The sequence below is a fragment of the Rahnella rivi genome (assembly GCF_019049655.1).
Classification (GTDB): Bacteria; Pseudomonadota; Gammaproteobacteria; order Enterobacterales; family Enterobacteriaceae; genus Rahnella; species Rahnella rivi.
Window position 1 is genome coordinate 1 of the sequence record NZ_JAFMOX010000067.1, and the last position, 55,563, is coordinate 55,563.

The window sequence follows — 55,563 nt, forward strand, 5'->3', positions numbered from 1 at the left end:
CACCAACTGAATTTAAAACCTTAACTTACCTGAAAAGAATACCATTCGAGTTTATAAAAATAACCCTTGAATATGATAAATAATTTCGCCTTTAAAAAAGTCACTGCGCAAAATTACTATATTGATTATGTTTATAAACAATGCATTGGATATTAATCACTGGACGAATTACGCAGCCTGTAAATCCGGCTGCGTAATTCGCTATCCTGTTCGTTTATTTCAATGATTAACCTGGAGAGGTCATTACAAGGCCGGTTTAGTTTCAATCAGATAACCGATTTCCTGCCCGTAAGAGAGTTCAAGCGTATTGCCATCGGGGTCATCGAGAAATGCCCAGTAGCCGACCGGTGCACCGGAATCCGTCGGCTCCTGACGCAGAACGCCCGCAGCGCGTGCCTCGGTCAGTCTGGCATCCATCGCTTCTCTGGAAGCGCAGGCGACACCGAGGTGACCGAACGGGCCGAGTCGGGTATCGGTGTTTTCAGGGTCTTCGGCCAGCACGATGGCAAAATGGCGGGTCATGTCGCTGAGCCATGCCACGGGTCTGGCATCCGTGCCCCGCTCGCCGCGCCGGTGGATGACTTTCATGTCGGCAAACTGTTGGTAGAACCTGATGCTGGCATCAAGATCTTTCACCGCAAAAGCAATGTGACTCAAACCGATATCGTTGTTTTCCATGATACTTCTCCCTATTTAAGCGTTGCCGCGCGGAGAAGTCATGGAGTGACACTACCGGTTAATGCGTTCGGCAATGTCCTTCGACGTCTTCAGCACGCGCACTTCAGTAAATAACTCCGAGGCTTCGTCGTACTCTTTTCGCAAATATCCCAGCCACTGTTTGATGCGCGCCACGTGATACAAGCCGGTATCGCCCTGCTTTTCAAGACGGGTATATTTTTGCAACAGCGTCATCACATCCGGCCACGGCATACGCGGTTCGTTGTATTTCACCATCCGGCTGAGATTGGGAAGATTCAGTGCGCCGCGCCCCAGCATCACCGCATCGCAACCGGTGGTTTGCATACAGGCCTGAGCGCTGGCGTAATCCCAGATTTCGCCGTTGGCGATAACAGGAATACTCAGCCGCTGACGAATTTCGCCAATCGCCTGCCAGTTGATACGCTCCGCTTTATAGCCGTCTTCTTTGGTGCGCCCGTGCACGGCCAGTTCGGTCGCGCCCGCCTGTTGCACCGCATCGGCGATTTCGAAGCTGCGGTCCAGAGAATCCCAACCCAGCCGCACTTTCACGGTGACCGGCAGGTGCGCGGGAACCGCTGCGCGCATGGCTTTCGCGCCCTGATAAATCAGCTCCGGATCTTTGAGCAAGGTCGCCCCGCCGCCGCTGCCGTTGACCATTTTCGATGGACAACCGCAGTTGAGATCGACGCCGTATGATCCAAGTTCGACGGCGCGCGCGGCATTTTCTGCCAGCCATTCAGGATATTGGCCGAGCAGCTGCACGCGAACCCGTGTACCGGAAGGCGTGCGGCTGTCGTGATGTAATTCGGGGCACAGACGATGGAAGACTTTGGCGGGCAGCAGTTGATCGACCACACGCACAAACTCAGTGATGCACAAATCGTAGTCGTTCACTTCGGTGAGAAGTTCACGAACCAGGGGATCAAGTACACCTTCCATCGGAGCCAGTAATACGCGCATTGCAGTTCAACCCTTAAAAATGACGCGCAAGAGTAACGCAAGGCCCGTCTTCCGGCAATTACCCCTGTGATAAATCGCGGTCAAGGTGCGTCTGCGTGGCACTCTGCACCTGCCGCGCCTTCACCGAACGCCAGGCAATCCACACGGCCAGCAAAGCGGGAACAGCGAACAGCAGGAACATCCAGAACGCGGCGCTGGACGCACCGGCATCGCCCTGATTCACCCCGGCAAAGTTCGCCACGGTGCCCGCCAGTGCGGCCCCCAGCGCGGCGGCGAACGACTGCACCACGGTTATCGATGCACCGGCTTTTTCGCGATCCTCTTCAGGAGCCTGTTGCAGCACGCGGGTCAGCAGATGCGGCCAGCCCAGACCGATCCCGAATCCGGCCAGCGTCAGGCCAAGCACCACACCGCTGATATTCAGCCACGGCATCCCGAAAGCCACCGGCACCGTGAACAGCAATAACAGCAAACCGGCGGCCAGAATCAGCGGCCCCGAGATAATGGCGTTATCGGCGCGACGCCCCGTCCAGCCTGAGCTGGCCACTTCACTGAGCGTCCAGCCCGCGGCGGCGGCGGCAGTAATGTACCCGGCGGCCAGCGGCGTCTGGCCGTGCAGATGTTGCAGCAAATAAGGCACGAAGAGTTCGCAGCCAAGACCGATAATCAGTAACGTCATCACCAGATATAAACCGTACAGCGGCGATGAAGTACGCAGCGCATCACGCGGTAACAACCGGACATCGGCGGTAAATTCCCGGTGACGCAGAATCAGCATCATCAGGACCGCAACCCCAAATCCGAGAAGATTAACCAGGCCGTGCGTGGACAAACTACCCGCAGACACCACCAGCACCGCGCCAGTCAGCAACGCCAGTTGCATCAGCGGCAGCGGTTCTTGCGGTTGTTTCACCCGCTGAGATTTTGGTAAAAGCCGCCAGACCCAAAAACCGAACAACGATGTCAGCGGCAGCAGCAAACCAAATGCCCAGCGCCAGGCGTGCAGCTCCGCAAAAATCCCGCCAATCGCCGGGCCCACCAGCGTGGCAATCCCCCACATCGCGGAAATCAGCGCCATCGCGCGCGGCCAGAGGGATTCCTTAAACAGAAGATTGATCATCGCGTAGGAAAGCGCGAACAGGAATCCGCCTCCGAGCCCCTGTAACGCCCGCCCCAGCAGCAGCACCGGCATGCTCGGCGCCACCGTACAAATGGCCGCTCCGGCGATAAAAATCGCGGTGGCGGTGAGATAGCTGCCGCGTGGCCCGGCGGTGCGCATCAGCCGGGCAGATAACGCGGAGCCGAGGATCGAACACACCACATACAGCGTGGTATTCCACGCATACCACGCCAGCCCGCCGATATCCTGCACGACGGACGGTAAAATCGTGATCACGATGTAACTGTTGGTGGCGTAAAGCGCGACTCCGGCGCTCAGGGTAATGGCACTTCCCCGGTTTTCCGCGCTGAATAAATCCGACCATCCGCTCTGACTTTCCGACATTTCTCTGCATCCCTTTGGTTTGTGCTGTCCACGCATTGAAGCATGTTGTGGTTATGGTATGATTAAAACAAGAAATCACTTGGAATATGTTTTACGTAATCTAGAACCCGGCGAGGTAATATGTCAAGCAGTGACTTGGAAAATAACAATCTGGTCAGGCACAGCGTGGCTGAACGCATCCTGACGTTGCTCAAAACCCGCGGGGAATTACAGGCCAGCGACGCCGGTCATCTGTTAGGCACCAGCGGCGAAGCGGCGAGGCAGCAGTTTGTCAAACTGGCGAAAGAAGGTCTGGTGGAAGCTAAATCTGTCTCGCAGGGCGTCGGGCGTCCGGCACAGTTCTGGCAACTTACCGCACAGGGACATGCACATTTCCCCGATGCACACGCCGATCTGACTGTACAACTGTTACAGCTTATCCGCACTTCTTTGGGTGATTCTGCGCTGGATCAGTTGATCACCTCGCGGGAAAATCTGACGCAGGATAATTACCAGCTGGCGATGAACGGGGCGAATTCACTGGAGGAAAGACTGCAAAGGCTGACGGAGATCCGCACCCGTGAAGGGTATATGGCGGACTGGACGCTGCAGGATGACGGCAGTTATCTGTTTGTCGAAAACCACTGTCCGATTTGTGCCGCGGCCGCGACCTGTCAGGGATTCTGCCGGGCCGAACGTGACGTATTCAGCAACGTGCTTTGCGCCAGCGTCGAACGCACCGAGCATATTTTGCAGGGTGCACGCCGTTGTGCGTATGTGATCACCCCCTGACGGCAGGCGCTTAACGAAAAACAGGCAAAAAAAAACCGCCTTCATGGAAGGCGGTTTAGCATCGGACTGTCGGGGAGCGTTACTTGTTGCCGCTGCCCGCAGGACCGCTGCGACGCTGGCCTGCATGTGCAGGACGCGCACGGGCCGGACGGTTTTCACCGGAGCCACGGTTTTCAGAAGTACCGCTGCGCGCGCTGCTGCCGCCCGGACGCGGAGCGCCAGAACGTGGAGCACCGGAGCGCGGTGCGCCCGGACGCTGGCCCTGACGTGGTGCGCCACGACCGCCGCCGCCGCCACTGCCCTGACGACCATTGATGATCGGCTCAGCTTTGATGCTTGGGTCTGGTTCATAACCTGGCAGTGCGACACGCGGAATTTCACGCTTGAGCAGACGCTCGATGTCACGCAGCAGTTTATGTTCGTCTACGCACACCAGAGACACCGCTTCACCGGTGGCTTCTGCACGGCCTGTACGGCCGATACGGTGAACGTAATCTTCCGGTACGTTTGGCAGTTCATAGTTCACGACGTGCGGCAGCATATCGATATCCAGGCCACGTGCCGCGATATCTGTCGCAACCAGTACGCGTACTGAGCCGGCTTTGAAATCGGCCAGTGCGCGGGTACGGGCGCCCTGACTTTTGTTGCCGTGAATCGCTGCGGCAGTGATGCCGTCTTTATTCAGCTGTTCGGCCAGATGGTTTGCACCGTGTTTAGTACGGTTGAACACCAGCACCTGTTTCCAGTCGCCTTCGCCGATCATCTGTGACAGCAGTTCTCTTTTGCGTTTCTTATCAACAAAGTGAACCGTTTGATCAATTTGCTCTGACGCGGTATTACGGCGTGCCACTTCGACAGAGGCCGGGTTGGTCAGCAGTTTGCTCGCCAGCCCTTTGATCTCATCAGAGAAAGTGGCGGAGAACAGCAGGTTCTGACGCTTGGCAGGCAGTTTGGCCAGCACGCGACGGATGTCGTGAATGAAGCCCATGTCCAGCATGCGGTCGGCTTCATCGAGCACCAGAATTTCAACCTGAGATAAATCAACAGCACGCTGATGTTCCAGATCCAGTAAACGGCCCGGCGTTGCGATCAGCACATCCACACCACCGCGCAGTTTCAGCATCTGCGGGTTGATGCTCACACCCCCAAATACCACCATCGAACGCAAGGTCAGGTATTTGCTGTAAGCCTGGACGTTTTCACCGATCTGCGCCGCGAGTTCACGGGTCGGGGTCAGGATCAGCGCACGAACCGGGCGACGTCCTTTGAATTGCGCATTGGTATGGCTCAGCATATTCAGCAGCGGCAGAGTAAAACCAGCGGTTTTACCGGTACCGGTCTGCGCGCTGGCCATCAGGTCACGACCCTGCAACACAACAGGAATAGCCTGACGCTGGATAGGCGTAGGTTCGCGATAGCCCTGTTCTTCAACAGCACGCAAAATTTCGGCACTTAAGCCGAGGGAATCAAATGACATATAAGGAAAAGCTCCAGTCCACTCTAACCCGAACGGGGTTCGGTGCAGTTTCAAGAGTGGATGATCAGACGAGGCAAATGAGGCATTACCACGAGGATTCGGCACAAACTGCAGTGCGCCAGTTGGGGCGATAATAGCACAGAACGCCGCTTCGCGTGAAATAATCTCCTTTTGGCTGTAACCAGTGATGTCAGTCACAGACGCAGGTGAAATTATGTGACCGGATTTTCTACCGATATATCCAGAAACTTTGATACAGGATAATCAATTATTCACCTTATCAATACGTTCCCACTTTTTGAACTCCGCAGTGGGGATTAGCTTGCTATGCTGCTGAGAGTTCCCTTTCTCTGCTTAAGGCCGCACCGCAGCACCATGGAAACCTGGAAAATAAATTTAATCTCCGTCTGGCTGGGGTGTTTTTTCACCGGCATGGCGATGAGTCAAATCCTGCCTTTTTTACCGCTTTATATCGAACAGCTGGGCGTCACTTCTCACGAATCTCTGAGTTTATGGTCGGGTCTGGTCTTTAGCGGAACCTTTCTGGTTTCGGCGATTGTCGCGCCGTTATGGGGCAGCCTTGCCGACCGCAAAGGCCGCAAGCTGATGCTGCTGCGTGCGGCGCTCGGCATGGCTATCGTGATGATGTTGCAGGGTTTCGCCACCAACGTCTGGCAGTTGTTCATCCTGCGCACGCTGATGGGGCTGACGTCCGGCTACATTCCCAACGCCATGGCGCTGGTCGCCTCGCAGGTGCCACGCGATAAAAGTGGCTGGGCGCTGGGAACACTGTCAACCGGTCAGGTTTCCGGGGTGATCATCGGCCCGTTGCTGGGCGGTTTTATGGCGGATCATCTCGGTTTGCGCACGGTGTTTTTCGTCACCAGCGGCATGCTGTTTATCAGTTTTCTGATCACGCTGTTTTTGATTAAAGAGCGCGTGGTACCGGTCACCAAAGCCAACCGGCTCAGCGGCAAAGCCGTCTTCACCACGCTGCCCTATCCGTGGCTGATTGTCAGCCTGTTCGTGACTACCATGATGATCCAGTTAGCCAACGGGTCCATCAGCCCGATCCTCACCCTGTTTATCCGCGAACTCTCCTCGGACACCAGTAACATCGCCTTTATCAGCGGCGTGATTGCCGCCGTGCCGGGCGTTTCCGCCCTGATGGCCGCACCTAAGCTCGGCAAGCTCGGCGACCGCATTGGCGCGCACCGTATTCTGATCGCCGCCCTGGTCTTCTGTTTCATTCTGTTTTGTCTGATGGCGCTGATTAATACGCCGACGCAGCTGGGCATCCTGCGTTTCATGCTGGGTTTCGGCGATGGCGCACTGATGCCCGCCGTGCAGGCGTTGCTGGTGAAATACAGCAGCGATCAGGTGACCGGCCGGATATTCGGTTACAACCAGTCGTTCATGTACCTCGGCAATGTCATAGGCCCGCTGATTGGTTCAAGCGCCTCGGCGCTGCTCGGATTCCGCTGGGTGTTTATCGTCACAGCAATTCTGGTGCTGTTTAATACGGTTCAGGTGTGGTGGAGTTTTCGGCAGGTACCGACGGGGCGGATCAGAATACCCTAACCGGGTATCCGGGCGGGTTGGATCATTGGGAAAGGGGGGCTTGTTGGTTTAAAAATTTTCAGCTTTCTAAAAGTGTTCAAAGCCGCCCATGCCACGGCCATAGGCATAAAAAAAGGGACACTTCTCAGTGTCCCTTTTTATTTTCAATCAAAAACCTTAACGACGGTTGCCGAAAATACGCAGCAGCATCAGGAACAGGTTGATGAAATCCAGATACAGCGTCAGCGCGCCAACAATCGAATATTTGCGGAAGTTATCGCGGTCGTCTGCGGACAGCTGCGCGCCCATATTTTTCAGCTTCTGGGTGTCATAGGCGGTCAGACCCACGAAGATCAGCACACCGGCGTAAGAGATGATGTTGGCAAGGCCAGAGCTTTTCAGCCACATGTTCACCAGTGACGCCAGAACCAGACCAATCAGCGCCATGAACAACATGCTGCCGATACCGGTCAGGTCGCGCTTAGTCACGTAACCGTACGCACTCATCGCACCGAACATCCCGGCTGCCACAATGAAGGTGCCGAAAATAGAGTCGCCGGTGTAAACCAGGAAAATACTGGAAAGCGTCAGGCCGGTCAGCGCCGAATACAGCATGAACAGGCCGGTCGCGACCGTGCCGCTCAGGCGATTCACCATGCCGGAAATCACGAAGACCAGCGCCAGCTGCGCGATGATCAGACCGAAGAAAGTAATCTGGCTTGAGAAAACAAAACTCATTATTTTTTCAGAACCGGAAGCATACCAGGCCACAAATGCGGTCAGCAGCAAACCACAGAACATCCAGCCATAGACTTGCGCCATATAAGCCTGAATGCCGGTATTCGCGCGTTCAACAATTGAACCGTTACTGCGTGGATATCGATCCATGATGATTACCCTTTTGCATGGAGGACGAAAATGAGGCTGAATCAGCCTCCCGATTTTTAAAGCGTATCACAGATAGACAGAAAAGCATGGACGGTCTGCATGCGGTTGAGGCGCGATTTACCAGCGCGCGGCAGCGTCTTTATCGCTGTCACGGGCATCCACCCAGCGGTCGCCCTCTTCCGTCGCTTCACGCTTCCAGAATGGCGCACGCGTTTTCAGATGATCCATAATAAATTCAGTGGCTTCAAACGCCATACTGCGATGCGCGCTGGTCACGCCGACGAACACGATTTCATCGCCCGGAAACATCGGGCCGATGCGGTGATAAACAGACACCCGTTGCAGCGGCCAGCGGCTGCGGGCTTCGGCGACAATCTCAGCCAGCGCTTTTTCGGTCATGCCAGGGTAATGCTCCAGCGTTAACGCGCTGACGTGATTACCCAGATTGTGATTGCGCACTTTGCCGGTAAAGGTCACCACGGCGCCATCTGCGTCAGATTGCGCCAGCCAGTTGTACTCGTCGCCGACGTTAAAACGGGCCGCATCGACGATAATTTTGGTCTGATCCATCTCAGCCTCCGGTCACCGGCGGGAAGAATGCCACTTCATCACCGGCTTTCAGCGGATGCGCCATGTCGGTCAGCGTCTGATTGACCGCCACCAGCAGTTTTCCCGATTCCAGCGCCAGCGCCCAGCGGTCGTCCCGCCCGGCAAGTGACTGACGTAAATCATTCACGGTCGGAAATTCCGCCGGCAGTTGCAGCGCAGAAGTGCCGATCAGTTCGCGCACCTGAGCGAAAAATAAAATGTCGATCATAGCTCCGCCTTACCTTCTGCCTGAGTTTCCGCCTTAAAGTCCCCGGATTTGCCGCCGGTTTTTTCCAGCAGGCGGATCGGGCCGATGACCATGTCTTTCTGAACCGCTTTACACATGTCATAGATGGTCAGCGCGGCCACAGAAGCCGCCGTCAGCGCTTCCATTTCCACGCCGGTTTTACCGCTCAGGCGGCAGCGGGATTCGATGCGCACGCGGTTATGTTCCGGCTGTGCTTCCAGATTCACTTCTACTTTGGTCAGCAACAGCGGATGGCACAGCGGGATCAGATCCCAGGTTTTTTTTGCCGCCTGAATGCCGGCGATACGCGCCGTGGCGAACACGTCACCTTTATGGTGATTGCCGCTGATGATCATCGCCAGCGTGCTTTCCGCCATCTCAACAAAGGCTTCCGCGCGGGCTTCGCGAACGGTTTCCGCTTTACCGGAGACATCCACCATATGGGCGTCGCCGGAAGCGTTAATGTGTGTGAGTTCTGACATGCTTATTTCTTCAAATGTGGAGTGAAATTGCACGGGCCCTGACGGGCGTCGAGCTGGGCTTCAATGATGTTATCCCAGGCAGTCTGGCAGGCGCGTGTCGAGCCCGGCATGGCGAAAATCACGGTCTGATTGGCAATGCCCGCAATGGCCCGTGACTGAATGGTCGAGGTGCCGATATCTTCGAATGACACCATGCGGAACAGCTCGCCGAAGCCTTCGATTTCGCGGTCAAACAGCGGTTTCAGCGCTTCCGGGGTATTATTTCCGGCATTAAAACCGGTACCGCCGTTGATCAGAATCGCCTGGGTTTTTTCATCCGCAATCCACGCGGAAACCACTGCGCGGATGCTGTAAATGTTCTCTTTGACGATGTGCTGTGCGACGACGTGGTGACCGCTTTCGGTCACGGCTTCTTTCAGGTAATGCCCGGACGTGTCTTCAGCGTCGGTGCGGCGGTCAGACACCGTCATGATCGCGACAGATAAAGGCAAAAAATCTTTACTGGCTTTGCTCATCAGTTTGCTCCTTAAACGATTAGTACCGGATTCAGCCGCCGATAAACGACAGATTCTGGGTAATGCCGGTATTGCCTTCATGCAGGAAGTGAGTCTGTTTTTTACGGCTGAGGCCGCCCTGAATGCGGTCCATCAGGTCGTCCTGCTGCATGTCGTCGGCCAGTAAATCGCGCAGCGCAATACCCTGCTCGCCGAACAGACACAAATGCAGATTACCGGTGGCAGATACGCGCAGGCGGTTACAGCTGGCGCAGAAGTCTTTTTCGTACGGCATGATCAGACCGATTTCACCGAGGTAATCCGGGTGGCTGAAGACCTGCGCAGGGCCGTCGCTGCGGGAGCGGATCTGTAACTGCCAGCCCTGCCGCACCAGTTGCTCGCGCAGCACTTCGCCGGAGACGTGGTGTTTACGGAATAAATCTCCGCCGTCGCCGGTTTCCATCAGTTCAATAAAACGCAGCTGGATCGGGCGGGTTTTTATCCAGTCGAGGAAGGTACCGAGGCTGGCGTGATTGACATCGCGCATCAGCACGGTATTGACTTTCACCTTGCCGAAACCGGCATCAAAGGCAGCGTCAATGCCGTCCATCACCTCGCGGAATTTATCCTGGCCGGTGATGGCGTGAAACTGGCGGGCATCGAGGCTGTCAGCGCTCACGTTGATGTTGGTCAGCCCGGCATCACGCCATTTGCTGATGTCACGCGCCATGCGATAACCGTTAGTGGTCACCGCGAGAGTTTTGATAGAGGGGTTTTCGCGCACGGCGGCAATGATTTCGCAGAAGTCGCGGCGCAGCGACGGTTCGCCACCGGTCAGGCGCACTTTTTCCGTTCCCAGATTGGCGAACGCGCGGCTGACCCGACGGATTTCATCGAGCGAGAGAAAACTTTTATTGCTGTGTCCGTGCGGCTTGTAACCGTCCGGAAGACAGTAGGTGCAACGAAAATTGCACACGTCGGTGATCGACAGCCGCAAGTAATAAAACTTGCGGGCAAAAGCATCAGTAAGTTGAAGCACCTTAAACACCTTTCCAAATACGGGAGATGCGGGCATTTCTGCCATGCACCCTGGTGACGTTCGTCACGGCCAGCGCACCATATTGTTTCTGTGGGAAAATCGTCAGAAAGCAACTTAGGAACAAAGGCTAGGAGTTGATTCATTGCATTCTTTGCAGAAGCCATGAACTCGGGTAACGGCGCATATTCTAACGCCGCAAAGTCCGGATCACCAAGATGGTTTTTCGTTATGTATTTTTATATATAACGTTTTTTCACCACAAAATGCCGCATTTTCAACGCCAAAAGCACTGGTTTTTGAATACAGTGAGACAACGGTGAAGTGATAACATCTTGTTGCAAAATTATGTAAAATCCGCAGCAGGAAACAGACTCCCTCACCCGCTTCAGAAGGAAATTATGCGCAACAGAACTTTAGCCGATCTCGACCGGGTGGTGGCATTAGGCGGAGGCCACGGGCTTGGCCGCGTGATGTCTTCGCTTTCCGCCCTTGGGCCACGCCTGACGGGCATCGTGACCACCACGGATAACGGCGGGTCGACAGGCCGTATCCGCCGCTCGGTGGGCGGTATCGCCTGGGGCGACATGCGCAATTGTCTGAATCAGCTGATCACTGAACCGAGCCTGGCATCGGCGATGTTTGAATACCGCTTCAGCGGTCAGGGCGAGCTGGACGGCCACAATCTCGGCAATCTGATGCTGCGCGCACTGGATCATCTCACCGTGCGCCCGCTGGAAGCCATCAATCTGGTGCGCAGCCTGCTTAAAGTCGATGCGGAGCTGATCCCGATGTCAGAGCATCCGGTGGATCTGACGGCCATCGACGCCGACGGTGAAACGGTTCATGGCGAGGTGAATGTTGATAAACTCAAGCAGACACCGCGCGAATTGCGCCTTGAACCGCAGGTTCCGGCCACGCGTGAAGCATTACTGGCGATTGCCGAAGCCAATCTGATCCTGATCGGGCCGGGCAGTTTTTACACCAGTCTGATGCCGCTGTTACTGATGAACGATCTCACCTCTGCCCTGCGCCGCAGCCGTGCGCACATTGTGTATATCGGTAATCTGGGCAAAGAACTGAGCGTCGCCGCCGCATCCCTGACACTTGACGATAAACTGGAGATGATTGAGAAACGTATTGGCCGCCGCGCCGATGCCGCGATTGTCGGACCCAAAGTGCAGGTAGGCCACTGCGCCACTGAGCATCTGGTTATTCAAAGCCCGCTGGAAGCCAGCGATATTCCGTATCGCCATGATCGCGAAATGCTGCGAATGGCGCTGGAAGAAGCGCTGCAAAAGATGCAATAAAACCCAGCCCCATCAAAAACACAAAGGCCGCGCAATGCGGCCTTTGTCATATCAGAGTCATATCAGAACCGAGGGAATGCGTTACTGCCAGTCTGCGAGGATCTGCGCCGTGGTTTTCACCGTCACCGGATTGCCCGGTACCGACAGTTCCTGCCACACCTCATTGTGCTGGGCGATCAGTTGCTTCGCCGTCACGTGCGTCCGGTCGCCGGTAGTGTGGGCATCCGAAGCTACAGTAACCGCATAGCCTTTGCTGGCCGCGACTTTGATGGTGGTATCAACGCAATAATCGGTCGCGCAACCGCACACCGTAAAGCGCGTGGCCTGCAGGTCGTTGAGAACCGCCTCCAGCCCGGTGCGGTAAAACGAGTCGCAGGCCGTCTTGGTTACGGAAATCGCGTCATCCGGGCGATGCAGTTCCGGCAGCAGATCCCACAGCGCACTGCCCTCGCTCATGTCGCCTTCAGCGTGCTGGATAAAGATAACGCGACCTGCCTGGTCAATCAGACGGTTAATCTGCGCAACACGTCCGGCACGATCCCTCCGTTGAGAGGCAAAAACGCCATTTTGCATGTCCACGACAATCAGTACATTTTGCTCTGCCACAATCTTTTCCCCTCAAAAGAAAAACCTGAATTACTTTTTCACCAGCGGATGGTTATTCCACGGGCTGTCAGCCGCCGGGCTGGCGGTGCTGACTTTAGGTTTTTGCGGCGCCTGCGCCGACAGCGGTGTGCGGCGTTTGCTGCGCGTCATGTCCGGACGCAGGTGGCCTTCGATAAAATCCAGATACAGCGTTTCGACTTCCTTGCGCGCCCAGGGGGTACGGCGCAGGAATTTCAGGCTGGATTTCACACTTGGGTCGCTTTTAAAGCAGTTGATATTCACCTGCGAAGCCAGCGCCGGCCAGCCGAAGTTATCCACCAGCGTTGTCAGCAGTTTTTCCAGCGTGACGCCGTGCAACGGGTCTTTCGCCGCACCGGGGTTTTGTGGTGTATCAGTCATCAGCAAGCTCACTCAACAAAATTCAGGGCGCGCAGTCTAGCACTTTTGTTTGTTGCCGGCACTGCGCGCGGCGGAGTTTACGAAACGGCGATAAACTGTTCGCGCAGGGCATGCAGTTCGTCGCGCGTATTGGCTGCCTCTTCGAACTCCAGATTCTGGGCATGCGCATACATCTTGCTTTCCAGCTCTTTGATGCGCTGCTCCAGCGCTTTTGGCGTAAGTGACTTGAAGGTTTGCGCCGCTTCGGCATCCCGCTTGTCTTTGTTCTTTTTGGTCTTTGGCTGACCGAGTTGCAGAATGTCGGAAATCTTTTTGTTCAGGCCCATCGGCGTGATGCCGTTTTCCAGGTTGTACTGCTCCTGTTTGGCGCGGCGTCGCTCTGTTTCTTCGATAGCTTTTGCCATCGATTTGGTGATGCGGTCGCCGTACAAAATGGCTTTACCGTTGAGGTTACGCGCCGCGCGACCAATGGTCTGGATAAGCGATCGTTCCGAACGCAGGAAGCCTTCTTTGTCCGCATCGAGGATCGCCACCAGCGACACTTCCGGCATATCCAGCCCTTCACGCAGTAAGTTGATGCCGACCAGCACATCAAATTCGCCGAGACGCAGGTCACGGATGATCTCCACGCGCTCCACGGTATCGATGTCAGAGTGCAGGTAACGCACCTTCTCTCCGTGTTCTTCCAGATACTCGGTCAAATCCTCCGCCATACGTTTGGTCAGCGTAGTGACCAGCACACGCTCATTGATGGCAACACGTTTGCGAATTTCAGACAGCAGGTCATCAACCTGAGTCGTTACAGGGCGCACTTCGATCAGCGGGTCGAGCAGACCGGTCGGACGCACCACCTGTTCCACCACATCGCCACCGGATTTTTCCATCTCATAGGTGCCGGGCGTCGCCGAGACGTAGATACTTTGCGGGGCGGCGGCTTCGAATTCCTCAAAGCGCATCGGGCGGTTATCCAGCGCGGACGGCAGACGGAATCCGTATTCCACCAGAGTTTCTTTACGCGAGCGGTCGCCTTTGTACATGCCGCCGATTTGCGGAATGGTGACGTGGGACTCATCGACAATCAGCAGGCCATCGGCGGGCAGATAGTCAAACAGCGTCGGTGGCGGCTCGCCGGGCCCGCGGCCAGAAAGATAGCGCGAGTAGTTTTCGATACCGGAGCAATAGCCCAGTTCATTCATCATTTCGAGATCAAACTGCGTGCGCTGGCTGATACGTTGCTCTTCCAGCAGCTTGTTGTTGTCCAGCAGCACTTTGCGCCGGTCGGCCAGTTCGATTTTGATGTCTTCCATCGCCTGCACGATACGCTCGCGTGGCGTCACGTAGTGCGTTTTAGGGTAGATGGTGAAACGCGGCACTTCATGCTGAACCTGACCGGTCAGGGGATCAAACAGCGACAGCCGCTCAACTTCCTGATCAAACAGCTCAATGCGCACCGCCAGATCGTCTGACTCCGCCGGGAAGACGTCAATCACTTCGCCGCGCACGCGGAAGGTACTGCGCTGAAACGCCTGGTCGTTGCGGGCGTATTGCAGTTCGGCCAGACGGCGCAGGATAGAGCGCTGATCGATAATCATGCCCTTGGTCAGATGCAGCATCATTTTGAGATACAGATCCGGATCGCCCAGACCATAAATCGCCGACACGGACGCCACCACGATCACGTCGCGACGCTCCAGCAGTGCTTTCGTGGCCGAAAGACGCATCTGCTCAATGTGTTCGTTTACCGAGGCATCTTTTTCGATAAAAGTGTCAGAGCTCGGGACATACGCCTCGGGCTGGTAGTAATCGTAGTAAGAGACAAAATATTCGACGGCGTTGTCCGGGAAGAACTCTTTCATTTCGCCGTAGAGCTGTGCGGCCAGCGTTTTGTTGGGCGCCAGCACCATCGTCGGGCGGTTCAGATCGGCGATCACATTCGCCACGGTAAAGGTTTTGCCGGAGCCGGTTACACCCAGCAGCGTCTGATGGGCCAGGCCGTTCTCCAGCCCCTCTTCGAGACGACGTATCGCGTCGGGCTGATCGCCTGATGGTTTAAATTCGGAATGCAGTTTGAACACTTTACTCATGACGGGCTACCTGACTGAAGAAGAAAACGCACAAGACCATTCTAAAAGAACAAGACCGTGGGCGGTGAATGAGTATGGAAGACTCCGCGCTTTTTGCCACTCTTGATTTTTACCGCCGCTATAATACTGTATATAAAACCAGCCTCCAATGACTATTCTTCACACAAGGCTTAACCGGTTGCCTTACCTGCACTTTTTTAGGTGATGACAATCCCCTCTTTTCACCATCAGATGACATTTATCCCCAAAATTTATCATCTGATAACTTACTGACAACAGGTTGACGAAAACTGACACAGTGAAGACGACAGAATTGTGACCGTATTGCTTTTAACTAACCTGTTGATAATAAATCACTTCATGAAAAAGCTGCGAATACGGGCAAACCGAGCGCAACCCGCGTCCCGTCTCGCCTGTAGCATCTTTTCTCACTCTCATGCACAAGGTTATCCACAGGAATAGTGGATAAGTCACAGCGCGCCGCATACAGCGGGAGTTAGTAAAAAACCTCATTTAGGCATCCGGGACCTCTGAGTGGTCTTTTTTAGTTATTTTTTATCTTTTTTATCACCTTATTTATGCCTATTTTGACTGAATTTCAGGGCGTAAGTTTCTTGCAAAAACCAAAACCCCAACTCTGAAGGACGGCTGAACAAAATATGCCCCACCCTCTTGCACCAAAATCAGTGAACCCGGCACTGGCAAAGTGCAGCGCTATTCTCCATATGCACTGTGAACCACATCAAAACCTGAGCATTGCTTATGAATAATCCGAAATCCCTGCCCGCCGCCGCGTTAACAGCCCGGTAACTTCTCTTTTTATTGTCACCACAAGAAACTTGGCCTGAGAGTTGCAAATTCCCTGCTGTGAGAGATTTTATGAAGCATTCCGCTGCGTAAGGTGCAAACAGTGGAATAAAAATGTCAGAAAAATGACAGTGGCCGTCAAAGTGATGTTCAGCGGAAAGCTCCGTGAGCGAGGGAGGTCTGATGTTAAGTGTAAAATCAGTTAATCAGTATTACGGTCAAAAACACATTCTCTGGGATATCAATCTCGAGCTTTATCGCGGGCAATGTACCGGGCTTATCGGCAGAAACGGCGTGGGGAAAACCACGCTGATTAACTGCATCATGGGGCATCTGCCGGTGAAAAGCGGCGCGATTTTCTGGCAATCAGCCAATGAAGAACCGCAAAGTTTGCTGAATTTGCCGGTAGAAAGCCGGGCGCAGATGGGCATTGGCTACGTGCCGCAAGGGCGGCAGATTTTTTCGCAGATGAGCGTCGATGAAAATCTGCAAATTGCCATGATGTCCAGCCGGAATAAGACGCGTCGCGTGCCTGAGCAGGTGTACGACCTGTTTCCGGTACTTAAGGAGATGGGAGCACGCAAGGCGGGAGAGCTCGATGAGAGCCAGCAACAGCAACTGGCGATCAGCCGCGCGCTGGTTCAGCAGCCGGAACTGCTGATCCTTGACGAGCCGACCGAGCACACCAGCGCGGCGATGGCAGCGAATATGGGGAATATCATTCACCGTCTTAACCGTGATCTCGGCCTGACGCTGCTGCTGGTGGGCCATAAGCTGCCCTTTATCCGCACCGTCGCTGACCGGTTCTGTCTGGTTGATGGCGGGCGTAACGTCGCGCAGGGCACGCTGGCACAGCTCGACGATACACTGGTCAAAGACTATCTGACCTTCTGACAGCCGGTTTTAACGCTCAGTGTGGCCGAGGCGGGTCAGATCGAGATATTGCCCCAGATTGCCGTCAGGCCCGGTTAACAGGTACGGGATCTCGCCCAGCAGTGGCGCAGGCAGCATACGCGTGAGCGTATCGATATACGCCTGATGATGCTTCCCCGTTTCCTGTATATCGTTGGCAATCCATCCCGCAAGCTGTAAACCGCTGTGTGCGATGGCCTGCGCGGTCAGCACGGCATGGTTGATACACCCCAGGCGCATACCGACCACCAGCACGACCGGTAACTGTTCAGCCTTCACCCAGTCGGCAAAGGTGTAACTGGCGGTGAGCGGCGTAAACCAGCCGCCTGCGCCTTCCACCACCACCCAGTCTGCCAGCGGTTCGAGGTTACGCAACCCTTGCGATAACACCGCCGGATCGATCGGACGCTTTTCAAGTTCGCTGACGATGTGCGGCGAGGTCGGTTCGATAAAGGTGCACGGATTCACTTCGTCATAACGTAAACCCACAGTGCTGAACGCCTGCAGCGCCAGCGCGTCACTGTTGCGCGGTCCTTCCGGCGTCATTTCACTGCCAGAAGCCACCGGTTTGTACCCGGCGGTGGTGTGTCCGGCACGCGCTGCGGCCTGTAAAAATGCGGTAGTCGCGACGGTTTTACCGACTTCAGTGTCGGTACCGGTGATGAAGTATTTTGTCATGATTTATTCTGCTAAAAATCTGGTGTGGGTTTAGCTCTCTCCCCTTCACAGGGGAGGAGTCGGTCAGCGTGGGATCAGTTCTTCGACCTGCAAAATGCCGTAGACCAGCCGGTAGTTGAGGGGCAGGATGCCGTCGCGGCGAACGTAGTGTTTTTCCAGCAATTGAAGGCGTTCCCGGCCCCCCAGCCCGCCGATGCGGCCATTTTTAATGTGCGTCGCGCCGATGCCTTTCAGTGAGCGCATCAGCGACATCACGTCCGGGAATTCTGCAATGTGATCGCTGAAGGTGACTTCATGGCGGTACGGCGCGCAGGCCTCGGCAATTTTGTCCGGCGTGAGAAACTTGTTCACGTGACGACGTCCGTCTACTTTCATCCAGGCAGCGGCCAGCTCATTGAGCGAACCTTCCGCCAGCGTCGAAAACAGCACCAGCCCGCCGTTGCGGGTCACGCGGTGCATCTCTTCCAGCGCACGGGGCAATGCATTGCACCACTGCACGGCCAGATTGCTGAAACAGATATCGACAGAGTTATCCGCAAACGGCAGACGCTCGATATCGCCTGGCACATACTGTTGAGCCGAATCCAGTTCCCTGGCGCGGTTTAACATGCCTTCGGAGAGATCCAGCGCAATGACATTCTGCCCCTGCGCTTTCCAGAAGCGGCTGAAATAACCGGTGCCGCAGCCTGCATCCACGACGGTATTCCCTGTCCCGTCCAGACCGTACATTTTCAGATAAGGCGCGGCGAGAGACAGCAATTCCTCCCCCACGTCACGCTGCAGTTGTGCGGCGTTTTCATAACTGATGGCGGCACGACTGAACGCGTCGGCCACCGCTTGTTTATTCACTAATTCAGTGACTGCACCCATGAAGGGACTCCAGCAAAAAATCGATATCTTCAGGCCCGTGCGCCGCCGTCAGCGTGATACGCAACCGCGCACTGCCCGGCGGTACCGTCGGTGGACGGATGGCGCTGACCCACAACCCGCGCTCGCGCAGCCTGGCGGCCAGATCCAGCGCGGGCTGATTTTCGCCCACAATAACGGGCTGGATCGCGGTCTGCGAGCCGGTCAGCGCATAAGGCAATCCGGCGGCACCTGAACGAAAACGGGCAATATTGGCGGCCAGTTTATCACGCAGGCCGTCGTCTTGCTGGATCCGCGCCAGCGATGCCTGTAACGCACACACCTGTGCGGCGGGCATTGCGGTGCTGTAAATCAGATGACGGGCGAACTGCAACAGGTAATCTGCGGTCGCATCATCACACAATACCGCCGCTCCGCTGCAGCCGAACGCTTTACCGAAGGTGACCACCAGCAGTTCCGGGCGAATGCCCTGCTGCCAGCAACTTCCCCGCCCTGCCTCGCCGATAACGCCCACTCCGTGCGCATCATCGACCATCATCCAGCTGCCATGTGCCTGGGACAGGTTATGCAGATCTGCCAGCGGTGCGGCATCGCCGTCCATGCTGAACACGCCTTCAGTCACCACCAGCGTTTCCCCGTTCACCGGTTTTTCCAGCAAGCGCTGTAAGGATCCCGGCTGATTGTGATGAAAACGACGCAGCTGCGAAGGCGCATGGGCGGCGGCTTCCAGCAAGGAAGCATGGCTGAGTTTGTCGGCCAGCACGCGATCCTCACTTTGCATCAGCGCCGCCAGAATCGCCTGGTTGGCAGCAAAACCTGAGATGAACAGCAGCGCGCGCGGATAGCCCTGCCAGGCTGCCAGCTGCTGCTCAAACTCTGCGTGCGCATCGCTGTAGCCGGTGACGTGCCCGGAACCGCCACTGCCGACGCCATATTTCGCCGCGCCCTGCTGCCAGGCGGCGATCACCTCAGCGTCCTGACTCAGCCCCAGATAATCATTACCTGAGAAGTTCAGATAGCGGCGGTCGCCCTGTGTCAGATAGCGGGCGCTGCCGCCCCGGTTTGGCTGCCGCACTCGGAAAGCGGCGGCCTGCTGACGGGCCAAAATCGCGGCGTCGATCCGCGTTTGCCAGCTCATGAATCAGACGGCAGCGTTATAAAACTGTGGCGTATCCGCATGAACCAGCTGTTCTGCCAGCGCTGCCTGCTGCTGGTTATCGCCCATCTCGGTTTCGAAAGTCTGCGGGTTCAGCCCCAGTTTGCCAAACAGAATTAAATCTTTGTCTTCCGCCGGGTTTGGCGTGGTCAGCAATTTGCAGCCATAGAAGATGGAGTTGGCACCGGCCATAAAGCACATCGCCTGCGTCTGCTCGCTCATCTGCTCACGGCCTGCGGAAAGGCGCACGTAAGATTGCGGCATCATGATGCGCGCGATAGCAATGGTACGGATAAAATCGAACGGATCGACGTCGTCGTTATCCGCCAGCGGCGTGCCTTTGACCTTCACCAGCATGTTGATCGGGACGCTTTCCGGTGGCACCGGCAGGTTCGCCAGCTGCATCAGCAAACCGGCCCGGTCTTTCACCGTTTCACCCAAACCCACAATCCCGCCGGAACAGACTTTAATGCCGGCACCGCGCACTTCCGCCAGCGTGTCCAGACGTTCCTGATAACTGCGGGTGGTGATGATGCTGCCGTAAAATTCCGGCGAGGTATCCAGGTTATGGTTGTAGAAATCGAGCCCGGCGTGCGCCAGACGTTGCGCCTGCGTGGTATTGAGCGATCCGAGCGTCATGCAGGTTTCCATCCCCATCTCTTTCACGCCCTGCACCATTTGCTCAAGGTAGGGCATATCGCGGTCGTGCGGGTTTTTCCAGGCGGCGCCCATGCAGAATCGGGTGGAACCGGCGGCTTTCGCCTGACGCGCCGACTCCAGCACCTGCTCGACTTCCATCAGACGCTCTGATTCCAGCCCGGTTTTGTAACGGGAACTCTGCGGGCAATATTTACAGTCTTCCGGGCAGGCGCCGGTTTTGATCGACAGCAAAGTGCTGACCTGCACCTGGCGCGGATCAAAGTGCTGACGGTGGATCTGCTGAGCTTCAAACATCAGCTCCAGAAAAGGTTTGTTAAACAGTGCCTGAGTCTTCTCAAGCGTCCATTGGGTGCGGGTGGTCATCGCGACAACTCCAAAATAAATGTTTCGTGAACGTTTTTATGGTCGGTATACTGTCAACCATTCTCGATTCGTTTTAGTTTACGGTCAACGATAATTATATTTTTTAGTTTACAACTTATTCACCGCAGGACGGTTTTATGAACCCCGCCGATCTCGAGTTCGACCAGCGCCACATCTGGCATCCTTATACGTCTATGACCAAACCGCTGCCTGCCTATCCGGTCGAATCTGCCTCGGGCGTCATGTTGCATCTCGCCGATGGCCGCGAGCTGGTGGACGGCATGTCGTCCTGGTGGGCGGCGATCCACGGTTATAATCACCCGCAGCTGAATCAGGCGGCGATCGAACAAATCGGCAAAATGTCCCACGTGATGTTTGGCGGGATCACCCATCCTTCGGCGGTGGCCCTGTCGCGCCGCCTGGTTGAGATGACGCCTGCCGGGCTGGAATGCGTGTTTCTGGCGGATTCCGGTTCTGTGGCGGTCGAAGTGGCGCTGAAAATGGCGATGCAATACTGGCAGGCGCGCGGTGAAAAACGCCAGACCTTGCTGACGCTGCGTAACGGCTATCATGGCGATACGTTTGGCGCGATGTCAGTGTGCGATCCGCAAAATTCGATGCACAGTTTGTATCAGGGATACCTGCCGCAGCATCTGTTTGCCGATGCGCCACAAAGCCGTTTTGGCGGGGAGTGGGACGAGGCGGATATCGCACCGTTCGCCAGAATGCTGGAAGAGAATCACCGCAAGATCGCGGCGGTCATTTTAGAGCCGGTGGTACAGGGCGCTGGCGGGATGCGGATTTATCATCCTTTGTATCTCAAACGCGTGCGCCACTTGTGCGATGAGTACGGCGTGCTGCTGATTGCCGATGAAATCGCCACCGGTTTTGGCCGCACCGGCAAGCTGTTTGCCTGCGACCACGCGGGAATTTCGCCGGACATTTTGTGTCTCGGCAAAGCCCTGACCGGCGGTTACATGACGCTTTCCGCCACGCTGACGACCCGTCATGTGGCCGAGGTGATCAGTAACGGCGAGGCCGGATGCTTTATGCATGGCCCGACGTTTATGGGCAACCCGCTGGCCTGCGCGGTCGCCAATGCGAGCCTGCACTTGTTGTCGGAAAACCGCTGGCAGGCGCAGGTATTCAGCATTGAAAAACAACTGAGTGCCGAATTGCAGCCGCTGGCTGAACACCCGGCGGTGGCGGACGTGCGGGTACTTGGCGCGATTGGCGTCGTGGAGATGCATCAGCCGGTGAACATGGCGCAGTTGCAAAAACACTTCGTGGCCGAAGGCGTGTGGATCCGCCCGTTTGGCAAACTGATTTATCTGATGCCGCCTTACATCATCTCATCCGCCGAACTGACCCGGCTTACCGGCGCGATTGCCGGTGCGCTGGCGGCGCTGTATTAACGCCTGCGAAAGCAACGCTACAGGGCGCTGACCAGGCGATGAGAGGTGGAAAGCAGCGCGCTCAGTTTCTCACGGCTGAGCCGCGCTTCTTCGGTCAGAAACTCTATCGCCACGGTCAGCGCGGGCGTGGGATTTTCCGGATACAACAGGGTGTAAGCTGCGCCGCTTGCGACACACAGCGGGAAAGGTGCTATCACCCTGCCCGCCTGCAAATCATCTTCGATCAGCGTCAGATCCCCGATCGCCACGCCATACCCCTGTAACGCCGAATTGATCGCCAGATCCAGCGTATCAAAATGCTGAGATTTGCCTGACGGCAAACTCTGCACCCCCTCTTCCCGCAGCCACATCAGCCAGTCGCGACGATCACGTGTCGGATGCAGCAGGGTTTTATCGGCCAGATCGGCGACTTCGGTATGCCCGTTGTGACGCGGTAAAAAATCTGGCGTGCACACCGGCGTCAGCACTTCATCAAACAGATGATGTGCGCGGCGCGGTGACTCCGGCGGGCGGCCAAAAATGACCGCCGCGTCAAAATGTTCATTGCTGAAATCCACACCATGAGCAATCGAGGCCGTCAGCTCAATACGCATATCCGGCCGGTCGTTTTGCAGCTGGATCACCCGCGGCAATAGCCAGCGCATCGAACAGGTCGGGCATTTGATGCGTAAGGTATCGGGATGAGAACCGACACGTTTCAGGGCATCCCCCATCAGTGCCAGCGCCTGCTGTACCGGTGGCAAGAGCTGTGCGCCGCGCGGGGTCAGCGTTAACCCGCGCGCCTGACGTAAAAATAACGGATAACCCAGCGCCACTTCCAGCCCGGTAATCTGACGGCTGACCGCGCCCTGCGTGATGTGCAGTAAGGTCGCGGCATGGGTCAGATTCAGTGTCTGCGCCACGACGGCAAAGGTTTTCAGCACATTGAGCGAGGGTAAATTCAGCGCATTGAGATGCGACAGTTCAGGAGAAAGGGCCACACATACCTCGTTAAAACCGCAATAAGCCATGACGAAAAGTCATAGCGAGTATGACAAATTTTCTATTGTCGGCACAGGGGAACTGTTGCTTAATCGTTGAACACCTGTTTTGACCCACTGATGGCCGTCTGGCCTGAATTTTTTGGGAAGTCTGCCATGAAAAGCGCACTGTTACCGCAGTCAAAATTACCGGACGTCGGCACCACCATTTTTACGGTGATTGGTCAGCTGAGCGCCGAGCACAATGCCCTTAATCTGTCGCAGGGCGCACCGAATTTCTCCTGTCAGCCGTCGCTTATCGACAGCGTGACCAAAGCCATGCGTGAAGGTCATAACCAATATGCCCCGATGAGCGGCGTGTCGGCATTGCGCCATGCGTTGTCAGCGAAAGTCGAGGCACTTTACGGGTGCCAGTATGACGCGGATGCGGAGGTCACGGTCATGGCCAGCGCCAGCGAAGGGCTTTACTCCGCCATCAGCGCGCTGGTGCATCCGGGCGATGAGGTGATTTACTTCGAACCTTCGTTCGACAGTTACGCGCCGATTGTGCGATTGCAGGGGGCAAAACCGGTCGCTATCAGCCTGTCGATGGAAGATTTCAGCATCGACTGGGATCAGGTGGCGAGTGCCATCAACAGCCGCACGCGAATGATCATCATCAACAGCCCGCACAACCCGACCGGCGCCATCTTTTCCGATTTCGACATTGAACGCCTGACCGCGCTGACGGAAAACACCGACATCATCATTTTGTCCGATGAAGTCTACGAACACGTGGTGTTTGATGGCGAACGCCACGAGAGCATGGCCTGTCACCCGCCACTGGCGGAGCGCAGCGTCATTGTGTCGTCGTTCGGCAAAACGTATCACGTCACCGGCTGGCGCGTCGGTTACTGCCTGGCGCCTGAAGAACTGATGAATGAGATCCGCAAAGTGCATCAGTTTATGATGTTCTCCGCCGACACGCCGATGCAGGTCGCCTTCGCCGAAGCGATGGCGGATCCGCAAAGTTATCTCGGGCTGGCGGATTTCTATCAGCAAAAGCGTGATTTGCTGGCTGACGCGCTCAGTGAATCCCGCTTTGAATTACTGCCCAGCCGTGGCAGTTTCTTTATGCTGGCGCGTTTTAGCCATTTCAGCCCGCTCTCCGACGACGAATTTGTGCTGAGTTTGATCCGTGATCATCAGATTGCGACGATTCCGCTGTCGGCGTTTTACAGCAATAACAAACCCACCGGGCTTATCCGCCTGAGTTTCGCCAAAGATAACGACACGTTGTATGAAGGCGCACGCCGCCTGTGTCGCGTCTGAGCCTTTGTATTTATCTGCATCACGCTGGGGAATTGTGAATAATGAAAAAATTGAAAATCGCATTACTGTTAGGTTGCGCCGTGGCGTCTTTCTCCGCACTGGCTGACGGTTCCACGCTGAAATTTGGCCTGGAAGCGCAATATCCGCCGTTCGAATCTAAAAGCGCCACCGGCGAATTACAGGGTTTTGATATCGATCTGGGCAACGCCGTCTGCGCTGCCGCCAGCGTAAAATGCGAATGGTACGACACCTCTTTCGATGGCCTGATTGCCGCCCTGCAGTCACGAAAATTTGACGCCATTAACTCCGCAATGAACGTCACCGCAAAACGCCGTCAGGCCATTGATTTTACGGACGTCATTTACCGCGTACCCAGCAAACTGATCGCTAAAAAAGACTCCGGCCTGCTGCCTGTCGTTGACTCGCTAAAAGGGAAACACATCGGCGTATTACAGGGTTCGATTCAGGAAAGTTATGCGAAGGCGCACTGGGCACCTGAAGGCGTGGATGTGGTGTCATATCAGGATCAGAACCAGGTTTATCTGGATCTCTCCTCGGGCCGGCTTGACGGCACATTAGTCCTGGCTCCTGCCGGTCAGACCGGTTTCCTGTCCCGTCCGGACGGAAAAGATTACGGATTTGTCGGTGACGCCGTGCGGGACGATAAGATCCTCGGCAACGGCATTGCGTTCGGTCTGCGTAAAGGCGATACCGCCACCAAAGAGAAACTCGACAAAGCTATCGCCAAAGTGAAGCAGGAAGGCACCGTGCAAACGCTGTCGAAGAAATATTTCGGCGATATTGATGTGAGCGTGAAGTAAATTTTCGAGCCAATGCCAGTTGACATGATCAACTGGCATTATCTGCTGATGCTTTGTGTTGCAGCTTTACTGCCCGTCAGTATTCCGAATTCACTACCACTTCTTCGCCATAGGCGCCGGCTTGCGGCAGCGGTTTATAGCTTGAGTTAGACGCACGCAGAACACGGATGCCCCTGGCACCTGCGGCTTGCGCTGCGGTGATGTCGTTGTCGGAATCGCCGTAGAAAATCTTGATCTGCTTGTCTTTCAGCCACTGCGTTTTGGTGTTCTGCCCCGCTTTGTCACCGGCGAAAATCACCGGATTCACTTTGTCTTGTGGGATCTGGAAATCTTCCTGCAAGGTTTTGGTGACCGTCTCGGTTTTGGTTTCGCTGCGGCCGGTGACGAAATAAATGCTGTCACCGCGTTTGATGTGCATGGCAATCAGGCCTTTCGCCACTTCTTTCGGCATGCTGAACTCATCCCACCCGTTGTTCATCTTTTCCCAAAATTGCGGGTTTTTCAGATAATCCTGTTTGCCTGGCGAGAACTCGAGCTGCCCGCGATAAAAGCCCGGCGAAGAGAACAGCACCGTATCATCAATATCAAACCCGACCGACACCGGCCCGCGCCCTTGCAGGCTGTTTTCGATTTGTGCGACGGATACCCAGTGTACCGGCGACTGTTGCGCAAGTTGCGCCACGTTGACGCCCGGATAGAGCGGCGCAGGTGCGGACTCTTTGGCAACCGCAGAGTGATTCAGGCTGAGCATCAGGCAAACGGCACTGAGTGCCAGTGTTGTTTTACGCATCGTGATCCCTTTTTTATGCTTATTAATCTTAAAGATAAGATGGAGCAATTGGTCAAAAATCTTACCAAACATACCTGTGTACCTCTCCCGGGAAAAGGGATTTCCCGGCGGGTATCATAGGAAAAGATGATGATCACACTTTGATGCAGAATCGTCTGACTTAGCCGGGTACAGCATCAACCGCTTTATGCGCAAATGACTTCGCGTCCTATACTTATTCCCTATTGTTTACATTTTTAACGCTCTTATACGCAAACGGAAAGGAACAGGTATGCCTCAATTACAGTCCGAAAACCGCCGCATCGTGCTGGCTTCACGCCCTCACGGTAAACCCGTTGACGAAAATTTCCGCCTCGAAAAATCCCCTTTACCGCAGGCCAAAGACGGTCAGTTATTACTGCGCACCGTGTGGCTTTCACTCGACCCGTACATGCGCGGCCGTATGAGCGATGCGCCTTCTTATGCTGCGCCCGTACAAATCGGTGAAGTGATGACCGGCGGCGCCGTTTCCCGCGTGGTCGAATCTCACAGCCCGGATTTCAAAACCGGCGATCTGGTGGTCGGCAGCACCGGCTGGCAGGATTACGCGGTGGCAGACGCCAAAACCGTGAAGAAACTGGAAGCCGCCGCGCTGAAACAACCTTCCCTGGCGCTGGGTGTGCTGGGTATGCCGGGCTTTACCGCCTTTATGGGCCTGCTGGATATCGGCGAACCTAAGCCAGGCGAAACGCTGGTTGTGGCCGCGGCGACCGGCCCGGTCGGTTCGCTGGTCGGGCAGATCGGTAAGATCAAAGGCTGCCGCGTGGTCGGTATTGCCGGCGGTGAAGAGAAATGCCGCTACGCGGTTGAGCATTTCGGTTTCGACGAATGTCTGGATCACCGCGCACCCGATCTGGATAAGCGCCTGAAAGCCGCCTGCCCGGACGGTATCGACGTGTACTTTGAAAACGTCGGCGGCGAGGTGTTTGATGCTGTGCTGCCACTGCTCAACACCAAAGCGCGTATTCCGGTCTGCGGGCTGGTTTCACAGTACAACGCCACCGGCCTGAATGAGGGGCAGGATCGTCTGTCGCTGCTGACCGGGACTATCCTTAAGAAACGCCTGCGTATGCAAGGTTTCATTATTTTTGATGATTACGGCCACCGTTATCATGAATTCGCGGCGCAAATGAGCGAATGGTTTGAGGCCGGTAAAGTGAAGTTCCGCGAGGATATCGTGGAAGGTCTGGAAAACGCACCGCAGGCATTCTTCGGGCTGCTTGAGGGGAAAAACTTTGGCAAACTGGTTGTCCGTGTCGGGCAGGATTAATCCCTGCTGACGTCCACAGGAGGTAACATGAAATTACTGATTGTATTGACATCGCACGATAAACTCGGCGAAACCGGCAAGAAAACCGGTTTCTGGCTGGAAGAATTCACCGCGCCTTATTATGAATTTCTGGATGCGGGTGCCACGCTGACGCTGGCTTCACCGAAAGGCGGTCAGCCGCCGCTGGATCCGAAAAGCGATGAGCCGGACGCCCAGACAGAAACCACCGATCGCTTCCGGCAGGATAAAGAGGCGCAGCACGCACTGGCCACGACGGTGAAACTCGCCGACGTCAGCGCCGCAGACTTTGATGCGGTGTTTTATCCGGGCGGTCACGGCCCGTTGTGGGATCTGGCAGAAGATGCGCATTCCATCGCGTTAATTCAGGCATTCTGGAAAGCGGGTAAACCGGTTTCCGCCGTCTGCCATGCGCCGGGCGTTTTGCGCAATGTTCTGCTCGAAGACGGCACGCCGCTGGTGAAGGACAAGCGCGTCACCGGGTTCAGTAACAGCGAGGAAGATGGCGTGGGCCTCACCGACATCGTGCCGTTCCTGGTAGAAGATGAGCTGAAAAAAAATGGCGGGGATTACAGTAAAGCGGCCGACTGGCATTCTTATGCCGTGACCGACGGAAAACTGATCACCGGCCAGAACCCGGCCTCTTCAACCGACGTTGCTAAGGCATTGTTGAAAATGCTGGGCGCTGAGGCGGCTGGCAAGTAATCTGACGAACAACGACACACTATCAGATGAGGGTTTTATGGCATTTACACTGACCAGCAACGATCTGCGCGACGGCGAGAAAATGCCGGAAACGCAGGTCTTCAACGGTATGGGCTACACCGGCGACAATCTGTCACCGCATCTGGCCTGGTCCGGCGCACCGGAAGGCACCAAAAGTTTTGTGATCACCTGCTATGACCCGGATGCGCCTACCGGCTCCGGTTGGTGGCACTGGGGCGTCGCCAATATTCCGGCTGACGTCAGCGCGTTGCCGCAGGGCGCAGGTTCCGGCAAAGGCGGTCTGCCTGCCGGTGCCGTGCAAACCCGTACGGACTTCGGCAAGGCCGGATACGGCGGCGCAGCACCTCCGCAGGGCGAGCATCACCACTACCATTTCACCGTGTATGCCCTTGATGTGGAACATCTCGACGTCAACGAAGAGGCCAGCGGTGCCTACCTCGGTTTCAACGTGCACTTCCATACGCTCGGCAAAGCATCACTGACAGTGATATACAGCTGATTCCTGTGGTATAAAAGAACCAGAAAAGGTGGTCAGTTTTGCTGACCACCGTTTTTTATTGCGGCTTTCACCGCAACTTTTAAAAAAAGAATAATGTTCTTCATCAAGGAGTCAGTCACAGTGAATATTTCCACCCTGTCGCGCGCGTGCGCTGTGTTGTCAGCCAGCCTGTTCCTGGCGGCATGTAGCAGCAGCCACGAAGGCTTATCAAGCCAGGTTGCTCCGGGCACCGCGTCCCTGCCCGTGTTATCTGCGGACGAAGCGGCCAACTTCACAACAAAAAATTATCTGGCCTTTGGCGGCCCTTCTTTGCAGGTTCAGAAACAGGGCTGGTTCCCTAAACTGGCCAGCACGGATGGCGTAAAAACAGACTTCGTGGTCGGCCCGCAATTGGGTACCGACGGCGCGGCATACACTAACGTACAGCTGGCGGTGAACGCAGCGCTGGCCGTGCGTAACCACGGTGAACGCATCTTCATCAAGATCCTGCCAGGCACCTATACCGGCGCGGTTTACATTCCGGCAGGTTCTCCGCCAGTCACCTTATTCGGTGCAGGCACCAGCCCTTCTGACGTCACCCTGTCTCAGGGTCTGGAAGCGGCCAGCACACCGGCAACTTACCGTGCAACCGTCAGCCCTAACGGCCAGTTTCTGCCAGGCGATCGCGCATTCTACATGTATAAAAACTGCGCAACGCTGACCACCGACACTATCGGCACCGGCTGTTCTGCCACCGTCTGGTCACAAAGCAACGGTCTGCAACTGCAGAACCTGACGATCGGTAATGCCACCCTCGACACCGTTGACGCAGGCGATCATTCCGCCGTGGCACTGCGTACCGATGGCGACAATGTCGTGATCGATAACGTGCGCCTGATTGGCCGTCAGAACACCTATATGGTCAATACCGCCAACATCCATAACGAAACGGACAACAACCGTTACAGCCGCGCTTACGTGCACAACAGCCTGATCGTGGGTGATGTGGATTACGTGTTTGGCCGTGCCCTTGCGGTGTTTGACCATGTGGAATTCCACACCGTCAGCAGCCGTGGCGTGAAAGAAGCGTCTGTCTTCGCCCCGAATACTCCGGCCAATGCGCCTTATGGCTTCCTGGTCATCGACAGTAATCTGACCGGCGACCGTGGTTTCGAGCAGGCAGCGAAAGCGAAAATGGGCCGTGCGTGGGATGTGGACGGTGCCAGCAGCCAGCTGGTTATCCGCGACAGCAGCTTCGACAACAGCTACGACCAGATGAATCCTTGGGGCGCAGCAGCGTTCTCAGGCCGTCCGTTCGCCGGCAATGTGCCGAAAGATGAAAAACAGCAGCGCAACCTGAACGACACAAACTTCAACCGCCTGTGGCAGTACAACAACGTGCTGACTCAGCCTGCGAAGTAATTCAGTCTGATGCGATGAAAAAACCGCCGGGGTTGCCTCCGGCGGTTTTTTTTCCTTCAGAGAAGACCTTACTGCGCTTCGTTACCCAGACGGAAGACGGACACCGTTCGTTCCAGCGTCACCGCCTGTTCGTCCAGTGATGCCGCCGCGCTGGCTGACTGCTGCACCAGCGCCGAGTTTTGCTGGGTCACGGTATCCATTTCCGCTACGGCAAGCGCAATCTGGCTGATCCCCCTGCTTTGCTCATCCGACGCCGAGGCAATTTCATGAATAATCTGTGTAACGTGACGGACAGATCCGACAATCTCTTCCATGGTGTCACCCGCTTTAGCGACCAGTTGCGACCCGTTATTCACGTTGGCGACGGACTTCTGAATCAGCCCTTCAATCTCTTTCGCCGCCTGCCCGCTGCGCTGCGCCAGGCTGCGCACCTCGCTGGCGACAACCGCAAAGCCCCGCCCCTGTTCACCGGCTCTCGCCGCTTCAACCGCCGCATTCAGCGCCAGAATGTTGGTCTGGAAAGCAATGCCGTTGATCACGGTGGTTATCTCGGAAATCTGCTTCGAGCTGACGGCAATCTCTTTCATGACACCCACCACATCACTCACCAGCTTGCCCCCGCGTGCAGCGGTGTCTGCGGCGTCGGATGCCAGCTGGCTGGCCTGCGTGGCGTTATCGGCGTTTTGTTTTACCGTTGAAGTCAGCTCTTCCATGCTGGCCGCGGTCTGCCCTAACGCCGCCGCCTGCTCTTCGGTGCGCGCCGACAGATCGATATTTCCGGCAGCAATTTCACCGGATGCACGCGACACCTGCGTCACGCCTTCGCGGATATTGCCGATGATCCCGTGCAGATTCTTGTTCATGCCTTCGATGGCGCGGCTCAGTTGCCCGACTTCATCAAAACTGTGGCTGGCGTTGTGCATAGTCAAATCACCGGCCGCAATGCGCTCCGCCGTCGCCAGCGTCCGGCGCAACGGCAGGGTCAGCTGGCGGGTCATACGCCATGAAATCAACGCCCCTGCAATGATGGTGGCGATGACAATGCTCACCATTTCTGTGATGGTCTGGCTGACTTCATGATGGGTGTTGGCGATTTCATGATCGAGCATCGTGTTGGATGCTGAGGTCAGCGCCAGCCCGGCGGCGGCGAGTTGTGCGGCGATGTCTTGCGCGTCGCTCCCGGCCGGAGGATTCAGCGTATGTTGCCAGCTTTCCCGGTAACGACGGATGTTTTCCGGCATCGCCTCTTCCAGAGGCTGATCCTGTTCGTCCCACGTATAGGCGGCGACCTCGGCCAGTCTGGCCTCCAGTTTATCCAGCGCCTGAGCGTTCTCTTCGACAAACTTCGGATCTTTGGTCGCCATGTAGGACAGGCGGGAAAATTTCGCGCTGCTCAGCAGATCATTGACGGTTTTGAGCAGCGTGACTTTTTCTGCCCGCTCATTAATACGGGTCAGATGGTAGATCCCGGATACCGCCACGAGCGAGCCCAGCAGCAACACCAGTGCGAAACCGGCTCCCAGTTTATTAGCGATAGTGGCGTGGCGAACGGGGCCAGCGATCCCTGAAAGTACATTCATTTTCTTCTCCCTGATTGACCAAAAGGACTGACTCTGAGGTGGCAAGGCCAGCACAGAATGAGTGAATAGCGGGAGAGTTATCGACCTGATAGGCACAATATTTAGAGGGAGATGAAAATAAGTCTTAACAATAGCACGGGAAGCTCAGGGATAAAAAAGCCCCTTAATACAGGGGCTTGATCATTATTACGTGACGGTATTATTCACCCGCACAAAATGAATCATAAGCCTGACGCATTGATTGAGGTTTGTTTAGCCTTCAGTCTCAGGCACGAATGTCCAGAATACTGACCCACATCGGGCCTTTGCCCACCGGGTAAGTTTTCAGCGTGGTCAACTGACCATTTGCCGGATCAATTTTCGCTACTTCAATGGCGTCGGATTTCTGACCGGCAGTGATCACAAACTGACCGCTGTGATCGATGTTGAAACCGCGCGGCTGCGTTTGTGTCGCGTGATGCCCCGCCAGCGTCAGTTCGCTGCCGTCTTCTGATACGGTCATTACCGAGATCAGGCTGGCCGTGCGGTCAGAGGCATACAGGAATTTGCCGTCCGGCGTAATGTGCAAGTCTGCTGCCCAGCAGGTGCCGGTGAAATCAGCAGGCATAATGCCCAGCGTCTGCACCTGACGGTATTCGCCGCTGGTCACGTCTTTCTGATACACATCCACGCTGCTGTTGAGTTCGTTCACACAGTAGGCGAAATGGTGATTAGGATGGAAAGCCATGTGGCGCGGACCGGCACCTTCCACCGTGCGCAGTTCGGCGGAGTCATGCGGCGTGGCCTCGCCCTGCTGGCTGAAATCGAACTGACGGATGCGGTCTTCTTTCAGCGCCGGGATCATCAGCAACTGGTTGGTCGGATCGATATTGGCAGAGTGCGGAGCCTGAATATTTTCCAGAACCTGCGTCGGTGCCAGCGCGTGGCCCTGCTCATCCAGCGGATGAATGCTGACGTTGTTGAAGCTGTAGGAGGCGGAGAACACAAAGCGCCCTTGCAGATCGATACCCAGATGCGTCGGGCTACCCGGCAGCGGGGCCATCGACGCTTCTTCGAGTTTGCCTTCGTGATCGATACGGTAAGTGAGCACGCCAAATGCAGGACGCACACCCACATACATACGGTGACCGTCAGGATGGATCACCATCGGCTGTACTTGCCCCGGCACTTCCACGGTTTGCAGCAGGCTCAGTTCACCCTTGTCCTCTAAACGAAAAGCGTGGATTTGCTGGCTATCAGGGCTGGCAACGTAGACAACTTGCTTCATCACAACTCCTTATTAAATCTCATTAGATTTGAAAGCGTGGTTCAGGATAACCCAACAACCCGGCAGCAGCCATGCCCTAAATCTGTTGGCCGTCCGGCAGGGCATTCACTGCACAAGTATGGCGGGTTTGCAGGTTTAATTAGCAGGCTTAACACGGTAACATGATGATAATTTCTTCGATCCTCTCACTCTATGATGGACTGCCCATGACTTATCGCATCATCGCACTTGATCTCGACGGTACGTTGCTCGACCGTCAAAAACGTATTCTGCCGGAATCTTTGTCTGCGCTGGCCGACGCCCGCGCACAGGGAATCAAAGTGGTCATCGTCACCGGACGCCATCACGTCGCGATCCATCCGTTTTACCAGGCCTTACAGCTGGATACACCGGCTATCTGCTGTAACGGCACCTATCTGTATGATTATCAGGCACGTAAGGTTCTGACCTCCGATCCGATGGATAAAGTGAAAGCCAAAAAAGTGGTCGACCTGCTGGAATATCACGGCATTCATGGCCTGCTGTATGTGGATGATGCCATGCTTTATCAGCAACCGAGCGGCCACGTCAGCCGTTCCATCGCCTGGGGTGAAACGCTGCCGGAAGGCCAGCGTCCGAACATCGTTCACGTCAACAGCCTGCGGGAAGCGGCCGATGAAGCGCAGTCCGTGTGGAAATTCGCCACCTCACATCAGGATCTGGATGCGCTGCACACTTTTGCCGCTCAGGCAGAAAATGAACTGGGCCTGGCCTGCGAGTGGTCATGGCACGATCAGGTGGACGTCGCTAAAGGCGGGAACAGCAAAGGCCGTCGTTTGCAGGAGTGGGTCGAATCTCAGGGCATGAGCATGCAGGATGTGGTGGCTTTCGGGGATAACTTTAACGATCTCAGCATGCTGGAAAATGTCGGGCTGGGCGTCGCGATGGGCAATGCGGTCGATGCCATTAAAGAGCGAGCCGCGCTGGTAATTGGCGACCACGAAACGCCGGGCATCGCGGAAGTTATCCGCAGTAAAGTCCTGAACTGATCCCGCGTTCACATCTGTCGACATAGACACCGTTAAAGCCTTCCTCCGCCACGAGGAAGGCTTTTTTTATGTCATGCCGGGCGGAACATCAGCATTCCGTCTTATGCTTTTCAGGCCGGACGCGGCGCTGAATTAACTGGTGATCTTCATCGAAATAGCGGCTTGGCCAGATAGTCGCCGGGGGCACCCCCAGCGCTTTCGCAATGATCATTTCGCCTTTCGCCCAGGGGCGCGCCAGTGCATTTGCCAGCGTCGAAGACCCTAATCCGGCTTCGCGGGATACCGCGGCCAGCGACGTTTTCCGTTTACGCAATCCGGCAATGATATCCGCCGGATGCCAGTCACTTTCCTTTTTCATCGTTCTTCCTTTTGTTGTAGGTTCAGCCGTTGAAATGTGGTCTACACTTTCTCGTTACGTCGTTCAGTAACTCTAAACAACAATATGTTAAGGGATGCTTAACATAACGTCAATACAGTTTATATGGTTATTTACTATGATCCCGCACAGACTGAAATCAGCACGGAAAAAAGCCAAACTCACGCAGGAGAAACTGGGTGTGTTAGGAGGCATTGATGAAAGCACCGCACGTTCGCGGGTATCGCAGTATGAGAGCGGGACGTACAGCCCGAACTTCGACACCTTGTGCCATTTCGCGCGCGTGCTGAACGTACCGGAATGCTATTTCTATATTATTGACGACGATTTCGCCGAGCAGGTTCTGAGCCTGTATGAAAACTTCAATACGCCAAAAGGTTAACGGTTGACCGACACGCTTTTAATCTGCGCATACAGCCACTGGCCTGCGCGGATCATCAGCTCGTCCCGCGCCCACGGCGTGATACGCGCCCAGATGACGTGGCCGGCCATCGCCAGTTTCACTTCCACCTGATTGCCGACCTCAAGACATTCCAGCACCTGCGCGGGCAGTACGTTGCGAATGCTGCTGTTATTGGCGGTCGGTTGCAGCACCAGCGAAACGTCGGTGGCATTGACCCGCACCCGCAACGGCGTGCCCGGTTCTTCGTCCACTTTGCTTATCCACAAACGCTGATCGCCGATCGCCAGCGCGGTCATTTCGTAACGCGGATGGTGCTCCAGCACGCTGACGTTCAGCACGCTGCTTTGTTCTTCCTTCGGCAGCCACGGGCGCATCACGTTGCTCGCCCAGACCTCTTCCAGAGTGCCCATCGCCAATACTTTACCGGCATCCAGTACCAGGACTTTTTCCGCCAGCCGCAGAATTTCATCCAGGCTGTGCGTCACGTATAAAATCGGAATACTGACTTCCTGCGCCAGCCGTTCGAGATAAGGCATGAGTTCGCGTTTACGCGGAAGATCCAGCGCTGCCAGCGGTTCATCCATCAGCAAAATTTCCGGTGCGGTGAGTAACGCACGGCCAATGGCGACGCGCTGCTTTTCTCCGCCGGAAAGTGTGAGCGGAAAACGGTCGAGCAAAGCTTCAATGCCCAGCAAACGGACAATACTGTCGAACTGGCCGCGCATCGATGCCGCCATGCCGTATTGCAGATTTCCCTTCACCCGATAGTGCGGGAACAGCCGCGCATCCTGAAACACATAACCGACACGCCGCTTTTCCGGCGGCAGAAAAATCTTGCCCTGCGCATCTGACAGCAGACGGCCATTCAGGGAAATATGGCCGCTGTCGGTTTTTGTCAGCCCGCCGATGGCATTGATAAGCGACGTTTTCCCTGCGCCGGATAACCCGAAAATGGCAGTAATGCCCTGCGCCGGTAAGGTTTGTGTGACCTGTAAATTCAGATCACCCAGTTGCTGACTGAAATCCAGTTCCAGCATGTCAGCCTCCCAGCCGCGTTCGGCTGCGCTTTGCCAGCCAGTCAGAAATCAGTAATGCCGCCAGTGACAGCAGGATAGCCAGCACGCAAAGCCGCGCAGCGGCGCCCTCTGCGCCGGGGGTTTCAATCAGGGTGTACATCGCGAGCGGAATGGTGCGGGTTTCACCAGGGATGTTGGAGACGAAGGTAATGGTTGCGCCAAATTCTCCCAGCGAGCGGGCAAATGCCAGCACCACGCCGACGATCACGCCAGGAACGGACAGCGGCAGGGTGATGGTGAAAAACACCCGCCACGGCGAGGCGCCGAGCGTCCGCGCGGCGAGTTCCAGCTTGGGGTCAACGGCTTCCAGCGACTGGCGAATGGCGCGCACCATCAGCGGAAAGGCAACGACGGCAGAAGCCAGTACCGCGCCGTGCCAGCTGAAGCTGAAGCTGAATCCGAACCACGCGTACAACCACTCGCCCACCACGCCGCGCCTTCCCATCACCACCAGCAGCAAATAGCCAATCACCACCGGCGGTAACACCAGTGGCAGATGGATAATGCTGTCGAGCAGGGATTTGCCGGGAAAACGGCAGCGGACCAAAATCCACGCCATCAGAATACCAAGTGGCAGACTGCAAACTACGGACAGGCTCGATACTTTCAGACTGAGAAATACCGCCTGCCACTCATATTCACTCAACATCATTTGCGTGGCGTAAATCCATAATGGGTGAAGATCTCAGCGGCAGCAGGCGTTTTCAGGTAATCGTAAAACGCGCTGACCGTTGGATTTTCATGGCCTTTAACAATAGCCATCGGATATTCAACCGGCTTATGGCTTGCAGCCGGGAAGATACCGACAACCTTCACTTTTTTGCTGGCGATGGCATCAGAGCCGTACACGATACCCAGCGGCGCTTCTTCACGCTCTACCAGCGCCATCGCGGCACGCACGTCGCTGGCGCGCGCCAGTTTCGGTTCCAGCGTGGTCCAGGCACCCAGTTTTTGCAGCGCCTCTTTCGCATAAATGCCCGCCGGGACGTGATCCGGATCGCCCACGGCTAAGCGGCTGTCGCCAATCAGTTTCAGCCATTCTGTTTTTTCAGAGATATCGACTTTATCGATTTTGCTGGTTTTAGCCGAGATCAGCACCAGCTCATTGCCGAGCAGAGTATAACGGGTGTTATCGACAATTTGTTGCTTGCCGATGGCGTAATCCATCCATTGCTGATCGGCAGAAATGAACAGATCGGCCGGTGCACCCTGCTCAATCTGGCGTGCCAGAGTGGATGACGATGCGAAAGAAGACACCACCTGCACGCCTTTTTCTTTCTGATACTGCGTGGCGATATCCTGCAGGGCGTTAGTCAGCGACGCGGCGGCAAACACCGTGATTTTCTCTGCGGCCTGCGCCTGAACGTTCAGACCTGCCACCAGCACGGTCGCCGTCAATAATTTCGCCCAAGAAGTTTTCATCATTTTTCCTCGCCTGTTATGGGTTATTCATGCTTTTGAAGATGCGTTATGTACGCAACAATATAGCGCAGGAAAAAGGAGTGTCATCTGATTTATCGGCGGAAATGGCAGGAACTTGATGTTTGTTGATCTGGCTTCGCTGAAGAGTTTTCAAAGGGTTGTCTTTTCAACTGGGCTTAGAAAAAAGAAAACCCGGCACAGGGGCCGGGTTATTCGAATCAATACTGCGGGTATCAGTAATGAGGCTTATTGCGGGACTCTTTAGAGTGGCCGACGACCGAAATGATGTTGAAAACTTCGCCCAGTCCCCAGATCAGGCCCAGGATCACCGCGATGAAGATCGGCACCATGATGGCAGCGAATACCAAACTTTCGATTAATTCTAACATGATAGCCTCACTTGACTGGCTGAATCGCACAACACGGCGATGTTCATAAACTGAATTACAGACTGTGACGGATAATAACAGCACGGGGCTGCAATTACTTTAGCATTTCGCCAACTTGCCTGCAGACCGGTTTAACGGCGACAATGCCCCTTCGTCCATTAAGGAAGCTGACATGCAAGCTGAAATCCTGTTAACCCTCAAGCTGCGGGAGCGGTTGTTCGCTGACCCGCGTCGTATGGAATTACTGCGCCAGATACGCCATACCGGTTCAATCAGCCAGGGCGCGAAGCTGGCGGGTATCAGTTATAAAAGCGCGTGGGACGCCATCAACGAGATGAACCAGCTGGCCGATGATACCCTGGTCGAGCGCAGTACCGGCGGTAAAGGCGGCGGTGGCGCGATCCTCACGCCTTACGGTGAGCGGCTGATCCAGCTGTACGAACTGCTGGCGCAGATCCAGCAAAAAGCTTTTGATGTGCTGAAAGAAGATTCCCTGCCCCTCGACAGCCTGCTGGCCGCCATTTCGCGCTTCTCCCTGCAGACCAGCGCGCGCAATCAGTTCTTCGGCAACGTGGTGGAACGCAGCCACGAAACGGTACAGCAGCATATTGATGTGGTGCTGGCTGATGGCGAAACCCGGATCCGCGCCGCCATCACCGAACAAAGTGCTGACCGGCTGGCGCTGACGCCCGGCAAAGAAGTGCTGGTGCTGATCAAAGCGCCGTGGATCACCCTCGGGCTCAGCGCAGAAAATCCGCATAACGCATTACCGGGCGAAGTGACCCATATTCAGCGCGGCGAACTGAACAGCGAGGTGCTGCTGAAACTCACCGGCGGCGAGACGTTGTGCGCCACCGTGCCGAACCAGGATACCGACAGTCTGCGGCTGGCGACCGGTCAGTCTGTGTTTGCTCAGTTTGATGACGATAAAGTGATTCTTGCCACGCTGTGCTAAAAATGCTCTGTTAATCATATCCTTGCAGAATCAGCGTTAACACTTTGCAGAATTGTCAATTGACTTGCACGGCGGCAGCGCTTATCCCTTCTTACATAACATGCCTGCATAAAAAGGGATAAATCATGCCGTCGTTGCACATCTCGCAAGGTATTTTCCGCCTGAGCGATACCCGAACCCTCACACTTTCCGATCTGACCCTGCAGCAGAGTGACACCTGGGCCTTCGTTGGCTCCAACGGCAGCGGAAAATCCGCGCTGGCGCGTGCGCTTGCCGGTGACTTGACGCTTCTCAAAGGCACGCGCGAGACCAGTTTTGCGCATATCGTCAGGCTTTCTTTCGAGCAGCTGCAAAAACTGGTGGCCGATGAATGGCAGCGCAACAACACCGATTTGCTCAGCGAAGGCGAGGACGATACCGGCCGCACCACCGCTGACATCATTCAGGAAGAGATGAAAGATCCGGCGCGCTGTGCCGCCCTCGCCGCCCAATTTGGCATTGAGAAACTCCTCGATCGCCGCTTCAAATACCTTTCTACCGGCGAAACCCGCAAAACACTGCTGTGTCAGGTGTTGATGCAACAACCCGATTTGCTGGTGCTCGACGAACCCTTCGACGGTCTGGACGTCAACGCCCGCGCCCAGCTGGCGCAGTTGCTCGCCACGCTGGCAGAACACGGGCAGACCATGGTGCTGGTGCTGAACCGCTTTGACGATATTCCGCCGTTCGTTCAACACGTCGGCGTGCTGGCCGATTGCACGCTGGCGTCATTCGGCCCGCGTGAACAGGTGATGGCCGATGCCCTGGTGGCGCAGCTGGCGCACAGTGAAAGCCTGAGCGGCATGGCGGTACCGGAAGCCGAAGACCCGACGATGCGTGTGAGCCCGCCGGCAGACTGCCCGCTGATCGTTTTGCGCGACGGTGTGGTGCAATACGACGATAAACCTATCCTGCATCACCTGAGCTGGCAGGTTGACCCCGGTCAGCACTGGCAAATCACCGGGCAAAACGGAGCGGGTAAATCCACCCTGCTCAGCCTGATTACCGGCGATCACGCGCAGGGCTACAGCAACGATCTGACGCTTTTTGGCCGCCGTCGTGGCAGCGGTGAAACCATCTGGGACATCAAACGCCATATCGGTTACGTCAGCAGCAGCCTGCATCTCGACTACCGTGTCAGCACCAGCGTGCGCAACGTCATTACGTCGGGTTTCTTCGATTCCATCGGGATTTATCAGGCCGTTTCCGACCGGCAGCGCCTGCTCACCGCGCAGTGGCTGACTCTCCTCGGCCTCGGCGGCAGCGCCGGAGATACGCCGTTTCACAGTTTGTCATGGGGGCAACAGCGGCTGGCCCTGATTGCCCGCGCGCTGGTGAAACACCCTGCGCTGCTGATCCTCGATGAACCGTTACAGGGTCTGGATCCGATCAACCGTCAGCTGGTGCGGCGCTTTGTGGATATTCTGATTGGCGAAGGTGACACCCAGTTGCTGTTTGTTTCGCATCACGCTGAAGATGCGCCTGAGTGCATTACTCACCGCCTGAGTTTTATTCCTGACGGCGATATTTACCGGTATCAGACAGAACAGCTGTAATCCCTCACGGCCTTCCTGCTGCGGAAGGCCGCTTTTCTGACGACATCCTGCTTTTTTCTCCCCTGAAACTGTTTTCAAACCCTGCTGAGCAATCAGTGTAATCGATTACACAAGCCGCCTGTTGTGGGGCGAGATGATTTACACTCCGCTTTCGATATCGCCGGTATCACCTGTTTAGCGCCGTGGAAAGGTGATAAACTGTTTGTGTAAGCGATTCCATTTTATTGGGGATGGATCACCTTTTTCAGCCAAGCAGCGTGATATCGTTGCAACATTGATACTCATCGGGGAGCGATTATGTACGTCTTAGTCACAGGTGGTAGCGGTTACATCGGCAGTCATACTTGCGTGCAGTTGATTGAAGCGGGTTACACACCCGTCATTCTGGACAACCTTCACAACAGTAAAGTCAGCGTGCTTGAACGTATCAACACGCTCACCGGCAAAACGCCGCTGTTCTACGAAGGCGATATCCGTGACCGCGCGATCCTCGATAAAATTTTCAGCGAACACCAGATTCATTCGGTGATTCACTTCGCAGGCTGGAAAGCCGTGGGCGAATCCGTCGCCAAACCGCTGGCGTATTACGACAATAACGTCACCGGTACGCTGGTCCTTCTTGAAGCCATGCGCGATGCGGGCGTCAAAAACCTGATTTTCAGCTCCTCGGCGACCGTGTATGGCGATCAGCCAAAAACACCTTACGTTGAGGACTTCCCGACCGGTAACCCTTCCAGCCCTTATGGCCGCAGCAAACTGATGGTCGAGCAAATTCTGGAAGACGTTCAGCGCGCTGAGCCGGAGTGGAGCATGACGCTGCTGCGCTATTTCAACCCGGTCGGCGCACATCCGTCAGGCCTGATGGGTGAAGATCCGCAGGGCGTGCCGAATAACCTGATGCCGTTTATCGCGCAGGTGGCTGTCGGGCGCCGTGAGTCCGTTGCCGTATTTGGCAATGATTATCCGACCAAAGACGGTACCGGCGTGCGTGATTACATCCACGTTGTCGATCTGGCTGACGGCCATCTGGCGGCGATGAAAACCCTGCACAATAAATCCGGCGTTCACATTTACAACCTCGGCGCGGGTTTCGGCCAAAGCGTGCTGGAAGTGATCAACGCCTTCAGCAAAGCCTGCGGCAAACCGGTGAAATACACCTTTGCACCACGCCGTGACGGCGACTTACCGGCCTACTGGGCAGACCCGGCCAAAGCCGAAAAAGAGCTCAACTGGAAAGTCACCCGTACGCTGGAAGATATGGCGAATGACACCTGGCTGTGGCAGTCGAAAAACCCGCAAGGTTACCCAGACTAAGGCGGACTAAGGAATCTTTATGACCACGTTTAACCCAATTGATCACCCACATCGTCGCTACAATCCGCTGACCGATCAGTGGATTTTAGTCAGCCCGCACCGCGCCAAGCGCCCGTGGCAAGGGCAGCAGGAAGCCGTTTCGGATGAGGTTCTGCCGGCGCACGATCCTGACTGCTTCCTGTGTCCGGGGAATACCCGCGTCACCGGTGATGTGAATCCTCAGTACACCAGCACCCATGTGTTCACCAACGATTTTGCTGCACTGATGCCAGACACACCGTTTGCGCCGGAAAGTACCGATCCGCTGATGCGTCTGGAAAGTGCGCGCGGCACCAGCCGGGTGATTTGCTTTTCACCCGATCACAGCAAAACGCTTCCGCAACTTTCCGTAGAAGCGCTGACCGATGTGGTGAAAACCTGGCAGGAACAGAGCGCTGATCTGGGTAAATCCTACCCGTGGGTGCAAGTTTTCGAGAACAAAGGCGCGGCAATGGGCTGCTCCAACCCGCATCCGCACGGCCAGATCTGGGCCAACAGTTTCCTGCCAAACGAAGCTGAACGTGAAGACCGCCTGCAACGTGCCTATCTCGAACAACAGGGTTCGCCGATGCTGGTCGATTATGCTCAGCGCGAACTGGCCGACGGCAGCCGTACGGTGGTGGAAACCGAACACTGGCTGGCGGTGGTGCCTTACTGGGCGGCGTGGCCATTCGAGACACTGCTGCTGCCGAAAGCGCACATCCTGCGCATCACTGATTTAACCGAAGCACAGCGCAGTGATTTAGCCCTGGCCCTGAAAAAACTGACCAGCCGCTACGACAATCTGTTCCAGTGCTCTTTCCCGTATTCAATGGGCTGGCATGGCGCGCCGTTTACCGAAGGCGACCACCAGCACTGGCAGTTACATGCCCACTTCTATCCGCCGTTGCTGCGTTCAGCCACGGTACGCAAATTCATGGTCGGCTACGAAATGCTGGCTGAAACCCAACGCGACCTGACGGCGGAACAAGCCGCTGAACGTCTGCGGGCGGTGAGTGATGTCCATTATCGTGAGGCCGGAGAAAAACAATGAATCTGAAAACTAAAACCCTTGAAATCTTTGCTGATAAATTCGGCTACCCTGCGACCATCACCATCAAGGCGCCGGGCCGCGTGAATCTGATTGGCGAACATACCGACTACAACGATGGCTTCGTGCTGCCGTGTGCCATCGACTATGAAACAGTGATCGCCTGCGCGCAGCGTAATGACCGCACGATCCGCGTGATCGCCGCCGATTATGACAATGAGGAAGACAGCTTCTCTCTCGACGAACCTATTCTGCACTCCGACACGCACCCGTGGGCCAACTACGTGCGCGGCGTGGTGAAACATCTGATGCTGCGTAATAAAGATTTCTCAGGCGCAGACATGGTGATCAGCGGCAACGTGCCACAGGGCGCGGGCCTGAGTTCATCGGCATCTCTGGAAGTGGCGGTGGGTCAGGCGCTGAAATCCTTGTACGACCTGCCGCTGGACGGCGTGGCGCTGGCGCTGAACGGCCAGGAAGCGGAGAACCAGTTTGTCGGCTGTAACTGCGGCATCATGGATCAGCTGATTTCCGCCCTCGGCAAGGAAAATCACTCCCTGCTGATTGACTGTCGCTCGCTGGAAACCCGCGCGGTGTCTATGCCGAAAAATGCAGCCGTCGTCATCATCAACTCCAACGTGAAACGCGGCCTGGTGGACAGCGAATACAACGCCCGTCGCGAACAGTGCGAAGTGGCGGCCCGCTTCTTCGGCGTGAAAGCGCTGCGTGACGTAGACCCTGCCCTGTTCTTCTCCATTCAGGACGAGCTGGATCCGGTGGTGGCCCGCCGTGCGCGTCACGTTATCACTGAAAACGACCGCACGCTGGCAGCGGCTGACGCACTGGCCAGCGGTGACCTGAAACGTATGGGCGAACTGATGGCGGAATCTCACGCCTCCATGCGCGATGATTTCGAAATCACCGTACCGCAAATCGACAAGCTGGTGGACATCGTCAAAGAAGTGATCGGCGATAAAGGCGGTGTGCGCATGACCGGCGGCGGCTTCGGTGGCTGCATCGTGGCGCTGGTGCCGGAAGACATGGTGGAAAAAGTCCGTTACGCGGTTGAACAGCAATATCAGGCGCACAGCGGCCTGAAAGAAACCTTCTACGTCTGCACCGCTTCACAAGGAGCAGGCGTATGTTAAAACCTGAAAACACACAGCTGGCCCCAGATGGCCAGCCGTTTGAACAGGTAACGCTACAGAATGCGGCGGGTGCCACCGCCACATTCATGGACTGGGGCGCAACCTGGCTTTCTTTCACGCTGCCACTGGCGGACGGTTCCACACGAGAACTGTTGCTCGGCTGTGAGTCGCCACACGACTACATGAACCAGAGCGCATACCTTGGCGCGACCGTGGGACGTTATGCCAACCGCATCGCCCGTTCTCAGTTTGAGATCGACGGTAAACCGCATCTGGTGGTCGCCAACCAGGGCGTTCATCAGCTGCACGGCGGGCCGGAAGGTTTTCATGCGCGCCGCTGGAAGATCCTGTCCCGGACCGCACAAAAAATCAGTTTCCAGCTGTTTTCCGCCGACGGCGATCAGGGGTTCCCTGGGAATATGACCGCCACGGTGCATTATCAGCTGACCGACGATAACCGTCTGGAAATCCGCTACGAAGCCACCGTGGATAAACTGTGTCCGGTCAATCTGACCAATCATGCCTATTTCAACCTTGATGGCGAAGGCACCGATGCGCGCCAGCACAAGTTACAGCTGTTTGCCGATCGTTTCCTGCCGGTCGACAGCGACGGCATTCCCTGTGCTGACCCGACGACGGTGGAAAACACTGGCATGAACTTCAATGCACCGAAAACACTGGCGAAAGATTTCCTCAGCGACCGCGATCAGCAACGAGTGAAAGGCTACGATCATGCGTATTTGCTTAACCGTACCTGCAATTCCGGTGAATTCCCGGCGGCGCATTTATGGTCCGCTGACGGTAAAGTTCAGATGAGCGTTTTCACCTCAGCCCCGGCATTGCAGCTCTACAGCGGCAACTTCCTTGGCGGAACGCCAAACCGCAGCGGCGGTGAATATGCCAGCTACAGCGGTGTGGCGCTTGAAAGTGAATTCCTGCCAGACAGCCCCAACCACGCCACCTGGCCGCAGCCAAGTTGCTGGATAAAACCGGGGCAGACCTATAAGTCGGCCACGACTTATCAATTCTTCGCGCTGTAAATCCCAGGGACAGGATCGCCCGATCCTGTCCTTTTTGTGACTCATCCCGCATCTGCATCAGCACATTTTCAGCTAAAGACTTCCGCCGCATCTACGCTTAAGGGGTGTCCTGCGAAAAGGACGTTCATTAAGGAGTTCGTTATGCGCTTACCTGTTTTATTCACCCTGCTGGCTACCTTGTGCACCGCCGGTTCAGCTCTGGCGGCCGACCCGGTCAAAACCCCTTCTGCGGCACAGACTGCGCAACGTCAAAAGATGACAGATTGTAATTCGCAGGCCACCACGCAGTCACTCAAGGGTGAAGACCGCAAAAAATTCATGAGTAATTGCCTGAAAGCAGAGGCTAAAACTGACGATAAAATGAATCCTCAGCAGAAGAAGATGAAAACCTGTAATGCCGATGCGGCGAAGCAAGACCTGAAAGGCGACGCGCGTAAAACGTTCATGAGTACCTGCCTCAAAAAAGCCAGCTAATTACGCTGCACTTTTAGACAAAATGCGCGGTTCGGGCAACCGTCTGCGCGTTTTGTTTTACATCCCCGCAGCAAATTCGTTATGTTTAACCTCAAACGGTATGACACACCGCCAATCAGCGTACATACAGATTGCCGATGAGGATACCAAGACCCTATAATGATAATTGTTATCATTGAAAATTCAGTTAACTGAGGAGTTTAGCTATGGCTGTAACCAAACTGGTACTGGTAAGACACGGTGAAAGTGAGTGGAACAAAGAAAACCGTTTTACCGGCTGGCATGATGTTGAACTGTCCGAGAAGGGCCGTACCGAAGCAAAAGCGGCCGGTCAACTGCTGAAAGACGAAGGCTTCCACTTTGACTTCGCCTACACCTCTGTGCTGAAACGTGCCATCCATACCCTGTGGAGCGTTTTGGACGAACTGGATCAGCCATGGCTGCCGGTTGAGAAATCCTGGAAACTGAACGAACGTCACTACGGTGCGTTGCAGGGTCTGGATAAAGCTGAAACCGCGAAAAAATACGGTGACGAGCAAGTTAAACAATGGCGTCGTGGCTTTGCCGTGACACCACCAGAACTGGAAAAAAGCGACGAGCGTTTCCCAGGCCACGATCCGCGTTACGCAAAACTGAAACCGGAAGAGCTGCCGACCACTGAAAGCCTGGCGCTGACCATCGAACGCGTGATCCCTTACTGGACTGAAGTGATCAAACCACGCATCGAAAGCGGCGAGCGCGTGATCATCGCAGCACACGGTAACTCCCTGCGTGCTCTGGTGAAATACCTGGATGATCTGGGTGAAGACGAAATTCTGGAACTGAACATCCCTACTGGTGTTCCACTGGTTTACGAATTCGACGAAAACTTCAAACCTGTTAAACATTACTATCTGGGCAATGCCGACGAAATCGCAGCGAAAGCAGCGGCCGTGGCAAACCAGGGTAAAGCGAAGTAATTTCGCGTTTTCTGCGTCACGCAGAAAAACTGACAGAGGCACGCGAAAGCGTGCCTTTTTTGTCTGTGCACCCGCAGGAGAAAACCTATGCCCGTCAGACTCGCCTCACCCGATGAAGCAGAAACACTGTGGGACATCCGTAACCGGGCTATCCGCCACGGATGTCACAATACTTATGATGCCGGGGTTGTCATGGCGTGGACGCCGGATCAGATGCCTCCCGGCTACCGCAAAGCGATTGAGGAAAACCCGTTTTTCGTCGCGCACGCGCACGGGCAAGATACGCCCGTGGCAACCGGTTTTCTCGATCTGAAAAATGGCAGTGTTGAAGCGATTTTTACGTTGCCGGAATTCGAAGGGAAAGGCCTCGCCACGCAAATCCTTGAGGCCATAAAAGCCGAGGCGAAAGCCAGGGGGTTCAGAGCGCTGACGCTGGCTTCCACGCCCAATGCTTTTGAATTCTATAAGAAGAACGGGTTCAGTCTGGTGAAAGAGAGTCTGTACCGCTCTGAGATGGCGAAGGCTGATTTGCGTTGCATGGATATGCGCTGCGAGCTGTAAGGCGCTTTCTGATAATAAAAAGCCCCGCAAGACTGACGGGGCTTGTAAAGGCAATTCAGAGAGTGGAATTAACCGCGGCGCGCTTTTACCGCGTCAGCCAGGCTGCGCAGCAGCACTTCGGTATCTTCCCAGCCGATGCAGGCATCCGTTACGCTCTGGCCGTAAACCAGCGGCTCGCCGCTGTCGAGATTCTGATTACCTTCTACCAGGTGGCTTTCGACCATCACGCCCATGACAGCCTGCTCGCCGCCAGCGACCTGCGCACAAACATCTTCACAGACTTCCATCTGCTTTTTGAACTGTTTGCTGCTGTTGGCATGGCTGAAATCGATCATGATACGCGCCGGAAGACCGCCTTTTTTCAGGCCTTCTTTCACTTCCTGCACATCCTGCGCGCTGTAGTTTGGTTTTTTGCCGCCGCGCAGAATGATATGGCAGTCGTTATTTCCGCTGGTATTCACAATGGCGGAGTGACCCCATTTGGTGACCGACAGGAAGCAGTGCGGTGCGCCCGCGGCGTTGATCGCATCGATCGCCACTTTAATGGTGCCGTCGGTGCCATTTTTGAAACCAACCGGACAGGACAACCCGGAGGACAGCTCGCGGTGAACCTGAGACTCGGTGGTACGCGCGCCAATTGCGCCCCAGCTCATCAGATCGGCCAGATATTGCGGGGTGATCATGTCCAGGAACTCACCCGCCGCAGGCAGGCCGGTATCATTAATATCCAGTAACAATTTGCGTGCTATGCGCAAACCATCATTAATCTGGTAACTGTTGTTCATATGCGGGTCGTTAATCAGGCCTTTCCAGCCGACGGTCGTGCGCGGTTTTTCGAAGTACACACGCATCACGACTTCCAGCTCGCCCTGCAGTTCTTCACGCATTTTCATCAGGCGGGCGGCGTATTCTTTGGCAGCTTTGGGATCATTGATGGAACAGGGACCGATCACTACCAGAAGACGATCATCGTTTCCTTTCAGAATCTTATGAATGGCATTGCGTGCCTGAGAGACTGTTTTCGCCGCTTTATCTGTCGCAGGAAATTTTTCCAGCAAGGCGACAGGTGGCAAAAGTTCCTTAATTTCTTTAATACGTAAATCGTCGTTTTGATAATTCATAACTGTTCCATTCGGGTATTCATAAGAGACGAAGCGAAACGCTGACCGCGTTCAATCTAGCCGTATTGGGTGACGGTGTAAATCTACTTTTACACTTACGAATAGTCTCATTTTGATTCAGGACATGAATTCATTAGCTAGGCTTTAAGAGTTCACAAAAAACGACGACGGATCCTTCTGGAATAATGGAGATGACAATATGAATAAGTTCGCAATCGCATTTTTTACCGCAGCTCTGGCCCTGACTTCAGGTGCCGCGCTTGCAGAAGGCACAGACGCTGGTTCAAATAACGGCGCAGCAAATCAGTCAGACAGCCCGGGTTCAATTCAGAAAATCGCACCTAAAGGTGTCGATAACAGCAAAATCAACGAAACCAATAAACCCGTTGATGAAGTCCATAAAAAAACGCACAAAACGACTGACAAAACTCACAACATGAGTAAGAAAACAGTCGACCATAAAAAAGCCATGTGTAAGGACGGCCGTTGTCCGGATCAGGTCCCAGGCACTAACCAGTCTAAAGCCACGGGTAACTAATTCCCGCCCCGGCAATGCTGAACAGAGGAACTTCGGTTCCTCTTTTTTTGCCCTTTCCCCTTCTTGCAACACCTCAAGATTACGTTATTGTAATCCCCTCTATTCATCATCTTTGTGAATACAACTATGTCTTCTTTTTTACCTCAGGATAAAAACAGCCGCCGTCTGTTGCTGGCGTTTTTAATCACCGTCACCTTTATGGTGGCGGAAGTGATCGGCGGTTTAATTTCCGGCTCACTGGCGCTGCTGGCCGACGCGGGACACATGCTGACCGACGCCGCTGCACTGCTTGTAGCGCTGTTGGCGGTACGTTTCGCGAAACGTAAGCCTAACTCGCGACATACCTTTGGTTATCTGCGCCTGACCACCATGGCGGCTTTCGTGAACGCGGCGGCGCTGCTGGTGATTGTCGTGCTGATTGTCTGGGAGGCGATTGCCCGTTTCTTCAATCCGCAACCTGTGATGGGCACCACGATGTTAGTGATCGCCATTGCCGGGCTTTTTGCCAATATTTTGGCATTCTGGCTTCTGCATCAGGGTGAAGAAAAAGCCAATATCAATGTGCGTGCTGCCGCGCTGCACGTACTGGGAGATTTGCTCGGGTCGATTGGTGCGGTCGGTGCAGCGCTCATCATCATGTATACCGGCTGGACGCCGATCGACCCGATTCTGTCTGTGCTGGTGTCTTGTTTAGTGCTGAGTAATGCGTGGCGGTTACTGCGCGAGAGTTTCCATGAGTTACTGGAAGGGACGCCGGAGGAAATCGATATCGAGCAACTGCGCAGGGACCTGTCGCAAAGCATTCCCGAAGTGCGCAATGTGCATCACGTTCACGTCTGGCAGATTGGCGAGCAACGGCTGATGACGTTGCATGTTCAGGTCGTTCCGCCACATGACCACGACGCACTGCTTGACCGTATTCAGCATCACTTACTGGAAAAATGTCGCATTGGCCATGCAACGATACAGATGGAGTACGGTACATGCGAAACGCCAGATTGCGTGATCAACGAAGTGCCTGCCGCCAGCGCGGGACACGATCATCACGGTCATAGCCACGCACATCATCACTGACTGTCAGTTGTTTCATAAAGCAAAACGCCTCCGTCCGGAGGCGTTTTGCTAATGCAAGGAACTCAGGCCGTTTGCAGCGGCAGTGAACCGTTTTGCTTCGCGCTTTTGATCCACAACCATGAACCGTTCAGCGCAATCAGTGTGAGCAGCACATATTCAAGCGCCATGGCATACACGCCCTGATAGGCGAATATCGCCACGCTTATCACGTCGATGACCACCCACAGCAGCCAGTTCTCGACGTATTTTCGGGTCATCAACAACATCGCGACAATTGACAGCACCATCATGGAAGAATCCCAGAACGGGAAAGCATCCGGCTGCAATTCCGGCATCTGAACATTCAGCCCTAACGCCTGCATCAGATTGACGGCCAGCAACGTGAGCGCAGCAAATACACGGTCAATGTTGAACGTCATCAGTAAAATACCCGCGAGGCAAACCACGCCCCACACCACCGCCTTTCCACGTGGCAGCCAGCGAATTTGCAGCTCTGCCTGTTGATCTGCCGTCTTACGGCTCCAGGCATACCAGCCGTAAATATTGGCACCGAAGAAAAACACCTGAAGCAAGAGGCTTGCGTAAAGCTGGATCTGGAAGAAGATGATCGCAAACAGCGTGACGTTAATAAGGCCAAACGGGTAGTTGATCAGTTTCTCTTTACTGGCATACCAGATGCACAATAAGCCAAAGAGTGTACCGACAGCTTCGATCCATGACAGGTCATATCCGCCTTTTCCCAGCGGAATATGCACCAGGATATTGCTGGTACTTAAAAAATCCATCATTGCACATTTCCTTTTCGACAGTTACAAAGCTGTGGCTTAGAGCGCTTTCGTCTGAGGGCGTAATTTCAGTTCCGCCGCAAACGCCAGCATACGGTTCAGGGGTATCAGCGATTTCACCCGCAGCGCTTCATCTACTTCTATAGCATGTTGTGCACCGCCGGACTCAAGCCCGTCTGCAATGGCTTTCAGGCCATTCATCGCCATCCACGGACAATGCGCACAGGTGCGGCAGCTTGCGCCCTCGCCCGCCGTCGGGGCTTCGAACAATTCTTTGTCCGGGCATGCTTGCTGCATTTTGTAGAAAATTCCACGATCGGTCGCCACAATCAGCTGCTTGTTTGGCAAGGTTCTGGCCGCCTGAATCAGCTGGCTTGTAGAACCGACGGCGTCAGCCATGTCTACGATCGCCTGTGGGGACTCCGGATGCACCAGCACAGCGGCATTCGGGTACAAACCTTTCATTCGGGTCAGGGCCTGTGTTTTGAACTCGTCATGGACGATACAGGCCCCCTGCCAGCACAACACGTCGGCACCCGTCTGTTTACGCACGTAATTTCCGAGATGACGGTCCGGCGCCCAAATGATTTTTTCACCCAGACTGTCCAGATGCTCAATAAGTTCAACCGCGATGCTGGATGTCACCACCCAGTCGGCGCGTGCTTTTACCGCCGCAGAGGTATTAGCGTAGACCACCACGGTGCGGTCAGGATGCTGGTCGCAAAAATCTGAGAACGCCTGCTCCGGGCAACCGAGATCCAACGAACACTCCGCATTGAGCGTCGGCATCAGCACCGTTTTCTCAGGGCTGAGGATTTTGGCCGTTTCGCCCATAAAGCGCACGCCGGCTACCAGCAGCGTGGAAGCGGGATGCTGACTGCCAAAACGCGCCATTTCTAAAGAGTCCGCGACGATACCGCCAGTTTCCTCGGCCAGCGCCTGAATCTCAGGATCGGTGTAATAATGCGCCACCATCACGGCATCACGTTCTTTTAGCAGTTTTCTGATCTTCTCTTTATAGAAAGTCTTTTCATCTGCATTCAGAACGGCGGGTTTCGGGGGGAAAGGATAAACCGTCGCATTCAGATCCAATGTTTCGCTCATACTCGTCATCTCATTCAGTCAGGCCGTATGCCTGAAGGCGGGAAGCCACTCTCTGGTTCATGATGAAGCAGAGTAGTTTTGTATGCTAAACAAAATACCGTAAAACACGAGTGAAGTCGTCCAAATTATAGACGTAGAGCTTAAAATGTTTACTGGACTTAAAAGAGACGAGGTTTGAGCAAATTACAGGAAAAACGAAGACCGCGATGGAAGGAAGTTTCGGGCGTCAGATGCGAAAAAAGCGCCAAAAGGCGCTTTTTTCTGAATTCTGCAATTTAGAGGGTGGGCCGTGCTGGATTGACTCGGTTACACCTCGCCCTGCGGGCAACGCTTGCGCGTTGTCGTCTCGCTTCGCTCGGCTCGAACCCATGGTTCTCATCCTGCACTGCTTCACTACATTATCCACTTTAAAAGTGGTGGGCCGTGCTGGATTCGAACCAGCGACCAATTGATTAAAAGTCAACTGCTCTACCAACTGAGCTAACGGCCCATCTAAATGCTGGGTACTGATTTACTAATGGCTTTCAAAATCTTCAGGGGTTACACCTAAAAGTGGTGGGCCGTGCTGGATTGACTCGGTTTCACCTCGCCCTGCGGGCAACGCTTGCGCGTTGTCGACTCGCTTCGCTCGGCTCGAACCCATGGTTCTCATCCTGCACTGCTTCACTACAGTTTCCACTATAAAAGTGGTGGGCCGTGCTGGATTCGAACCAGCGACCAATTGATTAAAAGTCAACTGCTCTACCAACTGAGCTAACGGCCCTTCCTGAATACTTTCGTCTGCCTTCATGTCTTGCAGTTGGTGTGCAAGCCACTACAGTGTGTTTAGATTGGTGGGCCGTGCTGGATTCGAACCAGCGACCAATTGATTAAAAGTCAACTGCTCTACCAACTGAGCTAACGGCCCCTCTAAACCTACTGCATATTGCCTAAATCTCTGACAGCGTTAGCCGTTTGGAGTTGTCTGGGCAACGGCGGCATATATTACTTATTTAACTTTTCAGTGCAACTTTAATTTTCAGAAAGAGTGCTAACTGATGGCGTTTCACACACTCAAGCCCAGAAAATGCACGATATGTACATTTTCCAGACCTGAATGAAGAACTAGTTTGCAGATAAACGTTTTTGAGCTTGTTTTGCCGCATCGGTATTTGGGTACTGTTTCACGACCTGTGCGAAGACGGCTTTGGCTTTATCAGCCTGACCTTTCTCCTGCATGATCACCCCAACCTTGAACATTGCGTCAGAACTTTTTGGAGACTTAGGATAGTTTTTGACCACGACTGCAAAATAATACGCAGCGTCGTCTTTTTTACCCTTGTTGTAATACAACTGTCCTAACCAGTAGTTGGCGTTAGGCTGATAAGTCGAATCAGGATATTTTTTGACGAAACTCTGAAAAGCCGCAATGGCTTCATCATACTGTTTCTTTTCCAGCGCCAGTGAAACCGCAGCATTGTAATCGCTGTTCACGTCACCGGTGCTTGCAGGCGCTTGTGCAGCCCCCGCATCCGGCGTTGCGGCAGCAGACCCAGACGCATCACCTGTGGCTGCAGCAGCGCCCGTACTGGCGGCTCCGGCATTACCCTGGCTTAAGCTGTCCATCTGGTTAAAGATCTGCTTCTGGCGATCAGCAAGCTGACTCAACTGATACTGGTTCTCCTGGATTTGACCACGAAGAGTATCCATATCACGTTGGGAATCAGAAAGTTGTTGCTGGAGTTGAGTTAATAGCTGGCTGTGAGCGTTAGAAATACGCTCCAGAGAGGTGACCCGATCTTCAATCGAGCCTGAGCCGACATTACTGATTGGCGCTTGGGCAGTAGCGGCCCATGGGACCGCTACGCCAACCAGTAACGACAGACTCAACAAGTGAGTTCTGAAGTTACTGCTCATACTATTCTCTTAGTAAACCAGTACGGCACGACGGTTTTTGGCGTATGCCGCTTCGTCATGGCCCAGTACAGCTGGTTTTTCTTTACCGTAAGAAACGATAGAGATTTGGTCTGCAGAAACGCCTTTACCTTGCAGGTACATTTTAACTGCAGTAGCACGACGTTCGCCCAGCGCGATGTTGTACTCAGGAGTACCACGTTCGTCAGCATGGCCTTCTACGGTCACTTTGTAAGATGGGTTGCTACGCAGGAAAGCTGCGTGTGCATCCAGCATCTGAGCGAATTCAGAAGACACATCGTACTTGTCCAGGCCGAAGTAAACGATGTTGTTTTTCTGCAATTCTTGCATCTGCAGACGTGCTTGCTCTTCTGAAGACATATTTGCGTTTTCAGTGCCAGCGCCGGTGTTCAGACCCATACCTGATTGGTCGTTGTCTGCGTTCTTGTGAGAACTACAAGCAGCGACTGCCAGTACAGGCAATGCCAGCATCAGCCCTTTCAGAACTTTGTTCAGTTGCATCTATTCGATCCTTTTATAATTTTTTGCCATACATAGTTGTATATGCATCACAGATACGGCGACCAGGCAGGAAATTTGACCTGTCCATCAGTTGCCGGAAGACGCGCTTTGAAACGTCCATCAGTCGATACCAACTGCAACACGGAACCCAGACCCTGTGAAGAGCTGTAAATAACCATGGTGCCATTTGGTGCGAGGCTAGGCGTTTCATCCAGGAACGTGTCCGTCAATGTTTGAACGGCTCCCGTTGCCAGATCTTGTTTAGCGATGTGCTGTGTACCGCTGGCGCTGCTTACCATTACCAGGAACTTGCCATCTGCACTGACGTCAGAGTCCTGATTTTGAGCACCTTCCCAGGTCAGACGTTGTGGCGCACCGCCATTAATATTCACTTTATAAACTTGTGGTCGACCGCCCTGATCCGAAGTAAACGCCAGGTTCTGGCTGTCCGGGAACCAGGTTGGTTCGGTGTTGTTGCTGCGACCGTTAGTGACCTGGCTGATTTGACCAGAGCCAAGATTCATTACGTACAGGTTCAGGCTACCGTCTTTAGACAGGGCGAAAGCCAGTTTGCTGCCATCCGGAGAGAACGCAGGTGCACCGTTGTGACGTGGGAAGGAGGCAATTTGTCTAATATTGCTATTAGCCAGCGTCTGCACAACCAGGGCAGAACGGCCACTTTCGAAGGTCACATAAGCCAGTTTGCTGCCGTCTGGTGACCAGGCCGGTGACATTAAAGGTTCTGGTGAACGATGAACAACGAACTGGTTGTAACCGTCGTAGTCAGCAACGCGCAGTTCATACGGGAACTTGCCGCCGTTAGTCTGAACGATGTAAGCAATACGGGTACGGAATGCGCCTTTCACGCCAGTGAGTTTTTCAAATACCTCATCGCTGGCCGTATGGGCAGAATAACGCAGCCATTGCTTGGTCACTTTGTACTGGTTTTGTGCCAGAACGGTGCCAGGTGCGCCAGAGGTGTCAACTAACTGATAAGACACTACATAGTTGCCATCGGCAGCAGGTTGAACCTGACCGATAACCACCGCATCAATACCCAGGGCGGTCCAGGCGGCAGGCGTGACTTCTGCTGCGGTGGACGGCTGCTGTGGCATACGAGATGCATCAATAGGGTTAAACTTGCCGCTGTTACGTAAGTCAGCAGCAACAATGCCACCAACGTCTTCAGGTGGTGTACCTGGACCAACCCATTTGAATGGCACAACGCCAATCGGGCGAGCCGAATCCACACCCTGGGTGATTTCGATACGAACTTCTGCATGTGCTACAGATGCCCACATCATTAAAAGGCCGAACGCTACTCGAAATGCCTGCTTCATTGTATCTCCCTTATCTGGACGTATCTGCCCGCGATAATTTAGCAGAATTTTAACAAACCAACGCATACAAAACTAGAATTACACCCTGCAATCTATCGTAAAAATCTGAAAAGAAATTATTTTCGTCTTTCTACGGTTTAAAATCTATCGGAGCATTTTTAAAGACTTCATAGACTGCTTCAGAAGGCGGTTTCGGGAACTTCGCCTGTCGGGCCGCGGCAAGCGCTGCCTGACAAAGTGCAGGATCCCCACCTTCCGCCGACACGCTGATAAGCGAGCCATCCGGATTCATTTTAACGCGCAACGAACAGGTTTTACCTGCATAGGATGACGCGTCATAGAATCTGCTCTCAATGGCGGCCTTAATCTGGCTACCATAGTTCGCAATATCTGCACCTGATGCGCCTGCCTTTTTCTGAGTGCCCTTCCCTGCCGGAGCAGAAGCACCGCCCCCCGTTGCCCCTTTCGGTGCATTTTTAGAGTCGGCGAGGCCATCAAATAAATTATTCGCATCAGCCGCCTCTTTGGCAGCTGCTGCAGCAGCAGCCTTTTTATCGGCTGCAGCTTTCTTGGCTGCAGCGGCAGCTTCCGCTTTTTTCTCCGCAGCAGCCGACGCTTTGGCATCAGCGGCAGCTTTTGCATCAGCGTCAGCTTGTGCCTTCGCATCCGCAGCAGCCTGAGCTTTGGCTTCGGCAGCCGCGGCTTTTTTAGC

Annotated in this window: 57 protein-coding genes, 3 tRNA genes, 2 other RNA genes and 1 riboswitch (1 of these 63 only partly in view); of the genes, 24 read left to right on the forward strand and 38 right to left on the reverse strand. The window is 54.9% G+C overall.

What is annotated here, in order from left to right; translation table 11 throughout:
* Positions 1–243: 243 nt before the first annotated feature.
* The 3 genes from J1779_RS23040 to J1779_RS23050 are packed head-to-tail and all read right to left on the reverse strand — an operon-like array spanning position 244 to position 3,163.
* Positions 244–678: a VOC family protein gene (locus tag J1779_RS23040; RefSeq protein ID WP_217204900.1), complete on the reverse strand. Its 435-nt coding sequence runs from the start codon at positions 676–678 to the stop codon at positions 244–246.
* A gap of 51 nt (positions 679–729) precedes the next feature.
* The gene (gene dusC / locus J1779_RS23045) at positions 730–1,659 is read right to left on the reverse strand and encodes a tRNA dihydrouridine(16) synthase DusC (protein ID WP_122095829.1); all 930 of its coding nucleotides are present in this window, start codon (positions 1,657–1,659) and stop codon (positions 730–732) included.
* A 58-nt stretch (positions 1,660–1,717) separates the two neighbouring features.
* The gene (locus tag J1779_RS23050; RefSeq protein WP_183846252.1) at positions 1,718–3,163 is read right to left on the reverse strand and encodes an MFS transporter; all 1,446 of its coding nucleotides are present in this window, start codon (positions 3,161–3,163) and stop codon (positions 1,718–1,720) included.
* Between the two features lie 120 nt (positions 3,164–3,283).
* Here J1779_RS23050 and J1779_RS23055 point away from each other — a divergent pair, with 120 nt between their 5' ends.
* Complete coding sequence (locus J1779_RS23055) at positions 3,284–3,934, forward strand: helix-turn-helix transcriptional regulator (protein WP_056778253.1); 651 nt, start codon at positions 3,284–3,286, stop codon at positions 3,932–3,934.
* A 79-nt stretch (positions 3,935–4,013) separates the two neighbouring features.
* Here J1779_RS23055 and rhlE read toward each other — a convergent pair whose 3' ends face one another.
* Positions 4,014–5,411, reverse strand: coding sequence for an ATP-dependent RNA helicase RhlE (rhlE, locus tag J1779_RS23060; RefSeq protein ID WP_056778248.1), 1,398 nt, complete (start codon positions 5,409–5,411; stop codon positions 4,014–4,016).
* Between the two features lie 375 nt (positions 5,412–5,786).
* Here rhlE and J1779_RS23065 point away from each other — a divergent pair, with 375 nt between their 5' ends.
* On the forward strand, positions 5,787–6,992 hold the full coding sequence (locus J1779_RS23065) for a multidrug efflux MFS transporter (RefSeq protein ID WP_122095832.1): 1,206 nt from the start codon (positions 5,787–5,789) through the stop codon (positions 6,990–6,992).
* Between the two features lie 156 nt (positions 6,993–7,148).
* On the opposite strand, the gene J1779_RS23070 is transcribed toward J1779_RS23065, so the two are convergent.
* The 6 genes from J1779_RS23070 to moaA all read right to left on the reverse strand — a co-directional run bounded on the left by J1779_RS23070 (position 7,149) and on the right by moaA (position 10,709).
* Positions 7,149–7,859 carry a Bax inhibitor-1/YccA family protein gene (locus J1779_RS23070; protein ID WP_056778240.1) on the reverse strand — a complete coding sequence of 237 codons (711 nt, stop codon included), beginning with the start codon at positions 7,857–7,859 and terminating at the stop codon, positions 7,149–7,151.
* Positions 7,860–7,976: 117 nt separating this feature from the next.
* Positions 7,977–8,429, reverse strand: coding sequence for a molybdopterin synthase catalytic subunit MoaE (gene moaE / locus J1779_RS23075; RefSeq protein ID WP_122095833.1), 453 nt, complete (start codon positions 8,427–8,429; stop codon positions 7,977–7,979).
* Position 8,430: 1 nt separating this feature from the next.
* Positions 8,431–8,676, reverse strand: a complete 246-nt coding sequence (gene moaD / locus J1779_RS23080; protein ID WP_056778232.1) for a molybdopterin synthase sulfur carrier subunit — start codon at positions 8,674–8,676, stop codon at positions 8,431–8,433.
* Positions 8,673–9,176: a cyclic pyranopterin monophosphate synthase MoaC gene (gene moaC / locus J1779_RS23085; RefSeq protein WP_056778229.1), complete on the reverse strand. Its 504-nt coding sequence runs from the start codon at positions 9,174–9,176 to the stop codon at positions 8,673–8,675. The genes moaD and moaC overlap by 4 nt, the downstream gene beginning before the upstream one ends.
* A 2-nt stretch (positions 9,177–9,178) precedes the next feature.
* Positions 9,179–9,691: a molybdenum cofactor biosynthesis protein B gene (gene moaB / locus J1779_RS23090; RefSeq protein WP_056778225.1), complete on the reverse strand. Its 513-nt coding sequence runs from the start codon at positions 9,689–9,691 to the stop codon at positions 9,179–9,181.
* A gap of 31 nt (positions 9,692–9,722) precedes the next feature.
* Positions 9,723–10,709, reverse strand: a complete 987-nt coding sequence (moaA, locus tag J1779_RS23095) for a GTP 3',8-cyclase MoaA (protein WP_217204901.1) — start codon at positions 10,707–10,709, stop codon at positions 9,723–9,725.
* A riboswitch (molybdenum cofactor riboswitch) is annotated at positions 10,700–10,855 on the reverse strand. It overlaps the preceding gene by 10 nt.
* A gap of 252 nt (positions 10,856–11,107) precedes the next feature.
* On the opposite strand from moaA, the gene J1779_RS23100 reads away from it, so the two are divergent.
* Positions 11,108–12,016 carry a gluconeogenesis factor YvcK family protein gene (locus J1779_RS23100; RefSeq protein ID WP_217204902.1) on the forward strand — a complete coding sequence of 303 codons (909 nt, stop codon included), beginning with the start codon at positions 11,108–11,110 and terminating at the stop codon, positions 12,014–12,016.
* 81 nt (positions 12,017–12,097) lie between these two features.
* Here the strand turns inward: J1779_RS23100 and J1779_RS23105 are convergent, their stop codons facing one another.
* The 3 genes from J1779_RS23105 to uvrB form a co-directional block, all read right to left on the reverse strand.
* Complete coding sequence (locus tag J1779_RS23105) at positions 12,098–12,622, reverse strand: isochorismatase family protein (protein ID WP_217204903.1); 525 nt, start codon at positions 12,620–12,622, stop codon at positions 12,098–12,100.
* Positions 12,623–12,652: 30 nt separating this feature from the next.
* On the reverse strand, positions 12,653–13,021 hold the full coding sequence (locus J1779_RS23110) for a VF530 family protein (protein WP_056771793.1): 369 nt from the start codon (positions 13,019–13,021) through the stop codon (positions 12,653–12,655).
* Positions 13,022–13,098: 77 nt separating this feature from the next.
* Positions 13,099–15,105 carry an excinuclease ABC subunit UvrB gene (uvrB, locus tag J1779_RS23115; RefSeq protein ID WP_056771790.1) on the reverse strand — a complete coding sequence of 669 codons (2,007 nt, stop codon included), beginning with the start codon at positions 15,103–15,105 and terminating at the stop codon, positions 13,099–13,101.
* Between the two features lie 990 nt (positions 15,106–16,095).
* On the opposite strand from uvrB, the gene J1779_RS23120 reads away from it, so the two are divergent.
* The gene (locus J1779_RS23120) at positions 16,096–16,806 is read left to right on the forward strand and encodes an ABC transporter ATP-binding protein (protein ID WP_056771787.1); all 711 of its coding nucleotides are present in this window, start codon (positions 16,096–16,098) and stop codon (positions 16,804–16,806) included.
* Positions 16,807–16,815: 9 nt separating this feature from the next.
* On the opposite strand, the gene bioD is transcribed toward J1779_RS23120, so the two are convergent.
* The 4 genes from bioD to bioB all read right to left on the reverse strand — a co-directional run bounded on the left by bioD (position 16,816) and on the right by bioB (position 20,548).
* Positions 16,816–17,502 (reverse strand): dethiobiotin synthase, encoded by a 687-nt coding sequence (gene bioD / locus J1779_RS23125; protein WP_238485282.1) that lies wholly within the window; start codon positions 17,500–17,502, stop codon positions 16,816–16,818.
* Between the two features lie 63 nt (positions 17,503–17,565).
* Complete coding sequence (gene bioC / locus J1779_RS23130; protein ID WP_056771782.1) at positions 17,566–18,372, reverse strand: malonyl-ACP O-methyltransferase BioC; 807 nt, start codon at positions 18,370–18,372, stop codon at positions 17,566–17,568.
* Positions 18,356–19,507, reverse strand: a complete 1,152-nt coding sequence (gene bioF, locus J1779_RS23135) for an 8-amino-7-oxononanoate synthase (protein WP_217204904.1) — start codon at positions 19,505–19,507, stop codon at positions 18,356–18,358. The genes bioC and bioF overlap by 17 nt, the downstream gene beginning before the upstream one ends.
* A gap of 3 nt (positions 19,508–19,510) precedes the next feature.
* Positions 19,511–20,548 carry a biotin synthase BioB gene (gene bioB / locus J1779_RS23140; RefSeq protein WP_056771775.1) on the reverse strand — a complete coding sequence of 346 codons (1,038 nt, stop codon included), beginning with the start codon at positions 20,546–20,548 and terminating at the stop codon, positions 19,511–19,513.
* Between the two features lie 137 nt (positions 20,549–20,685).
* Here bioB and bioA point away from each other — a divergent pair, with 137 nt between their 5' ends.
* Positions 20,686–21,963 (forward strand): adenosylmethionine--8-amino-7-oxononanoate transaminase, encoded by a 1,278-nt coding sequence (gene bioA, locus J1779_RS23145; protein WP_136376806.1) that lies wholly within the window; start codon positions 20,686–20,688, stop codon positions 21,961–21,963.
* A 17-nt stretch (positions 21,964–21,980) separates the two neighbouring features.
* On the opposite strand, the gene J1779_RS23150 is transcribed toward bioA, so the two are convergent.
* Positions 21,981–22,943, reverse strand: coding sequence for a LysR substrate-binding domain-containing protein (locus J1779_RS23150; protein WP_217204905.1), 963 nt, complete (start codon positions 22,941–22,943; stop codon positions 21,981–21,983).
* Positions 22,944–23,099: 156 nt separating this feature from the next.
* Here J1779_RS23150 and J1779_RS23155 point away from each other — a divergent pair, with 156 nt between their 5' ends.
* Entirely contained in the window at positions 23,100–24,254 is a 1,155-nt protein-coding gene (locus tag J1779_RS23155; RefSeq protein WP_056772034.1) for a methionine aminotransferase, read from the forward strand.
* Positions 24,255–24,295: 41 nt separating this feature from the next.
* Positions 24,296–25,075 (forward strand): ABC transporter substrate-binding protein, encoded by a 780-nt coding sequence (locus tag J1779_RS23160; RefSeq protein WP_217204906.1) that lies wholly within the window; start codon positions 24,296–24,298, stop codon positions 25,073–25,075.
* Between the two features lie 76 nt (positions 25,076–25,151).
* On the opposite strand, the gene aphA is transcribed toward J1779_RS23160, so the two are convergent.
* Entirely contained in the window at positions 25,152–25,865 is a 714-nt protein-coding gene (gene aphA, locus J1779_RS23165; RefSeq protein WP_217204907.1) for an acid phosphatase AphA, read from the reverse strand.
* A 271-nt stretch (positions 25,866–26,136) separates the two neighbouring features.
* Between aphA and J1779_RS23170 the strand changes: the two genes are divergently transcribed.
* The 4 genes from J1779_RS23170 (at position 26,137) to J1779_RS23185 (ending at position 29,818) form a co-directional block, all read left to right on the forward strand.
* The gene (locus J1779_RS23170; protein ID WP_217204908.1) at positions 26,137–27,174 is read left to right on the forward strand and encodes an NADP-dependent oxidoreductase; all 1,038 of its coding nucleotides are present in this window, start codon (positions 26,137–26,139) and stop codon (positions 27,172–27,174) included.
* 27 nt (positions 27,175–27,201) lie between these two features.
* Complete coding sequence (locus tag J1779_RS23175; protein WP_217204909.1) at positions 27,202–27,897, forward strand: type 1 glutamine amidotransferase domain-containing protein; 696 nt, start codon at positions 27,202–27,204, stop codon at positions 27,895–27,897.
* 37 nt (positions 27,898–27,934) lie between these two features.
* A complete protein-coding gene (locus J1779_RS23180) occupies positions 27,935–28,417 on the forward strand; it encodes a kinase inhibitor (protein WP_217204910.1) in 483 nt (160 codons plus the stop codon).
* Between the two features lie 120 nt (positions 28,418–28,537).
* Positions 28,538–29,818 (forward strand): putative acyl-CoA thioester hydrolase, encoded by a 1,281-nt coding sequence (locus J1779_RS23185; RefSeq protein ID WP_056771751.1) that lies wholly within the window; start codon positions 28,538–28,540, stop codon positions 29,816–29,818.
* Between the two features lie 68 nt (positions 29,819–29,886).
* Here the strand turns inward: J1779_RS23185 and J1779_RS23190 are convergent, their stop codons facing one another.
* The gene (locus J1779_RS23190) at positions 29,887–31,398 is read right to left on the reverse strand and encodes a methyl-accepting chemotaxis protein (protein ID WP_217204911.1); all 1,512 of its coding nucleotides are present in this window, start codon (positions 31,396–31,398) and stop codon (positions 29,887–29,889) included.
* 265 nt (positions 31,399–31,663) lie between these two features.
* A complete protein-coding gene (gene pgl / locus J1779_RS23195; RefSeq protein ID WP_217204912.1) occupies positions 31,664–32,665 on the reverse strand; it encodes a 6-phosphogluconolactonase in 1,002 nt (333 codons plus the stop codon).
* 206 nt (positions 32,666–32,871) lie between these two features.
* On the opposite strand from pgl, the gene J1779_RS23200 reads away from it, so the two are divergent.
* Positions 32,872–33,693, forward strand: coding sequence for a pyridoxal phosphatase (locus tag J1779_RS23200; protein WP_217204913.1), 822 nt, complete (start codon positions 32,872–32,874; stop codon positions 33,691–33,693).
* Between the two features lie 88 nt (positions 33,694–33,781).
* Here the strand turns inward: J1779_RS23200 and J1779_RS23205 are convergent, their stop codons facing one another.
* Entirely contained in the window at positions 33,782–34,051 is a 270-nt protein-coding gene (locus J1779_RS23205; RefSeq protein ID WP_056771737.1) for a helix-turn-helix domain-containing protein, read from the reverse strand.
* A gap of 136 nt (positions 34,052–34,187) precedes the next feature.
* Between J1779_RS23205 and J1779_RS23210 the strand changes: the two genes are divergently transcribed.
* On the forward strand, positions 34,188–34,451 hold the full coding sequence (locus J1779_RS23210; RefSeq protein ID WP_183846227.1) for a helix-turn-helix domain-containing protein: 264 nt from the start codon (positions 34,188–34,190) through the stop codon (positions 34,449–34,451).
* Here J1779_RS23210 and modC read toward each other — a convergent pair.
* The 4 genes from modC to J1779_RS23230 form a co-directional block, all read right to left on the reverse strand.
* On the reverse strand, positions 34,448–35,509 hold the full coding sequence (gene modC, locus J1779_RS23215) for a molybdenum ABC transporter ATP-binding protein ModC (RefSeq protein ID WP_217204914.1): 1,062 nt from the start codon (positions 35,507–35,509) through the stop codon (positions 34,448–34,450). The two genes, J1779_RS23210 and modC, sit on opposite strands and share 4 nt — an antisense overlap.
* 1 nt (position 35,510) lies before the next feature.
* On the reverse strand, positions 35,511–36,200 hold the full coding sequence (modB, locus tag J1779_RS23220) for a molybdate ABC transporter permease subunit (RefSeq protein ID WP_122095850.1): 690 nt from the start codon (positions 36,198–36,200) through the stop codon (positions 35,511–35,513).
* Positions 36,197–36,970 (reverse strand): molybdate ABC transporter substrate-binding protein, encoded by a 774-nt coding sequence (gene modA / locus J1779_RS23225; protein WP_056771724.1) that lies wholly within the window; start codon positions 36,968–36,970, stop codon positions 36,197–36,199. The genes modB and modA overlap by 4 nt, the downstream gene beginning before the upstream one ends.
* Positions 36,971–37,203: 233 nt before the next feature.
* Positions 37,204–37,359 carry an AcrZ family multidrug efflux pump-associated protein gene (locus tag J1779_RS23230; RefSeq protein ID WP_072158040.1) on the reverse strand — a complete coding sequence of 52 codons (156 nt, stop codon included), beginning with the start codon at positions 37,357–37,359 and terminating at the stop codon, positions 37,204–37,206.
* A gap of 172 nt (positions 37,360–37,531) precedes the next feature.
* Here J1779_RS23230 and modE point away from each other — a divergent pair, with 172 nt between their 5' ends.
* The 9 genes from modE to J1779_RS23275 all read left to right on the forward strand — a co-directional run bounded on the left by modE (position 37,532) and on the right by J1779_RS23275 (position 46,474).
* Positions 37,532–38,314, forward strand: a complete 783-nt coding sequence (gene modE / locus J1779_RS23235) for a molybdenum-dependent transcriptional regulator (RefSeq protein ID WP_122095852.1) — start codon at positions 37,532–37,534, stop codon at positions 38,312–38,314.
* A 125-nt stretch (positions 38,315–38,439) separates the two neighbouring features.
* Positions 38,440–39,909: a molybdate ABC transporter ATP-binding protein ModF gene (gene modF / locus J1779_RS23240; protein ID WP_217204915.1), complete on the forward strand. Its 1,470-nt coding sequence runs from the start codon at positions 38,440–38,442 to the stop codon at positions 39,907–39,909.
* Positions 39,910–40,206: 297 nt separating this feature from the next.
* The gene (galE, locus tag J1779_RS23245; protein ID WP_136375552.1) at positions 40,207–41,223 is read left to right on the forward strand and encodes a UDP-glucose 4-epimerase GalE; all 1,017 of its coding nucleotides are present in this window, start codon (positions 40,207–40,209) and stop codon (positions 41,221–41,223) included.
* A 19-nt stretch (positions 41,224–41,242) separates the two neighbouring features.
* On the forward strand, positions 41,243–42,295 hold the full coding sequence (gene galT / locus J1779_RS23250; RefSeq protein ID WP_217204916.1) for a galactose-1-phosphate uridylyltransferase: 1,053 nt from the start codon (positions 41,243–41,245) through the stop codon (positions 42,293–42,295).
* Entirely contained in the window at positions 42,292–43,440 is a 1,149-nt protein-coding gene (galK, locus tag J1779_RS23255; RefSeq protein ID WP_217204917.1) for a galactokinase, read from the forward strand. Before galT ends, galK begins: the two co-directional genes overlap by 4 nt.
* Positions 43,434–44,480 (forward strand): galactose-1-epimerase, encoded by a 1,047-nt coding sequence (galM, locus tag J1779_RS23260; RefSeq protein ID WP_056771702.1) that lies wholly within the window; start codon positions 43,434–43,436, stop codon positions 44,478–44,480. The genes galK and galM overlap by 7 nt, the downstream gene beginning before the upstream one ends.
* Positions 44,481–44,621: 141 nt before the next feature.
* Positions 44,622–44,954, forward strand: a complete 333-nt coding sequence (locus J1779_RS23265; RefSeq protein WP_056771698.1) for a PsiF family protein — start codon at positions 44,622–44,624, stop codon at positions 44,952–44,954.
* A gap of 206 nt (positions 44,955–45,160) precedes the next feature.
* The gene (gene gpmA / locus J1779_RS23270) at positions 45,161–45,913 is read left to right on the forward strand and encodes a 2,3-diphosphoglycerate-dependent phosphoglycerate mutase (RefSeq protein WP_056771695.1); all 753 of its coding nucleotides are present in this window, start codon (positions 45,161–45,163) and stop codon (positions 45,911–45,913) included.
* An 87-nt stretch (positions 45,914–46,000) separates the two neighbouring features.
* Positions 46,001–46,474, forward strand: a complete 474-nt coding sequence (locus J1779_RS23275; protein ID WP_217204918.1) for a GNAT family N-acetyltransferase — start codon at positions 46,001–46,003, stop codon at positions 46,472–46,474.
* Positions 46,475–46,542: 68 nt separating this feature from the next.
* On the opposite strand, the gene aroG is transcribed toward J1779_RS23275, so the two are convergent.
* The gene (aroG, locus tag J1779_RS23280) at positions 46,543–47,595 is read right to left on the reverse strand and encodes a 3-deoxy-7-phosphoheptulonate synthase AroG (RefSeq protein WP_056771688.1); all 1,053 of its coding nucleotides are present in this window, start codon (positions 47,593–47,595) and stop codon (positions 46,543–46,545) included.
* Between the two features lie 199 nt (positions 47,596–47,794).
* On the opposite strand from aroG, the gene J1779_RS23285 reads away from it, so the two are divergent.
* On the forward strand, positions 47,795–48,133 hold the full coding sequence (locus J1779_RS23285) for a protein YbgS (protein ID WP_056771685.1): 339 nt from the start codon (positions 47,795–47,797) through the stop codon (positions 48,131–48,133).
* Positions 48,134–48,259: 126 nt separating this feature from the next.
* Entirely contained in the window at positions 48,260–49,207 is a 948-nt protein-coding gene (zitB, locus tag J1779_RS23290; RefSeq protein WP_183846219.1) for a CDF family zinc transporter ZitB, read from the forward strand.
* A 62-nt stretch (positions 49,208–49,269) separates the two neighbouring features.
* On the opposite strand, the gene pnuC is transcribed toward zitB, so the two are convergent.
* From pnuC to tolA, 11 genes are all read right to left on the reverse strand, one after another.
* Positions 49,270–49,992, reverse strand: coding sequence for a nicotinamide riboside transporter PnuC (pnuC, locus tag J1779_RS23295; protein WP_217205056.1), 723 nt, complete (start codon positions 49,990–49,992; stop codon positions 49,270–49,272).
* A 39-nt stretch (positions 49,993–50,031) separates the two neighbouring features.
* Positions 50,032–51,096 carry a quinolinate synthase NadA gene (nadA, locus tag J1779_RS23300; RefSeq protein ID WP_122095859.1) on the reverse strand — a complete coding sequence of 355 codons (1,065 nt, stop codon included), beginning with the start codon at positions 51,094–51,096 and terminating at the stop codon, positions 50,032–50,034.
* Between the two features lie 280 nt (positions 51,097–51,376).
* Positions 51,377–51,496, reverse strand: a non-coding RNA gene (locus J1779_RS23305) — RtT sRNA.
* A 14-nt stretch (positions 51,497–51,510) separates the two neighbouring features.
* A tRNA-Lys gene (locus J1779_RS23310) sits at positions 51,511–51,586 on the reverse strand.
* A 63-nt stretch (positions 51,587–51,649) separates the two neighbouring features.
* A non-coding RNA gene (locus J1779_RS23315) (RtT sRNA) lies at positions 51,650–51,769 on the reverse strand.
* A 14-nt stretch (positions 51,770–51,783) separates the two neighbouring features.
* A tRNA-Lys gene (locus tag J1779_RS23320) sits at positions 51,784–51,859 on the reverse strand.
* A gap of 68 nt (positions 51,860–51,927) precedes the next feature.
* Positions 51,928–52,003 (reverse strand) — tRNA-Lys (locus J1779_RS23325).
* A gap of 197 nt (positions 52,004–52,200) precedes the next feature.
* Positions 52,201–52,992 carry a cell division protein CpoB gene (gene cpoB / locus J1779_RS23330; protein ID WP_056771676.1) on the reverse strand — a complete coding sequence of 264 codons (792 nt, stop codon included), beginning with the start codon at positions 52,990–52,992 and terminating at the stop codon, positions 52,201–52,203.
* Between the two features lie 9 nt (positions 52,993–53,001).
* Entirely contained in the window at positions 53,002–53,511 is a 510-nt protein-coding gene (gene pal, locus J1779_RS23335; RefSeq protein ID WP_056771674.1) for a peptidoglycan-associated lipoprotein Pal, read from the reverse strand.
* A gap of 47 nt (positions 53,512–53,558) precedes the next feature.
* Complete coding sequence (gene tolB / locus J1779_RS23340; protein WP_056771671.1) at positions 53,559–54,851, reverse strand: Tol-Pal system beta propeller repeat protein TolB; 1,293 nt, start codon at positions 54,849–54,851, stop codon at positions 53,559–53,561.
* A gap of 130 nt (positions 54,852–54,981) precedes the next feature.
* Positions 54,982–55,563, reverse strand: partial view of a cell envelope integrity protein TolA gene (tolA, locus tag J1779_RS23345; protein ID WP_056771668.1) — the 3' end only. Its footprint extends 651 nt past the window's final position; only the last 582 of its 1,233 coding nucleotides appear in the window; its start codon lies beyond the right edge, outside the window; the stop codon is at positions 54,982–54,984.

What these genes read in the sequence shown, in the direction of transcription:
- modB (WP_122095850.1), bottom strand. Translation starts at nt 36,200, where the DNA reads ATGATGTTGAGTGAATATGAGTGGCAGGCGGTATTTCTCAGTCTGAAA.
- J1779_RS23210 (WP_183846227.1), top strand. Translation starts at nt 34,188, where the DNA reads ATGATCCCGCACAGACTGAAATCAGCACGGAAAAAAGCCAAACTCACG.
- J1779_RS23180 (WP_217204910.1), top strand. Translation starts at nt 27,935, where the DNA reads ATGGCATTTACACTGACCAGCAACGATCTGCGCGACGGCGAGAAAATG.
- J1779_RS23175 (WP_217204909.1), top strand. Translation starts at nt 27,202, where the DNA reads ATGAAATTACTGATTGTATTGACATCGCACGATAAACTCGGCGAAACC.
- moaE (WP_122095833.1), bottom strand. Translation starts at nt 8,429, where the DNA reads ATGGATCAGACCAAAATTATCGTCGATGCGGCCCGTTTTAACGTCGGC.
- moaC (WP_056778229.1), bottom strand. Translation starts at nt 9,176, where the DNA reads ATGTCAGAACTCACACACATTAACGCTTCCGGCGACGCCCATATGGTG.
- J1779_RS23160 (WP_217204906.1), top strand. Translation starts at nt 24,296, where the DNA reads ATGAAAAAATTGAAAATCGCATTACTGTTAGGTTGCGCCGTGGCGTCT.
- uvrB (WP_056771790.1), bottom strand. Translation starts at nt 15,105, where the DNA reads ATGAGTAAAGTGTTCAAACTGCATTCCGAATTTAAACCATCAGGCGAT.
- pal (WP_056771674.1), bottom strand. Translation starts at nt 53,511, where the DNA reads ATGCAACTGAACAAAGTTCTGAAAGGGCTGATGCTGGCATTGCCTGTA.
- modA (WP_056771724.1), bottom strand. Translation starts at nt 36,970, where the DNA reads ATGAAAACTTCTTGGGCGAAATTATTGACGGCGACCGTGCTGGTGGCA.
- J1779_RS23170 (WP_217204908.1), top strand. Translation starts at nt 26,137, where the DNA reads ATGCCTCAATTACAGTCCGAAAACCGCCGCATCGTGCTGGCTTCACGC.
- galE (WP_136375552.1), top strand. Translation starts at nt 40,207, where the DNA reads ATGTACGTCTTAGTCACAGGTGGTAGCGGTTACATCGGCAGTCATACT.
- pgl (WP_217204912.1), bottom strand. Translation starts at nt 32,665, where the DNA reads ATGAAGCAAGTTGTCTACGTTGCCAGCCCTGATAGCCAGCAAATCCAC.
- J1779_RS23050 (WP_183846252.1), bottom strand. Translation starts at nt 3,163, where the DNA reads ATGTCGGAAAGTCAGAGCGGATGGTCGGATTTATTCAGCGCGGAAAAC.
- aphA (WP_217204907.1), bottom strand. Translation starts at nt 25,865, where the DNA reads ATGCGTAAAACAACACTGGCACTCAGTGCCGTTTGCCTGATGCTCAGC.
- moaB (WP_056778225.1), bottom strand. Translation starts at nt 9,691, where the DNA reads ATGAGCAAAGCCAGTAAAGATTTTTTGCCTTTATCTGTCGCGATCATG.
- bioA (WP_136376806.1), top strand. Translation starts at nt 20,686, where the DNA reads ATGAACCCCGCCGATCTCGAGTTCGACCAGCGCCACATCTGGCATCCT.
- J1779_RS23200 (WP_217204913.1), top strand. Translation starts at nt 32,872, where the DNA reads ATGACTTATCGCATCATCGCACTTGATCTCGACGGTACGTTGCTCGAC.
- modC (WP_217204914.1), bottom strand. Translation starts at nt 35,509, where the DNA reads ATGCTGGAACTGGATTTCAGTCAGCAACTGGGTGATCTGAATTTACAG.
- aroG (WP_056771688.1), bottom strand. Translation starts at nt 47,595, where the DNA reads ATGAATTATCAAAACGACGATTTACGTATTAAAGAAATTAAGGAACTT.
- J1779_RS23275 (WP_217204918.1), top strand. Translation starts at nt 46,001, where the DNA reads ATGCCCGTCAGACTCGCCTCACCCGATGAAGCAGAAACACTGTGGGAC.
- dusC (WP_122095829.1), bottom strand. Translation starts at nt 1,659, where the DNA reads ATGCGCGTATTACTGGCTCCGATGGAAGGTGTACTTGATCCCCTGGTT.
- zitB (WP_183846219.1), top strand. Translation starts at nt 48,260, where the DNA reads ATGTCTTCTTTTTTACCTCAGGATAAAAACAGCCGCCGTCTGTTGCTG.
- J1779_RS23070 (WP_056778240.1), bottom strand. Translation starts at nt 7,859, where the DNA reads ATGGATCGATATCCACGCAGTAACGGTTCAATTGTTGAACGCGCGAAT.
- J1779_RS23265 (WP_056771698.1), top strand. Translation starts at nt 44,622, where the DNA reads ATGCGCTTACCTGTTTTATTCACCCTGCTGGCTACCTTGTGCACCGCC.
- nadA (WP_122095859.1), bottom strand. Translation starts at nt 51,096, where the DNA reads ATGAGCGAAACATTGGATCTGAATGCGACGGTTTATCCTTTCCCCCCG.
- modE (WP_122095852.1), top strand. Translation starts at nt 37,532, where the DNA reads ATGCAAGCTGAAATCCTGTTAACCCTCAAGCTGCGGGAGCGGTTGTTC.
- J1779_RS23230 (WP_072158040.1), bottom strand. Translation starts at nt 37,359, where the DNA reads ATGTTAGAATTAATCGAAAGTTTGGTATTCGCTGCCATCATGGTGCCG.
- bioD (WP_238485282.1), bottom strand. Translation starts at nt 17,502, where the DNA reads ATGACAAAATACTTCATCACCGGTACCGACACTGAAGTCGGTAAAACC.
- galM (WP_056771702.1), top strand. Translation starts at nt 43,434, where the DNA reads ATGTTAAAACCTGAAAACACACAGCTGGCCCCAGATGGCCAGCCGTTT.
- J1779_RS23155 (WP_056772034.1), top strand. Translation starts at nt 23,100, where the DNA reads ATGAAAAGCGCACTGTTACCGCAGTCAAAATTACCGGACGTCGGCACC.
- rhlE (WP_056778248.1), bottom strand. Translation starts at nt 5,411, where the DNA reads ATGTCATTTGATTCCCTCGGCTTAAGTGCCGAAATTTTGCGTGCTGTT.
- bioB (WP_056771775.1), bottom strand. Translation starts at nt 20,548, where the DNA reads ATGACCACCCGCACCCAATGGACGCTTGAGAAGACTCAGGCACTGTTT.
- bioF (WP_217204904.1), bottom strand. Translation starts at nt 19,507, where the DNA reads ATGAGCTGGCAAACGCGGATCGACGCCGCGATTTTGGCCCGTCAGCAG.
- galT (WP_217204916.1), top strand. Translation starts at nt 41,243, where the DNA reads ATGACCACGTTTAACCCAATTGATCACCCACATCGTCGCTACAATCCG.
- gpmA (WP_056771695.1), top strand. Translation starts at nt 45,161, where the DNA reads ATGGCTGTAACCAAACTGGTACTGGTAAGACACGGTGAAAGTGAGTGG.
- J1779_RS23120 (WP_056771787.1), top strand. Translation starts at nt 16,096, where the DNA reads ATGTTAAGTGTAAAATCAGTTAATCAGTATTACGGTCAAAAACACATT.
- J1779_RS23100 (WP_217204902.1), top strand. Translation starts at nt 11,108, where the DNA reads ATGCGCAACAGAACTTTAGCCGATCTCGACCGGGTGGTGGCATTAGGC.
- J1779_RS23065 (WP_122095832.1), top strand. Translation starts at nt 5,787, where the DNA reads ATGGAAACCTGGAAAATAAATTTAATCTCCGTCTGGCTGGGGTGTTTT.
- J1779_RS23190 (WP_217204911.1), bottom strand. Translation starts at nt 31,398, where the DNA reads ATGAATGTACTTTCAGGGATCGCTGGCCCCGTTCGCCACGCCACTATC.
- modF (WP_217204915.1), top strand. Translation starts at nt 38,440, where the DNA reads ATGCCGTCGTTGCACATCTCGCAAGGTATTTTCCGCCTGAGCGATACC.
- cpoB (WP_056771676.1), bottom strand. Translation starts at nt 52,992, where the DNA reads ATGAGCAGTAACTTCAGAACTCACTTGTTGAGTCTGTCGTTACTGGTT.
- galK (WP_217204917.1), top strand. Translation starts at nt 42,292, where the DNA reads ATGAATCTGAAAACTAAAACCCTTGAAATCTTTGCTGATAAATTCGGC.
- moaD (WP_056778232.1), bottom strand. Translation starts at nt 8,676, where the DNA reads ATGATCGACATTTTATTTTTCGCTCAGGTGCGCGAACTGATCGGCACT.
- J1779_RS23110 (WP_056771793.1), bottom strand. Translation starts at nt 13,021, where the DNA reads ATGACTGATACACCACAAAACCCCGGTGCGGCGAAAGACCCGTTGCAC.
- J1779_RS23285 (WP_056771685.1), top strand. Translation starts at nt 47,795, where the DNA reads ATGAATAAGTTCGCAATCGCATTTTTTACCGCAGCTCTGGCCCTGACT.
- tolB (WP_056771671.1), bottom strand. Translation starts at nt 54,851, where the DNA reads ATGAAGCAGGCATTTCGAGTAGCGTTCGGCCTTTTAATGATGTGGGCA.
- bioC (WP_056771782.1), bottom strand. Translation starts at nt 18,372, where the DNA reads ATGGGTGCAGTCACTGAATTAGTGAATAAACAAGCGGTGGCCGACGCG.
- J1779_RS23040 (WP_217204900.1), bottom strand. Translation starts at nt 678, where the DNA reads ATGGAAAACAACGATATCGGTTTGAGTCACATTGCTTTTGCGGTGAAA.
- J1779_RS23055 (WP_056778253.1), top strand. Translation starts at nt 3,284, where the DNA reads ATGTCAAGCAGTGACTTGGAAAATAACAATCTGGTCAGGCACAGCGTG.
- J1779_RS23205 (WP_056771737.1), bottom strand. Translation starts at nt 34,051, where the DNA reads ATGAAAAAGGAAAGTGACTGGCATCCGGCGGATATCATTGCCGGATTG.
- pnuC (WP_217205056.1), bottom strand. Translation starts at nt 49,992, where the DNA reads ATGGATTTTTTAAGTACCAGCAATATCCTGGTGCATATTCCGCTGGGA.